The sequence below is a fragment of the Streptomyces sp. NPDC002004 genome (genome assembly GCF_053593975.1).
This window is the reverse complement of record NZ_JBSFDP010000001.1, coordinates 504938-561856: the sequence shown is the minus strand read 5'-3', so window position 1 is coordinate 561856 and position 56919 is coordinate 504938. Positions and strand designations below refer to the sequence as shown.

The 56919-nt window shown below is 72.0% G+C and carries 49 protein-coding genes and 2 tRNA genes (2 of these 51 only partly in view); 40 read left to right on the top strand and 11 right to left on the bottom strand.

Features of this window, described 5'->3' with window-relative positions; genetic code table 11:
- Positions 1-1889, top strand: partial view of a TIGR03960 family B12-binding radical SAM protein gene (locus ACWCP6_RS02430; RefSeq protein WP_450930429.1) — the 3' portion only. The gene continues 76 nt to the left of window position 1, outside the view; only the last 1889 of its 1965 coding nucleotides appear in the window; its start codon lies off the left edge, out of view; the stop codon is at positions 1887-1889.
- An 88-nt stretch (positions 1890-1977) separates the two neighbouring features.
- On the opposite strand, the gene arsM is transcribed toward ACWCP6_RS02430, so the two are convergent.
- On the bottom strand, positions 1978-2865 hold the full coding sequence (arsM, locus tag ACWCP6_RS02425) for an arsenite methyltransferase (protein WP_450930428.1): 888 nt from the start codon (positions 2863-2865) through the stop codon (positions 1978-1980).
- Positions 2866-2970: 105 nt separating this feature from the next.
- Between arsM and ACWCP6_RS02420 the strand changes: the two genes are divergently transcribed.
- The 4 genes from ACWCP6_RS02420 to ACWCP6_RS02405 all read left to right on the top strand — a co-directional run bounded on the left by ACWCP6_RS02420 (position 2971) and on the right by ACWCP6_RS02405 (position 5383).
- Complete coding sequence (locus ACWCP6_RS02420) at positions 2971-3351, top strand: ArsR/SmtB family transcription factor (protein ID WP_450930427.1); 381 nt, start codon at positions 2971-2973, stop codon at positions 3349-3351.
- A complete protein-coding gene (locus ACWCP6_RS02415; RefSeq protein WP_450930426.1) occupies positions 3348-4091 on the top strand; it encodes an MIP/aquaporin family protein in 744 nt (247 codons plus the stop codon). The genes ACWCP6_RS02420 and ACWCP6_RS02415 overlap by 4 nt, the downstream gene beginning before the upstream one ends.
- A 25-nt stretch (positions 4092-4116) precedes the next feature.
- On the top strand, positions 4117-4536 hold the full coding sequence (locus tag ACWCP6_RS02410) for an arsenate reductase ArsC (RefSeq protein WP_450930425.1): 420 nt from the start codon (positions 4117-4119) through the stop codon (positions 4534-4536).
- Positions 4537-4810: 274 nt separating this feature from the next.
- Complete coding sequence (locus tag ACWCP6_RS02405) at positions 4811-5383, top strand: hypothetical protein (protein ID WP_450930424.1); 573 nt, start codon at positions 4811-4813, stop codon at positions 5381-5383.
- A 40-nt stretch (positions 5384-5423) separates the two neighbouring features.
- On the opposite strand, the gene ACWCP6_RS02400 is transcribed toward ACWCP6_RS02405, so the two are convergent.
- Both ACWCP6_RS02400 and ACWCP6_RS02395 read right to left on the bottom strand, forming a co-directional pair.
- Positions 5424-6119 (bottom strand): DUF899 domain-containing protein, encoded by a 696-nt coding sequence (locus ACWCP6_RS02400; protein ID WP_450930423.1) that lies wholly within the window; start codon positions 6117-6119, stop codon positions 5424-5426.
- Positions 6120-6238: 119 nt separating this feature from the next.
- Complete coding sequence (locus ACWCP6_RS02395; protein ID WP_450930422.1) at positions 6239-7201, bottom strand: alpha/beta hydrolase; 963 nt, start codon at positions 7199-7201, stop codon at positions 6239-6241.
- 326 nt (positions 7202-7527) lie between these two features.
- Here ACWCP6_RS02395 and ACWCP6_RS02390 point away from each other — a divergent pair, with 326 nt between their 5' ends.
- From ACWCP6_RS02390 to obgE, 10 genes are all read left to right on the top strand, one after another.
- A complete protein-coding gene (locus ACWCP6_RS02390) occupies positions 7528-8094 on the top strand; it encodes a hypothetical protein (protein ID WP_450930421.1) in 567 nt (188 codons plus the stop codon).
- Between the two features lie 257 nt (positions 8095-8351).
- Complete coding sequence (locus ACWCP6_RS02385; protein ID WP_450930420.1) at positions 8352-8975, top strand: DUF6230 family protein; 624 nt, start codon at positions 8352-8354, stop codon at positions 8973-8975.
- A 109-nt stretch (positions 8976-9084) separates the two neighbouring features.
- Positions 9085-9534: a DUF6114 domain-containing protein gene (locus tag ACWCP6_RS02380; RefSeq protein WP_450930559.1), complete on the top strand. Its 450-nt coding sequence runs from the start codon at positions 9085-9087 to the stop codon at positions 9532-9534.
- Positions 9524-10243 carry a hypothetical protein gene (locus ACWCP6_RS02375; protein WP_450930419.1) on the top strand — a complete coding sequence of 240 codons (720 nt, stop codon included), beginning with the start codon at positions 9524-9526 and terminating at the stop codon, positions 10241-10243. The genes ACWCP6_RS02380 and ACWCP6_RS02375 overlap by 11 nt, the downstream gene beginning before the upstream one ends.
- A 97-nt stretch (positions 10244-10340) precedes the next feature.
- Positions 10341-11525, top strand: a complete 1185-nt coding sequence (locus ACWCP6_RS02370) for a hypothetical protein (RefSeq protein WP_450930418.1) — start codon at positions 10341-10343, stop codon at positions 11523-11525.
- Positions 11526-11572: 47 nt separating this feature from the next.
- Positions 11573-12364, top strand: a complete 792-nt coding sequence (locus ACWCP6_RS02365) for a TIGR03936 family radical SAM-associated protein (RefSeq protein WP_450930417.1) — start codon at positions 11573-11575, stop codon at positions 12362-12364.
- 238 nt (positions 12365-12602) lie between these two features.
- Positions 12603-16865, top strand: coding sequence for an Rne/Rng family ribonuclease (locus ACWCP6_RS02360; protein WP_450930416.1), 4263 nt, complete (start codon positions 12603-12605; stop codon positions 16863-16865).
- 276 nt (positions 16866-17141) lie between these two features.
- Positions 17142-17462 carry a 50S ribosomal protein L21 gene (gene rplU / locus ACWCP6_RS02355; RefSeq protein ID WP_450930415.1) on the top strand — a complete coding sequence of 107 codons (321 nt, stop codon included), beginning with the start codon at positions 17142-17144 and terminating at the stop codon, positions 17460-17462.
- Between the two features lie 14 nt (positions 17463-17476).
- Positions 17477-17731 carry a 50S ribosomal protein L27 gene (rpmA, locus tag ACWCP6_RS02350; RefSeq protein WP_023550764.1) on the top strand — a complete coding sequence of 85 codons (255 nt, stop codon included), beginning with the start codon at positions 17477-17479 and terminating at the stop codon, positions 17729-17731.
- 166 nt (positions 17732-17897) lie between these two features.
- Entirely contained in the window at positions 17898-19334 is a 1437-nt protein-coding gene (obgE, locus tag ACWCP6_RS02345) for a GTPase ObgE (RefSeq protein ID WP_450930414.1), read from the top strand.
- 59 nt (positions 19335-19393) lie between these two features.
- Here the strand turns inward: obgE and ACWCP6_RS02340 are convergent, their stop codons facing one another.
- Positions 19394-20371: a phage baseplate protein gene (locus tag ACWCP6_RS02340; protein WP_450930413.1), complete on the bottom strand. Its 978-nt coding sequence runs from the start codon at positions 20369-20371 to the stop codon at positions 19394-19396.
- A gap of 110 nt (positions 20372-20481) precedes the next feature.
- Positions 20482-22578, bottom strand: coding sequence for a hypothetical protein (locus ACWCP6_RS02335; protein ID WP_450930412.1), 2097 nt, complete (start codon positions 22576-22578; stop codon positions 20482-20484).
- Positions 22579-22934: 356 nt separating this feature from the next.
- Between ACWCP6_RS02335 and proB the strand changes: the two genes are divergently transcribed.
- The 5 genes from proB (at position 22935) to ACWCP6_RS02310 (ending at position 28171) form a co-directional block, all read left to right on the top strand.
- Complete coding sequence (proB, locus tag ACWCP6_RS02330) at positions 22935-24062, top strand: glutamate 5-kinase (RefSeq protein WP_450930411.1); 1128 nt, start codon at positions 22935-22937, stop codon at positions 24060-24062.
- A gap of 336 nt (positions 24063-24398) precedes the next feature.
- Entirely contained in the window at positions 24399-24863 is a 465-nt protein-coding gene (locus tag ACWCP6_RS02325) for a hypothetical protein (RefSeq protein ID WP_450930558.1), read from the top strand.
- Between the two features lie 109 nt (positions 24864-24972).
- Complete coding sequence (locus ACWCP6_RS02320) at positions 24973-26265, top strand: glutamate-5-semialdehyde dehydrogenase (RefSeq protein ID WP_450930410.1); 1293 nt, start codon at positions 24973-24975, stop codon at positions 26263-26265.
- Positions 26266-26341: 76 nt separating this feature from the next.
- Complete coding sequence (locus ACWCP6_RS02315; RefSeq protein WP_450930409.1) at positions 26342-26923, top strand: SCO2584 family spore wall biosynthesis protein; 582 nt, start codon at positions 26342-26344, stop codon at positions 26921-26923.
- Positions 26924-27103: 180 nt separating this feature from the next.
- A complete protein-coding gene (locus ACWCP6_RS02310) occupies positions 27104-28171 on the top strand; it encodes an SCO2583 family membrane protein (protein ID WP_450930408.1) in 1068 nt (355 codons plus the stop codon).
- 194 nt (positions 28172-28365) lie between these two features.
- On the opposite strand, the gene ACWCP6_RS02305 is transcribed toward ACWCP6_RS02310, so the two are convergent.
- Positions 28366-29517 (bottom strand): M48 family metallopeptidase, encoded by a 1152-nt coding sequence (locus ACWCP6_RS02305; protein WP_450930407.1) that lies wholly within the window; start codon positions 29515-29517, stop codon positions 28366-28368.
- A 95-nt stretch (positions 29518-29612) separates the two neighbouring features.
- On the opposite strand from ACWCP6_RS02305, the gene ACWCP6_RS02300 reads away from it, so the two are divergent.
- The 7 genes from ACWCP6_RS02300 to ACWCP6_RS02270 all read left to right on the top strand — a co-directional run bounded on the left by ACWCP6_RS02300 (position 29613) and on the right by ACWCP6_RS02270 (position 34174).
- Complete coding sequence (locus tag ACWCP6_RS02300) at positions 29613-29960, top strand: hypothetical protein (protein ID WP_450930406.1); 348 nt, start codon at positions 29613-29615, stop codon at positions 29958-29960.
- A 155-nt stretch (positions 29961-30115) separates the two neighbouring features.
- Positions 30116-30274 (top strand): hypothetical protein, encoded by a 159-nt coding sequence (locus ACWCP6_RS02295; RefSeq protein ID WP_450930405.1) that lies wholly within the window; start codon positions 30116-30118, stop codon positions 30272-30274.
- A gap of 59 nt (positions 30275-30333) precedes the next feature.
- Positions 30334-30960, top strand: coding sequence for a nicotinate-nucleotide adenylyltransferase (nadD, locus tag ACWCP6_RS02290; protein WP_450930404.1), 627 nt, complete (start codon positions 30334-30336; stop codon positions 30958-30960).
- Positions 30961-30970: 10 nt separating this feature from the next.
- Positions 30971-32683: an LCP family protein gene (locus ACWCP6_RS02285; RefSeq protein WP_450930403.1), complete on the top strand. Its 1713-nt coding sequence runs from the start codon at positions 30971-30973 to the stop codon at positions 32681-32683.
- 156 nt (positions 32684-32839) lie between these two features.
- Positions 32840-33286 carry a ribosome silencing factor gene (gene rsfS / locus ACWCP6_RS02280; protein ID WP_450930402.1) on the top strand — a complete coding sequence of 149 codons (447 nt, stop codon included), beginning with the start codon at positions 32840-32842 and terminating at the stop codon, positions 33284-33286.
- An 80-nt stretch (positions 33287-33366) separates the two neighbouring features.
- Positions 33367-33984 (top strand): histidine phosphatase family protein, encoded by a 618-nt coding sequence (locus ACWCP6_RS02275; protein WP_450930557.1) that lies wholly within the window; start codon positions 33367-33369, stop codon positions 33982-33984.
- A 117-nt stretch (positions 33985-34101) separates the two neighbouring features.
- A tRNA-Ala gene (locus ACWCP6_RS02270) sits at positions 34102-34174 on the top strand.
- Positions 34175-34233: 59 nt separating this feature from the next.
- On the opposite strand, the gene ACWCP6_RS02265 is transcribed toward ACWCP6_RS02270, so the two are convergent.
- The gene (locus ACWCP6_RS02265; protein ID WP_450930401.1) at positions 34234-35112 is read right to left on the bottom strand and encodes a helix-turn-helix transcriptional regulator; all 879 of its coding nucleotides are present in this window, start codon (positions 35110-35112) and stop codon (positions 34234-34236) included.
- 93 nt (positions 35113-35205) lie between these two features.
- Between ACWCP6_RS02265 and ACWCP6_RS02260 the strand changes: the two genes are divergently transcribed.
- The 4 genes from ACWCP6_RS02260 (at position 35206) to ACWCP6_RS02245 (ending at position 37437) form a co-directional block, all read left to right on the top strand.
- The gene (locus ACWCP6_RS02260; RefSeq protein WP_450930400.1) at positions 35206-36663 is read left to right on the top strand and encodes an MFS transporter; all 1458 of its coding nucleotides are present in this window, start codon (positions 35206-35208) and stop codon (positions 36661-36663) included.
- 70 nt (positions 36664-36733) lie between these two features.
- Positions 36734-36931, top strand: a complete 198-nt coding sequence (locus ACWCP6_RS02255) for a hypothetical protein (RefSeq protein WP_450930399.1) — start codon at positions 36734-36736, stop codon at positions 36929-36931.
- A 3-nt stretch (positions 36932-36934) separates the two neighbouring features.
- Positions 36935-37168: a hypothetical protein gene (locus tag ACWCP6_RS02250; protein ID WP_255951692.1), complete on the top strand. Its 234-nt coding sequence runs from the start codon at positions 36935-36937 to the stop codon at positions 37166-37168.
- A gap of 196 nt (positions 37169-37364) precedes the next feature.
- A tRNA-Ala gene (locus ACWCP6_RS02245) sits at positions 37365-37437 on the top strand.
- Positions 37438-37674: 237 nt separating this feature from the next.
- Here ACWCP6_RS02245 and ACWCP6_RS02240 read toward each other — a convergent pair.
- Positions 37675-39297 carry an NADH-ubiquinone oxidoreductase-F iron-sulfur binding region domain-containing protein gene (locus ACWCP6_RS02240; protein WP_450930398.1) on the bottom strand — a complete coding sequence of 541 codons (1623 nt, stop codon included), beginning with the start codon at positions 39295-39297 and terminating at the stop codon, positions 37675-37677.
- Positions 39294-40685 carry a ferric reductase-like transmembrane domain-containing protein gene (locus ACWCP6_RS02235; RefSeq protein WP_450930397.1) on the bottom strand — a complete coding sequence of 464 codons (1392 nt, stop codon included), beginning with the start codon at positions 40683-40685 and terminating at the stop codon, positions 39294-39296. The genes ACWCP6_RS02240 and ACWCP6_RS02235 overlap by 4 nt, the downstream gene beginning before the upstream one ends.
- A 397-nt stretch (positions 40686-41082) precedes the next feature.
- On the opposite strand from ACWCP6_RS02235, the gene leuS reads away from it, so the two are divergent.
- The 6 genes from leuS to ACWCP6_RS02205 all read left to right on the top strand — a co-directional run bounded on the left by leuS (position 41083) and on the right by ACWCP6_RS02205 (position 50463).
- Positions 41083-43989 carry a leucine--tRNA ligase gene (gene leuS / locus ACWCP6_RS02230; protein WP_450930396.1) on the top strand — a complete coding sequence of 969 codons (2907 nt, stop codon included), beginning with the start codon at positions 41083-41085 and terminating at the stop codon, positions 43987-43989.
- 294 nt (positions 43990-44283) lie between these two features.
- Positions 44284-44943 (top strand): hypothetical protein, encoded by a 660-nt coding sequence (locus ACWCP6_RS02225; RefSeq protein ID WP_450930395.1) that lies wholly within the window; start codon positions 44284-44286, stop codon positions 44941-44943.
- Between the two features lie 123 nt (positions 44944-45066).
- On the top strand, positions 45067-45912 hold the full coding sequence (locus ACWCP6_RS02220) for a DegV family protein (protein WP_450930394.1): 846 nt from the start codon (positions 45067-45069) through the stop codon (positions 45910-45912).
- Between the two features lie 257 nt (positions 45913-46169).
- Positions 46170-47264: a helix-hairpin-helix domain-containing protein gene (locus ACWCP6_RS02215; protein WP_450930393.1), complete on the top strand. Its 1095-nt coding sequence runs from the start codon at positions 46170-46172 to the stop codon at positions 47262-47264.
- Positions 47261-49936 carry a ComEC/Rec2 family competence protein gene (locus tag ACWCP6_RS02210; RefSeq protein ID WP_450930392.1) on the top strand — a complete coding sequence of 892 codons (2676 nt, stop codon included), beginning with the start codon at positions 47261-47263 and terminating at the stop codon, positions 49934-49936. Before ACWCP6_RS02215 ends, ACWCP6_RS02210 begins: the two co-directional genes overlap by 4 nt.
- 281 nt (positions 49937-50217) lie before the next feature.
- Positions 50218-50463 (top strand): hypothetical protein, encoded by a 246-nt coding sequence (locus ACWCP6_RS02205; RefSeq protein WP_450930391.1) that lies wholly within the window; start codon positions 50218-50220, stop codon positions 50461-50463.
- Between the two features lie 81 nt (positions 50464-50544).
- Here the strand turns inward: ACWCP6_RS02205 and holA are convergent, their stop codons facing one another.
- Both holA and rpsT read right to left on the bottom strand, forming a co-directional pair.
- Entirely contained in the window at positions 50545-51531 is a 987-nt protein-coding gene (gene holA / locus ACWCP6_RS02200; RefSeq protein WP_450930390.1) for a DNA polymerase III subunit delta, read from the bottom strand.
- 380 nt (positions 51532-51911) lie between these two features.
- On the bottom strand, positions 51912-52178 hold the full coding sequence (gene rpsT / locus ACWCP6_RS02195) for a 30S ribosomal protein S20 (RefSeq protein ID WP_450930389.1): 267 nt from the start codon (positions 52176-52178) through the stop codon (positions 51912-51914).
- 225 nt (positions 52179-52403) lie between these two features.
- Between rpsT and lepA the strand changes: the two genes are divergently transcribed.
- From lepA to ACWCP6_RS02180, 3 genes are all read left to right on the top strand, one after another.
- Positions 52404-54278: a translation elongation factor 4 gene (gene lepA, locus ACWCP6_RS02190; RefSeq protein ID WP_450930388.1), complete on the top strand. Its 1875-nt coding sequence runs from the start codon at positions 52404-52406 to the stop codon at positions 54276-54278.
- Positions 54279-54540: 262 nt separating this feature from the next.
- Positions 54541-56430 carry an AMP-dependent synthetase/ligase gene (locus tag ACWCP6_RS02185; protein WP_450930387.1) on the top strand — a complete coding sequence of 630 codons (1890 nt, stop codon included), beginning with the start codon at positions 54541-54543 and terminating at the stop codon, positions 56428-56430.
- Positions 56431-56796: 366 nt separating this feature from the next.
- Positions 56797-56919: the beginning of a SpoIIE family protein phosphatase gene (locus ACWCP6_RS02180; protein ID WP_450930386.1), read on the top strand. 1935 nt of this gene lie beyond the right edge of the window; 123 of the gene's 2058 nt are visible here — the first part of the coding sequence; the start codon lies at positions 56797-56799; its stop codon lies off the right edge, out of view.

Sequence of the window (56919 nt, the reverse complement as noted above, 5' to 3'; positions counted from 1 at the left end):
ACGTCGGCGGCGAGCTCAACTCCACGGTCAAGCCGTGGGAGAGCTGCGACGTGCGCTGGGCGCTCATGTACCCGGACGCGTACGAGGTCGGGCTGCCCAACCAGGGCGTCATGATCCTCTACGAGGTCCTGAACGAGCGCGAGGGCGTCCTCGCCGAGCGCACCTACAGCGTGTGGCCGGACCTCGAGGCGCTGATGCGTGAGCACGACGTGCCGCAGTTCACGGTGGACAGCCACCGCCCGGTCAAGGCGTTCGACGTCTTCGGCCTGAGCTTCTCCACGGAGCTCGGCTACACGAACATGCTCGCGGCCCTGGACCTGGCCGGCATTCCGCTGGAGGCCAAGGACCGCACCGTGGACGACCCGATCGTCCTGGCGGGCGGCCATGCGGCGTTCAACCCCGAGCCGATCGCGGACTTCATCGACTGCGCGGTCATCGGCGACGGCGAGCAGGCCGTCCTGGAGATCACCGACATCATCCGGGCCTGGAAGGCCGAGGGCCGGCCCGGCGGCCGCGAGGAACTGCTGCTCCGCCTCGCCAAGACGGGCGGCGTGTACGTCCCGGGCTTCTACGACGTCGAGTACCTGCCCGACGGCCGTATCGGCCGTGTCGTGCCGAACAGGTCCGGCGTGCCGTGGCGTGTGTCCAAGCACACGGTCATGGACCTGGACGAGTGGCCGTACCCCAAGCAGCCCCTCGTGCCGCTCGCCGAGACCGTCCACGAGCGGATGTCGGTCGAGATCTTCCGCGGCTGCACCCGCGGCTGCCGCTTCTGCCAGGCGGGCATGATCACCCGTCCGGTGCGCGAGCGCACGATCACCGGCATCGGCGAGATGGTCGACAAGGGCCTGAAGGCGACCGGCTTCGAAGAGGTGGGCCTGCTGTCCCTCTCCTCGGCGGACCACTCGGAGATCGGCGACATCGCCAAGGGCCTCGCGGACCGGTACGAAGAGGACAAGATCGGCCTCTCGCTCCCCTCGACCCGTGTCGACGCGTTCAACATCGACCTGGCGAACGAGCTGACCCGCAACGGCCGCCGCTCCGGTCTGACCTTCGCCCCCGAGGGCGGCTCCGAGCGCATCCGCAAGGTCATCAACAAGATGGTCTCGGAAGAGGACCTGATCCGCACCGTCTCCACGGCCTACGGCAACGGCTGGCGTCAGGTGAAGCTGTACTTCATGTGCGGCCTGCCCACCGAGACCGACGACGACGTCCTCCAGATCGCCGACATGGCGACGCACGTCATCCGCAAGGGCCGCGAGGTCTCGGGCTCCAACGACATCCGCTGCACGGTCTCGATCGGCGGCTTCGTGCCCAAGCCCCACACCCCCTTCCAGTGGGCGCCGCAGCTGTCGGCCGAGGAGACGGACACCCGTCTCGAAAAGCTCCGCGACAAGATCCGCGGCGACAAGAAGTACGGCCGCTCCATCGGCTTCCGCTACCACGACGGCAAGCCCGGCATCGTCGAGGGACTCCTGTCCCGCGGCGACCGCCGCATCGGCGCCGTCATTCGCGCCGTCTACGACGACGGCGGCCGCTTCGACGGCTGGCGCGAGTACTTCTCGTACGACCGCTGGATGCAGTGCGCCGAGAAGACCCTCCCCGCCTTCGGCGTGGACGTCGACTGGTACACCACCCGCGAGCGCACCTACGAGGAGGTCCTCCCCTGGGACCACCTGGACTCGGGCCTCGACAAGGACTGGCTCTGGGAGGACTGGCAGGACGCCCTCGACGAGACGGAGGTCGAGGACTGCCGCTGGACCCCGTGCTTCGACTGTGGCGTCTGTCCGCAGATGGACACCTCCATCCAGATCGGACCGACCGGCAAGAAGCTGCTGCCTCTGACGGTCAAGAACGCCGCCCCTGCTCCCAGCGGACACGCCCACTGACCTGAGTGAGGCGCCGGGGCGCATCGCGGAGGCGCTTCACTCGTGAGAGGTGCACCCCGGCGCCTGCCGAAGGCCCCGGGGTGCGGTGTCATCCCTGACAGCCGCACCCCGAGGCGGTCTTGGCGTCCGTGACCGTGACAGCCGGGTCCGCGGAGGTCTCGGCAGGGGTGCAGCAGGCGGTCACGCCGCAGCAGGCATCGGCCCGCCCGGTCGTGGCCGCGGCCCCGGCGGGAGGCTTGCCGGCGCGCACCATCGCCGAGTGCATGCCGTCGGCAACGGTGTGGGTCGTGACGATCTCGACGTCGGTGAAGCCCGCTGCTTCCAGACCTTCGCGGTACTCCCTGAAGGAGAGGGCGCCGGCGATGCACCCGGCATGGTCGCCGCGCTCCGCCCGCTGCCCAGGCGTGAGTGAGTCGTCGGCGACCACGTCGGACACGCCGATCCGGCCGCCCGCCCTCAGGACGCGGAACATCTCCGCGAACACCGCGGGCTTGTCCGTGGACAGGTTGATGACGCAGTTGGAGATCACCACGTCGATGGTGTTCGCGGGCAGTGGGACGGCCTCGATCGTGCCCTTGAGGAACTCGACGTTCGTCGCGCCCGCCCTCTCGGCGTTGGACAGGGCGAGCGCGAGCATCTCCTCGGTCATGTCGAGCCCGTAGGCCTTGCCGGTGGGGCCGACGCGGCGGGCGGAGAGCAGCACGTCGATGCCGCCTCCGGAGCCGAGGTCGAGGACGCGTTCTCCCTCGTGGAGTTCGGCCACCGCGGTGGGGTTGCCGCACCCGAGGGAGGCGGCCACGGCCTCGGCGGGGAGGGTGTCGCGTTCGTCCGCCGTGTAGCGGGTGGAGCCGAAGTTCTCGTCGGCCTCGACGGGCGCGGGCCCGCAACAGGCGGTGCCGCCTTCGGTGACCTTGGTGGCTGCCGCGGCATAGCGGCGGCGGACGGTTTCGCGCAGGTCCGTGGACTGCTCGGGCATGAGTCACTCCTGGATGACGGGGTATGGCGGTGCCCCGGAACGGCTTGTATAGACGTTCGTTGATGCAACCTTGCGCCCTGGATCGAAAAACGTCAACATAGACGCATGTCGAAACAAGAGCTCGAAGTCCTCGGCCGGGATGCGGACGGCGACGCCTGCTGCCGGAAGCTTGTCTCCGCCCCGCTGGACGACGAGCGGGCGGCGGAGCTGGCCAAGGTGTTCAAGGCTCTGGGCGATCCGGTGCGGCTGCGGCTGCTCTCGATGATCGCTTCGCGGGAGGGCGGCGAGGTCTGCGTCTGTGAGCTGACCCCCGCCTTCGACCTGTCGCAGCCGACGATCTCGCACCATCTGAAGCTGCTGCGTCAGGCGGGGCTCATCGACTGTGAGCGGCGTGGGACCTGGGTCTACTACTGGGTGCTGCCCGGGGTGCTGGATCGGCTGGCGGCGTTCCTCTCCGACCCACGGCCTGTCGCGGCGACCGCGTGAACGCCTCCCTGGCGCGGCGTGCGCTCGCCGAAGGGCTGGGTACCGCGGCGCTCGTCGCGGTTGTGGTGGGGTCCAAAATCCAGGCCACCGAGCTGTCCCGGGATGTGGGGGTCCAGCTGCTCGCCAACTCGCTCGCGACGGTGTTCGGCCTCGGCGTGCTGATCGTTCTCCTGGGGCCGGTGTCCGGTGCCCACTTCAACCCGGCCGTCACGCTCGCGGTGTGGCTCTCCGGTCGCAGGGCCGATGATGCGCCGGCGGCACGGGACGTGGTCGCGTACATCGCGGCTCAGGTCGTCGGGGCGATCGGGGGAGCGGTGCTGGCGAACGCGATGTTCGCCGAGCCGTTGGTGAAGTGGTCGACGCACGATCGCTCCGCCGGCCACCTGTGGCTGGGCGAGGTCGTCGCCACGGCCGGTCTGGTCCTGCTGATCCTCGGCCTGACGCGTGCGGGGCGCGCGCATGTCGCTCCGGTGGCGGTGGCTTCCTGTATCGGTGCCGCGTACTGGTTCACCTCCTCGACGTCCTTCGCGAATCCCGCGGTGACCCTCGGCCGGGCCTTCACGGACACCTTCGCCGGGATCGCTCCGGCCTCGGTCGCCCCGTTCGTCGTGGCCCAACTCGTGGGTGCGGCCGTCGGCCTGGGCCTGGCGGCGGCGATGTTCGGCCGCTCCGCCCCTGCGGCCGTCGACAACGCCCTCCCCCCACAGGACACGGAACTCACCGTGTCTCCCGCTCGCTGAAGCCCCTTCCCGGAAAGATCCCGCCATGAGCGCTCCCGCCCCCCGCCCGTCCGTCCTGTTCGTCTGCGTCCACAACGCCGGGCGCTCTCAGATGGCTGCCGCCTTCCTCACCCACCTGGCCGGGGGCAGGATCGAGGTGCGCTCCGCGGGTTCGGCCCCCGCCGACACCGTGAATCCGGCGGTCGTCGAGGCGATGCAGGAGGTCGGCATCGACATCTCCGCCGAGACCCCGAAGGTACTGACCACCGAAGCCGTGCAGGCGTCGGACGTGGTCATCACGATGGGGTGCGGCGACACCTGCCCCGTGTTCCCGGGGAAGCGGTACCTCGACTGGCAGCTCGACGACCCTGCCGGTCAGGGGGTCGATGCGGTACGTCCCATCCGGGACGAGATCGAGCGATACGTACGCAGCTTGATCGGTGAACTCGCGACTCGGGCCTGCTGAGATGCCTCACGAGCGGACCACTCCGCCGATGCGTCACCGCGCGACTTCGGACTTCGCCAGAAGCAGGCGGCCGCCGCCTCGGCATCCCTGCGCCGCAACGGAACACCAGCAGCTGCCTGTCAGGGCAGTGGACAGGTGACTCGGCCTGTCGGCGTTCCGGGTGCGCCGCGTGCACGCCGAGTGCGTCCGTCGTGGTGCTCCGTGTGCGTGTGCCCCGGGCCGACGTGCCGGTGCGGTGGTTGCGTCCCCGACGGGTGATGGCCACCGTGAACGGGTGCTTCTCGTTCCGGGGTGGATGTGGCAGCGGGGGTCGGTGATCCGTGCTGTGGGCGCCGGCCTCGCCGCCGGCGTCTTCTTCGGGGCTTTCGTTCTCGTCGAGGCGAGGGCATGGGCGGGCGCCGCGGTGGTCTTCGTGGTGCTGAGCCTGTTCTACGGGACCCGGGTGGCGCGCCGGATGGACAGGGTCTGGCCTGCTGCCAAGGGCATGAACCGCGCCGACCGCGCGGCCGTGGTGCGTGCCACCCGGCGAGGCGAGGCCATCGGTGATCCCCGGCTGGCGCCCGCGGTCGTCGAGTACGCCGGCGCCCTGCACCGGACCGCCGAGGAGGACCGGCTGCGCCGCTGGGTCGTCGTGCTCGTGACCGTGCTCGCGGTCGCTCTCGCCGTGTACGACAGCGTGATGGGCTCCTCCGGCGAGACCATCGCATCGTGGCTGGTGGTCGTGCTGTTTCTGGCCGACCTGATGTGGTGGCCCCGCCGTCGAGCCCGCCTGCTGGCCCGGGCCGATCGGGCGGAGGCGGCGGCTCGCCGTGCGACGGGCGCGGGCTGCGCGACGGGGGGTTCCTGACTGCGGGCGACGGATCGCACGCTCATCGGCCGTGACCGGTTCAGCGGCCGCCGGAGTCCGGGCCGTACCGCGCGGCGATGTCCTTGGACGTCGCCCACCGGCTGTACGTGGGTGACTGGGGCCAGCCCTCGGGCGAGTCCTGCCATTCCTCCTGCCGTCCGTACGGCAGGAGATCGATCAGCGCGAAGGTGTGACTGAGCTGCTCGGTGCCCCGACCGTTGGTGTGCCAGGTGCGATAGACGGTGTCGCCGTCGCGCAGGAACACGTTGACGGCGAACCCTCCGCCGGGCGGTGCGCCGACGTCGGCCCCGAAGGAGCTGTGGGCAGTCGAGTACCACGTCATCCGGTTGCCGACCCGCTGCTTGTAGGCGAGTGCCTCGTCGATCGGGCCCTGGGTGACGATGACGAATCGCGCATCGTAGTTGTCCAGGAACTCCAGGCGGGTGTACTGCGAGGTGAACCCCGTGCAGCCAGGGCACTGCCATTCCTCGCCGGCGAACCACATGTGGTTGTAGACGATCAGTTGCCTCCTGCCTTCGAAGACGTCCGCCAGCCGCACGAGGCCGTCCTCGCCCTCGAGGGTGTAGTCGGGCATCTCGACCATCGGCAGGCGACGACGCTCGGCGGCGATGGCGTCGAGCTCCCGCGTCGCGGCCTTCTCCCGGGAGCGCAGTGCCTCGAGCCGGCGCTCCCAGGTTGCGGCGTCGACGACGGGCGGTAGGGCGTGGGTGCTCATGGTCCCCTCACAAAGCTCGTGCTCCGCTTTCGCTTGTGCAGAGGTGGACCCCACCGGGCTCCGGAACTCATCGGTCGCCGGCCGACGGGGCGGCAGGACGCCGGGACTCCAGGCGTCCCCTAGGCGGTTCCGAGTGCGTCGCGCAGAAGCGAGACGGCCTGGTCGACGGCTCCTCGGGTGGCCTTGGACTGGCTGAGCGAGTTGATCATCATGAAGTCGTGCACCGTGCCGTCGTAGCGCACCGTGGTGACCGGCACGCCGGCGGCGCGCAGCTTGGCGGCGTACGCCTCGCCCTCGTCGCGCAGCACGTCGGCCTCGTCGACGATCAGCAGGGCGGGCGGCAGGCCGGTGAGCTGCTCGGTGGTGGCGTGGTTGGGAGAGGCGGTGATCTCCACGCGCTGCTTCCGGTCGGTGGTGTAGGCGTCCCAGAACCACTCCATCGCCTTGCGGCTGAGGTAGTAGCCGTTGTCGAACTGGTCGTAGGACCTGGTGTCCATGGCCGCGTCCGTGACCGGGTAGTACATCGACTGCTGCACGAAGGTGACGTCACCGCGTTCCTTGGCCATCAGGGTGAGCGCGGCGGTCATGTTCCCGCCGACCGAGTCGCCGGCCACCGCCATGCGCCGGGCGTCCAGGCCCTTGGACGCGCCCTCGCGCGTGATCCACTGTGCGGTGGCGTAGCCCTGCTCGATGGCCACGGGGTAGTGGGCCTCCGGTGAGGGGGTGTACTCCACGAAGGCCACTGCCGCGTTGGCGCCGACCGCCAACTCCCGTACCAGGCGGTCATGGGTGGCGGCGTTGCCCAGCACCCAGCCGCCGCCGTGCATGTACAGCACGACGGGCAGTGTTGCGGTGGTGCCCTGCGGTTTGACGATGCGCACCCGGACGTCGCCCACGGAGGCCGGTACGGTGATCCACTCCTCGTCGACCGGCAGCTTGTCGATCGGCGCGGCCTGGAGGTCGTCGAGGACCTTGCGCGCCTCGGTCGGCTCCAGCTCGTACAGGAACGGATGGTTCGAGGTCGCGTCGGCCAACTCCTGTGCCGGGCGCTCCAGGACGATCGAGGCGGATTGAGCAGTCATGACAGTGCTCCCTGGCGGTGCTGGGAAAGCCCATGATGAAGAGCGAAGAGCGGCAGGTGTGTGATGCCCGCCCTGGGGGGCGCCGGCGCCGCCGCACGCCCGGGCTCTGGACCGAGCCCCTGGTTCAAGCCCGTGATGTGGCCCGCTATGGGGCGATATGCCCATCGTAGTCGCGCCCTTTGCGTCCCTCGACCTCGGGCGCCGGGCCGGGCGCGGACCCGGCCGGGCGCCGCGAGAGGCGCGGCCGCGCGATGCCGTCGCCGTGATCGGCCGCGCCGGTAGAGTGCGGTGATCATGGAATTTGGCATGAACGGGGAAAGATGAGCATGCGTGATGCCCGTGCCGTGGCCCGGGTCGTCGGCCGGCGCACGGCACTTCGCTGTCTCGCCGCCGGGGTCGGGGCCTCGCTCCTGGCGGCCTGTGCGGGCAAGGGCGGCGGCGAGAAGGGTGAGGGCGGCGAAGGCGCGGCGAGCGGTCCGACCGGCAAGGCGTTCGCCGCCTTCGTACGCGGCACCTGGCGGGTCGACTCGACCAGCACCCGGGGTGAGAAGGCGACCGGCATCGCCGTCGTCGAGGACGGCACCTGGTCCATGACCTACGCCGGCCTGGACTCGATGCGGGGCACCTGGTCGCTCCGGGGCGGCCGTCTGGCGCTGCGGGCGCCCGAGTCGCCGCGCGACCCGGAGGACCTGGCCGACGCCGCGGCCACCCAGGTGCCCGCGACGGTGGGCGACTCGGTCTCCGTGGTCCTGCCGTGGCAGCCGCCAGGCGCGCCCGGCGCGGGCGACGGGCAGAAGCTCGACGTGGCGTACAACGCCAAGGAGGGCGTGCTGCGGATCCGGCACATCGAGGCGAGCGGCAGCATGACCATCCACAGCTGCACCCGGGCCTGAGCAGGGGCGGGCGGACAGGGCCGTACGGGTCCGCCCACCCGTACGGCCGGGTGCGCGGGACCCTCCCCGGCGCGCGACGGCGCGCTGTTCCGGCCACATCACCCGTCCGGCCGACCTGACGTGCCGTCGGCTACCGCGCCCGTAAGCCTAGGATCCGTCACCGGACACCGGGGACGTCGCCCGCCCGTCCTGCGGGCGGACCGGACGCCTCCGGCCCCCGCCGGGCACCGGCGGGCCCCATGACCGGAGGAGACGGGATGCTGCACCGCTCCGGCAGAACCCGCTGGAAGCGCTTCGCCGCCGTTCTCGTCTCCTGCGCCGTCGCCACGACGGCTCTCGGGATCGCCATGGCTCAGGGGGCGCTGGCCGCGTCGTTCTTCATCTCGGGCCAGCGGTTCCAGTTCGCCGCGGACACGTTGAACATCCGTGGGCTGAGCATCTACAGCATGGTGGACGTGACCCGGAGGGGCAGCCTCGTGCCGGTCGTGGTCACCGGAGCCCGGCACGCGAAGATCAGCGGCCTGTGCGAGTCCGTGGTGGTCGATATCCCGGCCCTCGGCCCGTACACGCTGAGGCTCACCGGAGGCGACCGGAGCCGGGCCGAGGCGCAGAACATGTTCATCGACGCGACGTCCGTGGCGGCCGGGCAGGCCGATCTGGACTCCATCGACGTCGGTGTCGCGGCCGGAGCGGTCACCGAGGGCCCGATCGCCCCGGGGGACAGGCACTCGCGGTTCTTCGACCCCGACGGCATCGCACAGCAGGCCGAGGCGGCCTCCCTGACCGATGTGCAGGCCACCGTGGTCGCGTTCTCGGCCGGCACCTTCACCATTCCCGGCCTCGACGTGCGCGTCCGAGCGGGCCGCCACGAATGCTTCTGACCTCCCGGCGGGCGGCGCCCGCCCGCGTACCCGTCCGCCGGATGCCCCCGTCCGCCGCTCACCCTGGGAAGCGCCCGTGTTCTTCGACCACTTCGGCAGACGCCCGGACCTGCGCGTCACCGCCGCCGACGCCCGACGGAGATTCAGGACGTGGCGGGGGGAACGCCCTTTCTGGGCCGGGCTGTTCACCCTCAAGGCGGGTGTGCCCATCATCTACTTCCCCTACGCGCACCTGAGCCTGGGCGGCATCCCGCTGGCACTGTCGACCACCTCCGGCGCCGGATCCCTGATCATCGGGGTGCTCCTCGTGGTCCTCGGCGTCTCCCTCTGGTTCCACCAGCAGATCCGGGTCTTCGCCGGGGTCGCGGCCCTGCTGCTCGCCCTCGTCTCCTTTCCCGTCGCCAACTTCGGGGGCCTCTTCTTCGGTCTGATCTCCGCCCTGATCGGCGGCTCACTGGCCTGCGCCTGGGCTCCGCCCGCGGCCGTCGACGCACCACGGGCCGCCGCGGACCGCGTGGCCGCCGCCGCGACGCCGGCCGGGGACCGGAATGTCGGGTGACGAGCCCACCCGTCCCGCGCCGCCGCCCCGCATGACCGTCCCGCTGCCGCGCCCCCTGGCATGCGCGGTGGCCGTGACCGCCCTGTCCGTGGCGCTGCACCTCGCCGCACCGGCGGCCTCGCACGCGGTGCACGTGCTCGGCGGCACCCGTACCGCGGGGGTGTCCGCGGCGCTCGCCCCGGATGTCGGCGGGCGCGCGTCCGGCGGCGCCCGGGCCGCGGGCACGCGGGCCCGGACAGCGGCCCGCCTGCCGGGAGCCTCCTGGACCCTGCGCGCCGACCGGCTCGTGCTGCACGGCACCGCCTTCCGCGGCGTGGTCACCGTGCGGACCGCCGCCGGGTCCCGACGGATGCTGAAGTTCACCGCACGATCGCTGGACATCGGCGGCCTCGACATGACGACGGACCGGGGCGGTTCGGCGCCGCGTCTGCGGGCCGGGCCCGGGACCGCCACCGTCACGGCCGAGGGCGGGGGTGTGGTGACCCTGTACATGAGGAAGCTGTCCGGCACGGTCGCCGGCCGGGGAGGAGCCGCACAGCGTGCGGGCCGCGGTGTCACCGTCACCCCCGACGCCGTGCCCCGGTGGCTCACCCGTCCCACGGCACCCGTACGCACCCTCGCCCTCGAGAACGTGACCGTGTCACGGGTCGCCCAGTTCGGCGGCCGGCTGTCCGTCACGGCGCCGGTCCTGCGCCCGCGCGCCGAGTGACCGAACCTGCCCGCGCGCGGGCCGGGCGGCCGCCGGGCGGTCGCCGCGCGCGGGCAGGCTCCGCAACGATGTGCGCCGGTCCTGCGTCCCTGCACGTATGGACCCCGTGAAGACCGACACCCACGACCCCGGACCCGCGGGGGAGGGGTGCCTGACCGTCGCCGTCCGCATCCCCGTGCGGATCGTGGTGCTGGTGCTCGTCGTCCCGGTGCGCATGGTGTGGGACGCGCTCGTGGTGTGCGGCCGGTTCCTGAACGACGCCGTACTCAGGCCGTTCGGCCGTGCCGTGATGTGGGTGCTGGCACCGGTCGGCCGTGGCGTGGCCCGGCTGGCCGCGGGCGTGGCGACCGTGACGGGCTCACTGCTCAGGGGTATCGGTGCCGCCCTGCTGTGGCTGGGCAGGCTGCTGTTCGTCACGCCCTGGGTGGCGCTGTGGAAGTACGTCGCCGTGCCGCTCGGCGGAGTGCTCGCCCGGCTCGGGCGGGTACTGGTCGTCGCGCCCGCCGGGTGGCTCCACGAGACCGTGCTGGCACCCTTGGGGCGGGGCATCGCGCACGGTGCCCGCGCACTGGGCCGCGGCGTCGCGTGGCTGGCCCGCCGCTTCGGGAACGGGTGCGCCCTGCTGTGGCGCGTCCTCGTCGTCACGCCCTCGGCATGGCTGTACGGCACGTTGCTCGCCCCGTGCGGGCGGGCGATCGCCCGCACGGCGCGGTACGTCGCCGCCGGGGTCGCCTGGGCGGCGCGGAAGACCGGGGCGGGCGTGGCCCGGGTGGCCGCGGGAATCGCCCTCGTCGTCGTGACCCTGCTGCGCTGGCTCCTCGCGGTGCCCGCGCTGGCCCTCTGGCGATGGGTGCTGGCGCCGGTGGGACGGGCGGTCGCCGTGCTCGCCCGCGAGGTGCGGGACGCCCTCGGGCACGCCTGGCGGGTCGCCGGACATGTGTCACTCGTCGTCGGACGGTTCCTCGGACGACTCTTCCGGTGGATCTTCGTCGAGCCGGTGAGGTGGGCGTACCGGACGGTCCTCACCCCGGTCGGGCACCTTGTCCGCGACGTGGTCTGGCGGCCGGCGGCCCGGGCCGCCGAGGCCGTCGGACACACGGTGCGCCAGGCCCTGGCAGCGGCCCGCGACACCGCGCGCCAGGCCCGCGCAGACATCCGCCGCGCGCTCTTCGGTGCCCCGCGCGCACCCGAGCCCCTTCCGCTCGGGCGCCCCCGGCGGGAACCCGGGGGCGACGGAGAACGTACTCTTGGTAGCAGTACGACCGCACTCATGAAGGACTGACGACACTGGGCAAGCGACAGCCCGAAGGCCCGCCGCCCGCACCCGCGGTGCAGCGCATCCGTCTGCGCTACACCAAGCGCGGCCGCCTCCGGTTCACCAGCCACCGTGACTTCCAGCGCGCTTTCGAGCGGGCGCTGCGCCGCGCCGAGGTACCCATGGCGTACTCGGCGGGGTTCACGCCCCACCCGAAGGTGTCGTACGCCAATGCCGCACCCACCGGCACGGGCAGTGAGGCCGAGTACCTGGAGATCGCGCTCACCGCGTCGCGCGACCCGGAGAAGCTGCGCGTCCTCCTCGACGAGTCGCTGCCGCCGGGGCTCGATGTGACCGAGGCCGTCGAGGCCCGCACCTCGGGTCTCGCCGACCGGCTGACCGCCTCCGTGTGGGAGCTGCGCCTCGACGGCGTGGAGCCGGCGGACGCGGCGCGCGCGGCGGAGACCTTCCGGGCGGCCGGGACGGTCGAGGTGAGCCGCAGGACCAAGAACGGCATGCGGACGTTCGACGCCCGGCCGGCCGTCGCGAGTCTCGAAGTGGCCGAAGCCCCGGCTGATAGGTCCGGGGACCAGCCCTGTGCGATACTGCGGCTGGTTGTTCGGCACGTGACGCCTGCCGTTCGACCCGACGACGTCCTGTCCGGTCTCCGAGCTGTGGCCGACCTGGCGCCGCCGGTCCCCGCAGCGGTGACCAGGCTGGCGCAGGGGCTTTTCGATGAAGAGACCGGCACGGTGACCGACCCGCTCGCGCCCGACCGCGAGGCAGTCACGGCCGCCCCGGCCGATCGCTCAGGGGCCGCCGAAGCCGCCGCCGCGAAGGCGCCGATGCCGGAAGGTTCCGCGTAAGGACGGTCGTCGAAGCGCCGCCCTCGTACTCGGGAGCCACCTGGGTCGGGCGACGCACCGACCAGCAGACTTTCGCCAGGCCGTACGTACAACGCGTACGGAACCGGCGAGACAGGACATAGAGCTCCCGTGCGGCGCCCGCGCCCCCGGACGGCGGCCCCGCGCCACGCAGCGTGTGAGCCGCGGACGTCACCGGACCAGGCGCGGCGCCCGGGAGCCTGACGGGAGATACGCCCGCATGCTCGAGCCGAACGAACCCACTGAGGGCTCCGAGAACAACACCCCCAGTGACACGCTGCCGCCCCGCCGCAGGCGCCGCGCCGCGTCCCGCCCCGCGGGACCGCCCACGGCGACCCCGGAGCCCACGACGCCGGCCATACCGTCCGCGGAGACGGACGTGCCCGCAGGCACGGGTGCCGAGGCCGGACAGGCCGTGGAGGTGGCTGCGGAGCCCACCGCACCGGCGCCGGTGAGCGCCGGTGCCGAGCAGCGGCCCGCCGAGGCCGCCGCCGCAACGGAAGAGGAAGGCGAAGCCGTCGAGGAGGCCGCGGCCCCGCGTCGTACGCGCCGTCGCGCCACTCGTGCCGTGTCCGCGCCCCCGGCGCAGGCCGCCGAGGCCGCTGCCGCTCCCGTCGCCGAGGCCGCGGAGAAGGCCACCGAAGCAGCCGAGGCCGCTCCGGCCGCCGAGGCCGCCGCCGAGGAGGCTCCGGCGCCGCGTCGTGCGCGCCGTCGTGCCACTCGTGCCGTGGCCGCGCCGGAGGCCGTCGAGACGGTCGCCGCTCCGGCCGCCGAGGACGCGGAGAAGGCCACTGAAGCAGCCGAGGCCGCTCCGGCCGCCGAGGCCGCCGCCGAGGAGGCTCCGGCGCCGCGTCGTGCGCGCCGTCGTGCTACCCGTGCCGTGGCCGCGCCGGAGGCCGTCGAGACGGCCGCCGAGACCGCGCCCGAGGCCGCCCCCGCTCCGGTCGCCGAGACCGCGGAGAAGACCACCGCGACCCCCGAGGCCGCCGACGCCGGTGCCGAGGACGCCGCGGCCCCGCGTCGTACCCGCCGCCGCGCCACCCGCCGCGTGTCCGCGCCCGCCGGAGCACCGGAGGCCGCCGCCGAGAGCGCCGGGACATCCGCGCCCGCCGAGCCGGCCGTCGCCGACCAGGTCGCCGCGCTGGAGGAGGCCGCCGTGGCCGCCGCTGCCGCGCCCACCGCGGAGGAGCCCGCCGCTCCCCGTGGCCGTACCCGCCGCCGGGCGACCCGGGGCGTGTCCGCCGCCGGTGCCGCCGAGAGCACGCCTGCCGAGGAGGCCGCCGTGGCCACCGAGCCCACGCCCGAGGCCGCCGCCGGGACTACCGAGCCCGAGACCGCCGCAGAGGCCCCCGAGGCCGAGGAGGCCGCGCCCCGCCGTGGCCGCCGCCGGGCCGCCCGCAAGGCCGCGACCGGGTTCTCCGAGCCCGCGGCGCAGAAGGCACGGGGCGGCGAGGCCGGTGCCGGGGAATCCGCGCGGCCCGCGCGTCCGTCCGTCGCCGTGTTCCAGGCGCCCGTGTTCGCCGAGCCGATGTTCCAGACCCCGGAGCGCGCCGCCGCCGCTGCCGCAGCCGAGGCCGCCGAGGTCTCCGGCACGGACGAGGACGCGGCCGAGGCCGTGGAGGAGACCTCGCCGCGCCGCCGTCGCCGTCGCCGTGGCGCCGAGCCCGTGGCCCCCCTCACGGAGGAGATCCCCGAGGCCGGCGAGGACGAGGCCGAGGACGAGGCCGTCGAGGAGCTCACCGACGAGGCCGCCGAGGCCGAGGAGAGCGAGGAGACCGGTTCGCGTCGCCGTCGCCGTCGCGGCGGCCGCCGCCGTCGTCGCGGTGAGTCCGCCGATGCGGAGGCGGAGGAGTACGCCGCCGAACGCGAACAGGCCGACCAGGACCGCGAGGACACCGCGGAGCAGGAAGAGGAGGACGACGAGGAGGCCGCGGAGCGCGCCGACGGCTACGAGTCGGGCTCCACCAGCAGCCGTCGCCGCCGTCGTCGCCGTCGTCGTGCCGGTGACACCTCCGTCGACACCGAGCCGTCCCCCGAGGACCCGGAGCGCACGGTCGTCAAGGTCCGCGAGCCGCGCAAGGAGAAGCCGGTCTCGGACGAGGTGCAGTCCATCAAGGGCTCCACCCGTCTGGAGGCGAAGAAGCAGCGCCGCCGCGAGGGCCGCGAGCAGGGCCGCCGCCGCGTGCCGATCATCACCGAGGCGGAGTTCCTGGCGCGCCGTGAGGCCGTCGAGCGTGTGATGGTCGTCCGCCAGCACGGCGACCGCACGCAGATCGGCGTCCTCGAGGACAACGTGCTCGTCGAGCACTACGTCAACAAGGAGCAGTCGACCTCGTACGTCGGCAACGTCTACCTGGGCAAGGTCCAGAACGTGCTGCCGTCGATGGAGGCCGCCTTCATCGACATCGGCAAGGGCCGCAACGCCGTCCTGTACGCGGGTGAGGTCAACTTCGAGGCGCTGGGGCTCGCCAACGGCCCGCGCCGCATCGAGACGGCTCTCAAGTCCGGCCAGTCGGTGCTCGTCCAGGTGACGAAGGACCCGATCGGCCACAAGGGCGCCCGCCTGACCAGCCAGGTCTCGCTGCCGGGCCGCTACCTGGTCTACGTGCCCGAGGGCTCGATGACCGGCATCAGCCGCAAGCTGCCCGACACCGAGCGCGCGCGTCTGAAGACCATCCTCAAGAAGATCGTCCCCGAGGACGCGGGCGTCATCGTGCGCACCGCCGCCGAGGGCGCGAGCGAGGACGAGCTGCGCCGCGACGTCGAGCGTCTGCAGTCGCAGTGGGAGGACATCCAGAAGAAGGCGAAGAGCGGCAACGCTCCGACGCTGCTGTACGGCGAGCCGGACATGACCGTCCGTGTCGTACGCGACATCTTCAACGAGGACTTCTCCAAGGTCATCGTCAGCGGTGACGACGCCTGGCAGACCATCCACGGCTATGTCGCGCACGTCGCGCCCGACCTGGCCGACCGGCTGCAGCGGTGGACCTCCGAGGTCGACGTCTTCGCGACCTACCGGATCGACGAGCAGCTCTCCAAGGCGCTGGACCGCAAGGTCTGGCTGCCGAGCGGCGGCTCGCTGGTGATCGACAAGACCGAGGCCATGGTCGTGGTCGACGTCAACACCGGCAAGTTCACCGGCCAGGGCGGCAATCTCGAAGAGACCGTGACCAGGAACAACCTGGAGGCGGCCGAGGAGATCGTGCGCCAGCTGCGGCTGCGCGACCTGGGCGGCATCGTCGTCATCGACTTCATCGACATGGTGCTGGAGTCCAACCGGGACCTGGTGCTGCGGCGTCTGCTCGAATGCCTGGGCCGGGACCGTACGAAGCACCAGGTCGCCGAGGTCACCTCGCTGGGCCTGGTCCAGATGACCCGCAAGCGGGTCGGCCAGGGCCTGCTGGAGTCGTTCTCCGAGACCTGCGTCCACTGCAACGGCCGTGGCCTGATCGTGCACATGGAGCAGCCGACCACCCCGGGTGGCGGCGGCAAGCGCAAGAAGCGCGGCCGTGGCGGCGAGCACGTCCACGAGGCCGCGGAGCCGGCGGTGACCGAGGAGGAGACCGCCGAGACCGCGGAGGAGGTCGCGGCCGAGGCCGCGGCTCCCGTGGCGCTGCCCGAGCCCGCCTTTGCGCCGGACGAGGAGCTGTACAGCTCGGCTGCCGAGGCCGAGGCCGCCGTCGGCGGACGTGGCCGGCGGCGCCGGGCCACCCGTCGGGTGTCCGCTCCTGCGGGTGCTCCGCAGGCGGCGGAGGCCGTCGTGAACCGTGCGGAGGCCCCCAAGAAGGCCGCCGAGGCCGCCAAGGAGGCCGAGGAGGCCCAGGCCCCGGTGGAGCCCGTCGCCGAGGCCGCGGGCGAGCCCGTTGCCGAAGCCGCGCCGAAGGGCCGTACGCGCCGTCGGGCGACCCGCAAGGCGACGGCCCCGGCCGGTTCGCCGAAGGCTGCCGACGAGCCGGTGGCCGCCGAGGTGACGGTCACGGAGCCGGCCGCGCAAGCCGCTCCCGAGGCCGCCGCTGCGGCCGAGGAGCCCGCGGCGCCGGCCGAGCCGGCCGCCGAGCCCGCCCCGGCCCGTCCGCGGCGCCGTGCGGTCCGCAGGGCCACAGCGCCCGCCACGTCCGACGAGGCGGCCGTCGTGGTCGTCCCGTCGGCCGAAGCGGCGACGGCGGAGCCGGTCGAGGCGAACGAGCAGGCCGGACGGGACGAGGAGGCGGCCGAGGAGGCCGCTGCCGAGGAGACCGCCGCACCGGTCGCCGAGGAGGCCGCTGCGGAGGCCGAGGCCCCTGCGGCCAAGAAGGCGGCCCGCAAGACCGCCAAGAAGGCCACGGCGAAGAAGGCGGCCACCAAGAAGACCGCGGCCAAGAAGACCACCGTCGCCAAGAAGGCGACGGCGAAGAAGGCCACGGCGAAGAAGGCGGCCACGAAGAAGACCGCGGCGGCGCAGCCGACGCTGTCCTCCGTGGCGGCCTCGGGCGACGAGGCCTGACCGGCGCCGTCGGCCCACCTGTTCGACCGCCGGTACCGGCAGGAATGCCGGTACCGGCACGGGTTACGGGGCCCGGTTTGACCCTTCAGACCGGGCCCCGTAACCTTGACCGTCGGCGTCTGTGGACGCCACCCCTCTGAGCAACTCCCTCCAGGCCGGGCCGGACAGGCTCGCCACGGAGAGGCCGTTCGTCCTCTGCGGATCGCAGGGCCTTCGGGGCCCGCGTGAGCGGCTGGCATCAGGGGATCCGTTTCGAGCACAGAGAGTGAGATCCGCGTGTACGCCATCGTGCGCAGCGGTGGTCGCCAGCACAAGGTTGCTGTCGGCGACATCGTTGAGGTTGACAAGATTTCCACTGCCCAGATTGGCGACACGGTCGAGCTCTCGACCCTGCTGCTCGTCGACGGGGACTCCGTGACCAGCGACCCGTGGGTGCTGGCCGGCATCAAGGTCCAGGCCGAGGTCGTGGACCACCACAAGGGCGCGAAGATCGACATCCTGCGCTACAAGAACAAGACCGGCTACCGCCGTCGTCAGGGCCACCGCCAGCAGTACACGGCGATCAAGGTCACTGAGATCCCCACGGCTGCGAAGTAAGGGACTGAGGAGAGATGGCACACAAGAAGGGCGCATCGTCCACTCGGAACGGTCGCGACTCGAACGCTCAGCGGCTCGGCGTGAAGCGCTTCGGCGGTCAGGTCGTCAACGCCGGTGAGATCCTGGTCCGCCAGCGCGGCACCCACTTCCACCCGGGTGCGGGCGTCGGCCGTGGCGGCGACGACACGCTGTTCGCCCTGCAGGCCGGTGCGGTGGAGTTCGGCACGCACCGCGGCCGCAAGGTCGTGAACATCGTTCCGGTCGCCTGATCCACTGATTCACGGATCAAGGCTCCCGTAGAGCGAGTTCTCAGCGCGAGGCGGACCTCGGCTTCCCGAACGGGAAGCAGGTCCGCCTTTCGCGTGTTGGAACAGAGACATCACAGACTTACCTGAACGTACTGCCGTTATCGGCTGATCAACTGGAGGCACTTCCATGACCACCTTCGTGGACCGCGTCGAGCTGTACATCGCCGCGGGTAACGGAGGCCACGGCTGTGCCTCCGTGCATCGCGAGAAGTTCAAGCCGCTCGGCGGCCCCGACGGCGGCAACGGCGGCCGGGGCGGCGATGTGATCCTGACCGTCGACCAGTCGGTCACCACGCTGCTCGACTACCACCACAGCCCGCACCGCAAGGCCACCAATGGCAAGCCCGGCGAGGGCGGCAACCGCTCCGGCAAGGACGGTCAGGACCTGGTCCTGCCGGTCCCGAACGGCACGGTCGTCCTCGACAAGCGGGGCAACGTCCTCGCGGACCTCGTCGGCCACGGAACGTCGTACGTCGCCGCCCAGGGCGGCCGCGGCGGCCTCGGCAACGCGGCGCTGGCGTCGGCGCGGCGCAAGGCCCCGGGCTTCGCGCTGCTGGGCGAGCCGGGCAAGTCCGACGACATCGTCCTCGAGCTGAAGACCGTCGCGGACGTGGCCCTCGTCGGCTACCCGAGCGCGGGCAAGTCCTCGCTGATCTCGGTGCTCTCCGCCGCGCGGCCGAAGATCGCGGACTACCCCTTCACCACCCTCGTCCCGAACCTGGGCGTGGTCACCGCCGGCGCCACCGTCTACACCATCGCGGACGTGCCGGGCCTCATCCCCGGTGCCAGCCAGGGCAAGGGCCTGGGCCTGGAGTTCCTGCGCCACGTCGAGCGCTGCTCGGTCCTGGTCCACGTCCTGGACACCGCCACCCTCGAATCGGAGCGCGACCCCGCCTCCGACCTCGACGCCATCGAGGAGGAGCTGGCGCAGTACGGCGGCCTCGACAACCGTCCCCGGGTGGTCGTCCTCAACAAGATCGACGTACCGGACGGACAGGACCTCGCGGACATGGTCCGCCCGGATCTGGAGGCACGCGGCTACCACGTCCTCGAGGTCTCGGCGGTCTCCCGCAAGGGCCTGAAGGAGCTGTCGTTCGCGCTGGCCGACATCGTCGCCAAGGCGCGTGCCGCGAAGCCGAAGGAGGAGTCGACCCGGATCGTCATCCGCCCGAAGGCGGTCGACGACGCGGGCTTCACCGTCACCCGCGAGGACGACGGCATCTTCCGCGTGCGCGGCGAGAAGCCCGAACGCTGGGTGCGCCAGACCGACTTCAACAACGACGAGGCCGTCGGCTACCTCGCCGACCGCCTCAACCGCCTCGGCGTCGAGGAGGAGCTCGTGAAGGCGGGTGCCCGGGCCGGTGACGGAGTCGCCATCGGTTCCGAGGAGGACGCAGTCGTCTTCGACTGGGAGCCCTCGCTGACGGCCGGTGCGGAGATGCTCGGCCGCCGTGGCGAGGACCACCGCTTCGAGGCACCCCGCCCCGCAGCCCAGCGCCGCCGTGACCGCGAGGCGGAACGCGACGACGCACAGCGCGAGTTCGACGACTTCGAGCCCTTCTAGCCGGGCCCGGGCCGTCCCTGGGGCGCGGAGCGTTCCGCGTCCCCAGGGCCCGCGGAACGCTAGACCAGCACGTTCTTGTAGAACAGGTTGGAACGGCGGTCCCCGGAGACGCCCGAGGCGAAGCCGAGGAAGAGCCGGACCTCGCCGCCCACCGTCTGGTAGATGGCGAGGCCCTCCGGCTCACGGAAGGTGAGGGTCGAGCCGGCCTGCGTGAACACCGGCGCCTGGGCGATCGCGCCCGTGTTCATGTTGATGGTGGTGATCTCCGAGTTGATGTTGTCCTCGCCGGTCACGTCCTTCGAGTCGCCCGTCATGACGTACAGGTACTGGCCGTAGGCCGTGTACCCCTGGAAGGTCTGCGACATCGTCGGCAGCGCCGGCTGCTTGAAGTTCGCCAGCGGGCTGCCGAAGTTGCCGTTCGTGGCCGCCGTGAGGTCGTAGACGGCGATGTGCTTTCCGTCGCCGCTGACGTTGTAGCGCACGATCAGACGGTTGTTCACGGGGTCGATGGAGCACGTGTGCTCGTTCGCCGTCGACACGGGCGTGAACTTCGTCAGTGCGGACGACGTGTTCGTCAGGGTCGTCCCGCTGGTGAACTTGAAACGGGCGAGCCGCTGCCCGTACCCGTTGGAGTTGGCGTCGACCTCGGTCCACAGGTACGTCGACGTGCCGACTCCCTGCGCGCCGAAGGCGACACCGTGGCCGAAGCCCTTGAGGTGCATGTAGCCGAGGTAGTTGCCGTCGAAGTCGAGCTGGGTGATGCACAGGTCGCCCGCCGTGTCGGACGAGCCGTCGAGCCGCTGGGCCACGAACAGCCGCCGGTTGACGTTGTCGAAGGCGAAGCCCTGCTGCACCGTCGAGTCGTGCAGCGGCTGGCTGCGGTACAGGTCGTACGACGGCTGCGTGAGGTCGAAGCGCTGCGACGACGGCACCGTGGCCGAGGCGGGTCCGGCGCCCAGCCCGAGTCCGAGGGCGGCGAGACCGAGGCCACCGCCGGCCTTGAGCAGCCCGCGGCGGGTGAGCGGGGCCTGCTTCATGGGTCCTCCAGGTGAAGATGACAGGTACACGCGGTGAAGTGCGTGCAGAGGACCTTATGCGAAGGGGCCCCGGAAGATCACTTCCGGGGCCCCTTCTTCACGCTCGGGAGCTAGGCGTTGACCGAGTCCTCGGCGCCGTTCGACTCCGGTGCCTCCTGGGCGGCTTCCTCGGCCGCCTCGGCGTCGGCGGCACCGCGCGGAGAGGGGATCTCCGCCGCGAGACGCCCGGCCATGCGGACGCGCCGCTCGTCGGCCTGGGTGCACAGTGCCTGCACCGCGCCGTCGAAGCGGGCGAGCGACGGCGGGTCCGACGGGCCGAGGAGGTGCTCCTTCAGCTCGGCACGCGCCTCGGTGAAGGCGTCCTTCTCGGGCGAGCGGACCGACTCCAGGAGGGCCGGGACACCGTCCGCCGCGGGCGTGAGGACCGTGCCCGCGCTCACCGTGGGGAACCCGGCGCGGAAGGCGGCCTCGGTCATCCCGGAGGTGTTGGCGACCGCGTACGGCTTCTCGCTGCTCAGCCAGTCGGAGACGACGCTCGACACGTCACTGATCAGCAGGTCGGCCTGGTTGAAGCAGGCGAAGATCGCCGGACGTGCGTCCGTGATGATCTGGTGCTCCCATTCCGGGAGGGACGCCCAGTACGCGGCCTCCCACGCGGTCGTCGCCTCCGCGATGGCCGTCTCGTGGTCGCCCTGCGGGGTGCCCTGGAGCAGCATCCGCTCCATCTCGTCCGCGCTCGCACGGAACGCGGACGACGTCAGCTGGTCCAGCTCGGCCGTGCGCCGCGCCAGTTCGGCGGCGGCCTCCGGGCCCGGCCGGGCGCCGGAACGCTGCGTGTTGGCCTCGCGGATCATCGCCTTGATCCGCACGTTGGCGGCGCCCGCGCGCGGGTCGACGGAGCCGGTCATCGGGTGCGGCTTGTAGAGGAGGCGCACACCCGGGTCGGCGAGCAGATGGCGGACGATGTTCTCGCCGGCCAGCACCACCGAGGTGTTGCCGGGGTTGCCGTCCCAGCCCTCCCAGGTGGGTGCGTACAGGACGGTCGTGTACGGGCCCGTGGGCGCGCCGCCGTACGGGCGGATGGGCGCCAGCTGCGGGCGGCCGACCTCGACGATGTCCTTGTTCTCGACGCCCACTTCGGCGAGCAGGTACCGCTCGCGCGCCGCGGGGCCGGCGACCCACACCTCGTCGTACGCCTTCGCGTACGGGTTGCAGGAGGACAGCTTGTCGCTCTCGCCGTGGTTGATGAACGCGTGCTTGATCGTGGGGATGCGCAACACCTGCGAGGTCTTACCGGAGTTCGCGGGGTGCAGCATCATCTTCAGCGTCGAGTTCTCCAGCGAGAACATCGTGGCGACCTTCGGGAAGCAGATGACCGGCACGTCGGTCGCGTCGATCTTCTGCACCATGAACCGCTCGCGCAGCACGATCAGCGGCTTGCCCTCCAGCTTCGAGAGCGTCGACAGCCACATGTTGGCCTGGTAGGCGGAGGACGTGCCGCCCGAGAAGTACATGGCGACGGTCGGCCGGTAGTCCGCCAGCCACTTGTCCAGCCACTGCATGACCTTCTGCTCGTTCGCCGAACGCTTCTTCGGCAGCAGCCAGGTGGCGAGGTACACGACGCCGGCGAGCATGAACGCGTCGGACAGGCACACGCCGATCAGGCCCCAGGACGCGTCCTTGGCGGCAGCCGTCGCCAGCAGGCCGATCGTGCCCGGGATCGAGAACGTCAGCAGCCGGTGGCCCGGACGGCGCGCCAGGATGCGCGGCGGCGCGGCGGTCAGGTGCAGCTCGGAGGCGTCGATGTTGCGGGTGACGATCGGCAGCGTGCGGGACCTGCGGACCAGCACCGCGGCGGCCTGGCAGGCGAAGTGGAGTCCGTAGACCGCGAGGAGCGCGATGGTGAGCGGAGCCTGCTGGTTCAGCGGCTCGATGTCGTCTATCCGCAGCAGTCCGACCAGGATGAGCATGTCGCGCAGCAGCTGCCGGACCGTCACATCGAACCGGATCTTGCCCAGCAGCGAGAGCAGGCCGGGCTGCTTGTGCTGCAGATAGGTGTCGAGAGCGAGACCGGCGGCGGAGGCCGCGACGAACACCGGCACGTTCGGTACGAGTGCACCGACGAGCTGGGCCGTGAAGAACGCGAACATCGCGGTGAGCGCTGAGAGCTGCACGATGCGGCGTGGGGCGAGACCGGCAGAGGGCACGGGCTGGGCTCCTGGCGGGGTATCGGACAGAGGGGACCCCTGACCGTATGACCTCCCCTGCCCGGCAAGCAATCCAGCGTGATGACAGTCACCGGAAAACAGAACAAATGGGACATACGTCCGGCCTCTTGGGCCTGTCCGTCCCTCGAAACGCGGCGGCGCCCCCCGTCCGTTCTCACGTAGATTGACCATCATCGAGGCGATGGACAAGTCGGTCGCGGAGACGCCGGTCACACGGACGTGCACACCACACGCGCACGGACGGCGTGCGCGGAGACGGCGCACGGCACGTGCGCGGACGGCGTGCCGGGGCGGCGGACGGAAAACGCAGAGCCACAAGACATAGGGGAAAGCACGTGGCAGGGGCAAGGCAGGCTGTCGTGGACGCCCGCAGGATCGTGGTCAAGGTCGGTTCCTCGTCCCTGACCACCGCGGCGGGGGGCCTCGACGCCGACCGGGTCGACGCCCTGGTCGACGTACTCGCCAAGAGCCGCAGCGGCGGCGAGAAGGAGATCGTCCTCGTCTCCTCCGGTGCCATCGCCGCCGGCCTCGCCCCGCTCGGGCTGCGCCGCCGCCCCAAGGACCTGGCCCGTCAGCAGGCCGCCGCCAGCGTGGGCCAGGGCCTCCTGGTGGCCCGCTACACCGCGTCCTTCGCGCGCTACGGCGTCCGTGTCGGCCAGATCCTGCTGACCACCGACGACACCAGCCGCCGTGCCCACCACCGCAACGCCTCGCGCACCCTCGACAAGCTCCTGGCGATGGGGGCGCTCCCGGTCGTCAACGAGAACGACACCGTCGCCACCGACGAGATCCGCTTCGGCGACAACGACCGGCTCGCCGCCCTCGTCGCCCATCTGGTGCGCGCCGATCTGCTCGTGCTGCTCTCCGACGTCGACGGCCTGTACGACGGTGACCCGAGCAAGCCCGGTACGTCCCGGATGGCCCAGGTGCACGGCCCCGACGACCTCGCGGGCATCGAGATCGGCAGCACCGGCAAGGCGGGCGTCGGCACCGGCGGCATGGTGACCAAGGTCGAGGCCGCCCGGATCGCCGCCGCCGCGGGCATCCCGGTGGTCCTCACCTCGGCGATCCACGCCGCCGACGCACTCGCGGGCCGTGACACGGGCACCTACTTCCACCCCACCGGACGCCGGTCCGCCGACCGCCTGCTGTGGCTCCAGCACGCCTCGACCCCGCAGGGGCACCTCACCCTCGACGCCGGGGCGGTACGCGCGATCGTGCACGGCGGCAAGTCCCTGCTGCCCGCGGGCATCGTGGCCGTCGAGGGCGAGTTCAGCGCGGGGGACCCCGTCGAGCTCCGCGACACCGACGGGCACGCCGTCGCCCGCGGCCTGGTCAACTTCGACGCCAAGGAGATCCCCCGGCTGATCGGCCGCTCCACGCACGAGCTGGCCCGCGACCTCGGCCCCGCCTACGAGCGGGAGGTCGTCCACCGCGACGATCTGGTGCTGCTTCAGCCGTAAGGGGCGCGGTGCCTCCGGTGAGGCCGGCCGCGTCGGCCGGGGGAGACGGACCAGGGCCCGCAAGGGTTTCCTGACATGTCCCGAGCGACTCGTGCTCCTGGCCGGATCCGGTTCGGAACGCGCGTTCCGGGCGGCCCGGTAAGTGGGACCTTCGTGGCTGTGCCGGCCCGGGGGCGATCCCCGGACCCCTGGCCGGATCCGGTTCGGAACGCGTGTTCCGGGCGGCCCGGTAAGTGGGACCTTCGTGAAAACCGCCCCAAGGACGCTGTGGGCCTGCTCAACTTTGTTGCAGGGATTCCGCACGACCATTGCGTAGAGGAGGCCGTCGTGAGACGAGTGCGCCCGGAGGCGGCGTCCCGCGATGCGGGTGTCTCCCAGGCCCTCGGACCGGCGAGGGAGGACCGGGCGCTGAAGAGCGTCGCGGCGGGGGAGGACTTCGCGGGTGAGGGCACCGAGGAAGCGCCCCGGCTGTGGCACGTCACCCTCAGCGTCTCCGGCGCCGAGGCCCCGCTCAAGGAGGTCCGGCGCGGTCTCGAGCAGCTCGCCCACGACCACCCCTTCCTGCTGACCAGCCGGTACGCCAACGACCACGCCGAGATCCGCTACTGGGAAGAGGCCCGCGATCTGCACGACGCCGCCGCCGTGGCGCTGCGGCTGTGGGGCGAGCACCGGCAGACGGCGAAGCTGCCGCCCTGGGAGATCGTCGGCCTGGAGGTCATCGACCGGGAGACGTACCACCAGCGGATCGCGGAGGGGTACGGACCGCTCCCGGCGACTCCCGTGGGCGTACACCCGTTCTGATGCGGGGGGCGTACACCCGTTCCCGGAGGTGTCCGATCCGGCGGTTTGCGCCCGTCTCGGGGGGTGGGACGGGCGCCGTGGGGCCCCGGTGCCGCATTACCCTGCGAGCATGACCTCGCTCTCCACGACGCCGTACGACAACATGACCCCGGTCACCCAGGCCGCCTACCGTGCGCGGGCCGCCGCCGCGGAGATCGCGCCGCTGCCGCGGGCCGCCAAGGACGACGCGCTGCTCGCCATCGCGGACGCCCTGGAGGTCCGTACACGGGACGTCGTCGAGGCGAACGCCAAGGACATCGCCAAGGCGCGCGAGGCCGGCACCAGCGAGTCGATCATCGACCGGCTCACGCTCACCCCCGAGCGGGTCCGCGCCATCGCCGCCGATGTGCGCCACGTCGTCGCCCTGCCCGACCCGGTCGGCGAGGTCGTCCGCGGCTCGACGCTGCCCAACGGCATCGACCTGCGCCAGATCCGCGTCCCGCTCGGCGTCGTCGGCATCATCTACGAGGCCCGGCCGAACGTGACCGTGGACGCCGCCGCGCTCTGCCTCAAGTCCGGCAACGCGGTCCTGCTCCGCGGCTCGTCCTCGGCGTACGAGTCGAACACCGCCCTGGTCCGGGTGCTGCGCGACGCCGTCGGCGGCGCCGGGCTGCCCGCCGACGCGGTGCAGCTGGTCCCCGGCGAGAGCCGTGACTCCGTGCGCGAGCTGATGCGCGCCCGCGGGCTCGTCGACGTCCTGATCCCGCGCGGCGGCGCCTCGCTGATCCGCACCGTTGTGGCGGAGTCCACCGTTCCGGTCATCGAGACCGGTACCGGGAACTGCCACGTCTACGTCGACGCGCAGGCCGACCTCGACATGGCCGTCGACATCCTGATCAACTCCAAGGCGCAGCGGCCGAGCGTGTGCAACGCCGCCGAGACGCTGCTGGTGCACCAGGACATCGCCGACGCGTTCGTGCCGCGTGCCCTGGACGCGCTGGCCGAGGCAGGCGTGACCGTGCACGCCGACCCGCGCATCCTCGCCTACGCCAAGGACTCCAAGGCCACCGTCGTCGAGGCGACCACGGAGGACTGGGACACCGAGTACCTGTCGTACGACATCGCCGCCGGGGTCGTCGACTCGCTCGACAAGGCCGTCGAGCACATCCGGCTGTGGTCCTCCGGGCACACCGAGGCGATCGTCACCACGTCGCAGCAGGCAGCGCGCCGGTTCACCCAGTTGGTCGACTCCACGACCGTCGCCGTCAACGCGTCGACCCGCTTCACGGACGGCGGTCAGTTCGGCTTCGGCGCCGAGATCGGCATCTCCACGCAGAAGCTGCACGCCCGGGGCCCGATGGGCCTGCCCGAGCTGACCAGCACGAAGTACATCGTCACGGGCGACGGACACGTACGCGGCTGAGCGCACCGGCGCACGGCCCTCGGTCGAATTTCCGCACTCTCTGCCCAAAATGACCCCCCAGGTCTACTCTGGACCCGTGCCGGAGGACGTGGGGGGCACGCCGTTCCCTGACGGCTGGGAGCCCGACGACGACCACGACCGCGGGGTGTCGGACGAAGAGTTCGCCTCCGTGGTCTTCGACGAGGACTTCGTCCGGGCGGCAGAGTTCCACGAGCCCACCGCCGTCGAGCGGCTCGTTGCCGCGGCACAGGCGCGTGCGGAGGCCTCCGAGGCCGAGGCGCGCCGGGCGCACGCCCGGGGCGCACGCTCCGACGACGAGCTCTTCGACGACGGCTACGACGGATTCGGCCACGACTCCGGCTTCGACGACGACGTGTACGACCCGGACGACGCCGACGAGGGCTACGGCCGCTCCACGGCCTACGTGGGGCGTGCCCGCTGGCACCGTACCGTCGCCTGGATGCTCGCCCTCGTCATGGGCATCGGCATGGTCGCCCTGGCTTTCGCGGCGGTCTACCGGGGCGGCTCCTCGGGCGGTGGGGGGCAGGCCCCGCCGCCGCCCGCATCGACCGGTGTCGACAAGAGCGCGTCCGCCGACCCCTCCGCCTCCGCGGAATACTCGGGTCCGGCCGTGTCGGCGGCGCCGCGGACCCCATGACCGGGCGGCGCCCCGGCCCCGCCCGACCCGGCCCGCCGGCGGTGCCCCGCGGTGCCCGCGAGCCCCGGAACAGGCCTTTCCGGAACGCCCCGAACGCCCGGAGCGGCCTGGTGCGAACCTGACAGAAGTTGTCGTGCAACTGCGCGTTTACCGGGGGTCCCCGAGACCTACCCTGAAAGTATGGGCGGGCCAGGAGACCCACCGGACGGGACGCCCGAGGGCACTCCCGGTGGCAGCGATGACGAGTACCGATCCGTCGTCTTCGACGAATCGTTCGTTCGCGCTGCCCGCATCCAGGAGTACTCGGCACGGGAGCGCATGGCCGACCACGCCCCGGCCGTCCGCCGCCGCGCCCCGCTCCGCGGGAGCCTCTCCCGGCAGGCCGTGATCCTCGTCCTGGTGATCGCCCTCGCCTTCGGCACCGCCATCTACATGGGCGTACGGCACCCGTACCAGGCACCCGTCACGGCGCCCCCCGAGCCGCTCCGGATGACCGTCGTCCCGCTGGCCCCCAGGGGGCCGGTGCCCGGCGGCTCGTCCGAGGAGCTCTACGCGCACAGCCCCGCCGCGCAGTTCCGGCTGGGCGCCGACGGGATCAACCTGCCCGTCACGCACGGCACCGCCCACTTCTCCGACAGCCAGATCGTCAACGCCCTCACCATCGCCAAGGACTACCTGGTCGCCTCCTCGCTCGACCCGGACGTGCTGGCCGGCCGTGCCTCACGGCCCGTGCGGATCCTGCTCGATCCGCAGCAGCTGGACCAGTTCGACCGGAGCATCGAGCACCCGGCGGCCGACGGGCGGCACGCACCCACGGGCTGGCTGGTCCGCTTCGACCCCACGCAGGCCGTCCTCGCCGACTCCGGGATCCGGGTCCAGGGCACCCTGAACGCCGCGGAGAGGGACGCCTCCACGCTCGAGGTCAGCTCCGACCACACCTTCGTGTACGCGCTGCGGCCGGCCGGGGCCGCGGAGGACGCCCACGCCGCACTGTTCACCGTGCGGCGGGAGCTGCGCTTCCGGTTCGACCGGGACGACCTGCGGCTGCACCAGGCCGAGGTGCTCTCGTCGTACGCCCAGGCAGGGCCGCTGTCCTGCTCCGGCGACTCCGCGGACCGTCTGCACCCGCTGCTCGCCGGACAGACGGCCAAGGCGGGCGCCCCGGCCGACACCAACCCCTACGCGACGGGCAGTGCGGCCGCGCTGTGCGGGACGCTGGCGCAGAGCGCCCAACCGAAGCTGCCCTGAGCCCGCCCGGCTCTCCCGGCTCTCCCGGCTCTCCCGGACCGCCCCGGCTTCTCCGGCCCGCTCCGGCTCTTCCGGCCCTGGGCCGGGGGCTCCGAGCCGGACCCTGATCTCCGCTCCTGCAGGGACCCGCTCCTGCCCCGAGCCCCGAGCCGGCCCGGGACCCGCTCCGCCCCTGAGCCCCGCCCCTGGCCGCCCTAGGCTCCCTCGGTGCCCGGGTCGCGGTCCTTCGGGGTGTCCCCCTCAGGGGCCTCCGGGGAGTCCCCAGGGGTGTCGTCCCCGGACGCGCCCGCCGGGCCCTCCTTGCCGCCGCCGGCGAATCCGCCGAACTTGCCGAAGACCTTGCCGCCCAGGTCGCTCGCGCCGCCCGCGAGGTCCGTGACCAGCTTCATCAGCGGATCCTTGGACTGACGCACGTCGTCCGCGTACGCGGATGCGGACTGGCGGAAGGAGTCCGACACCGAGGTGTCCTTGTCCTCCTCGCGGCGCGGGTAGTGACCGTCCATGATCCGCTGGAAGTCGCGGGTCTCGGACCACTTCTTCAGCTCGGCCGCCCGGATCGCGGCGAAGGGGTGGGTCCGCGGCAGCAGGTTCAGGATCTTCAGTACGGAGTCGCGCAGATCGCCCGCCGCCTCGTACTCCTCGGCCTGCTCCAGGAACGCGTCCACGTTCATCTCGTGCAGATGGTGGCCGCCCGCCAGCTTCATCAGGCCGCGCATCGAGGCCTGTACGTCCTGGCCCACCAGCAGGCCCGCGCGGTCCGCCGACAGCTCCGACTTGCGGAACCACTCGCGCAGCGCCGTCACGATCGTCATGATCGCGACGTTGCCGAGCGGTATCCAGGCGACCCGGAGGGCCAGGTTCGTCAGGAAGAGCAGAATCGTGCGGTAGACCGCGTGGCCGGACAGGGCGTGCCCGACCTCGTGCCCGATCACCGAGCGCATCTCCTCCTCGTCGAGGAGCTCCACCAGACCCGTGGTGAGCACGATGATCGGCTCGTCCAGGCCGATGCACATCGCGTTCGGCACCGGGTCCTGGTTGACGTACATCGGCGGGACCTTCTCCAGGTCCAGGATGTAACAGGCGTCCCGCAGCATGTCGTTCAGATGTGCGAACTGCCGGTCCGACACCCGTACCGAGTCGGACAGGAACAACAGCCGCAGGCTGCGCTCCGGCAGTAGGCCGCTCAGGACCTTGAACACGGTGTCGAACCCGCTGAGCTTGCGCAGTGCCACCAGGGCCGAGCGGTCCGCCGGGTGCTCGTACGCGCGCGAGGAGATCGCCGGGAAGCGCCGGCGCTGCCTGCTGGGCACCCGGCTGTGCCGGTCGTGGCTGTGATCGTCGGTCATGTAGTCCCCCATGTCTGCGAGTCATGCCCCCGAGATGGGGCCCAGCCTAGGCGGAGATACCGTGGCAGGGCACCGGACCGAAGGAGCAACCCGCCATGGCGCACGTCCCCCCAGCCGACCTGCTCGCCGTCACCGCTGCGGCCGCGAAGCAGGGCCCCGGCAATCTGCTCCGTGTGGTGCTGGTCGTCATGATCGTCGGCGTGGTGTTCGCCGCGTGGTTCCTGCTGCGCGGCTATCGCGGCGCAGGTCGCGACGGCCAGGGTGGGATCACCGGCCAGGACGAGGAGAGCGCCACCGCGCAGGGCGGCGGGAACCCGGGCCGGGACGGCGGGAGCGCCACCGGCGACACCGACCGGAGCGGTGCGGGCGACACCGAACAGGGCAACAGGCCCGAAGGGGCGGAAAACGACCCGGACTCCGAGGGGGACGGCGGCGCGCGCTGACCCCCACGACCGCGGACGCCGGGCACATCGCCCCCGCGGCCGCCCCGCACACCGTGAGCACACCCTGAGTCGGCGTGATCGCTCAGGTACCCCCGGCATACGATGACCCCGAAGTCAGTCGTCCCGATTCCACCTCCGGATAGGTCCCGTCGAAGATGAGCCTCACAAGCACCGCAGCCGCGCTGGTCACCCTCGCCGAAGGCGAAGGCGGTGGCAACCACGAAAGCCTCAACCCCTTCCTCACCGGCGGCGGCGCGCTCTTCGTGCTGCTCCTGCTGCTCTGGATCACCACCCGCTTCAACCGGGACCGCTGAGCCCGGGGGAAACCCCTGACGGCCGGGGCCCGCGGACCGGGCCGGTAGGGTCTGCATGCATGGGAGAGCAGGACATGCCTACCGGCCCGGCGAGTACGGCCAAGCGCCGGCTCGGCGTCATGGGCGGAACGTTCGACCCGATCCACCACGGACACCTGGTGGCGGCCAGTGAGGTCGCCGCGCAGTTCCACCTCGACGAGGTGGTGTTCGTGCCGACCGGGCAGCCGTGGCAGAAGACCGACCGGAAGGTCTCCCCGGCCGAGGACCGCTATCTGATGACGGTCATCGCGACCGCCGAGAACCCCCAGTTCTCGGTGAGCCGCATCGACATCGACCGTGGCGGCCCGACCTACACCACGGACACACTGCGCGACCTGCGCGCGCTCAATCCCGAGACGGACCTGTTCTTCATCACGGGCGCCGACGCCCTCAGCCAGATCCTCACCTGGCGCGACACGGAAGAGCTGTTCTCGCTCGCACACTTCATCGGGGTCACCCGCCCCGGCCACCACCTCGCCGACCCCGGCCTGCCCGAGGGCGGTGTCTCGCTCGTCGAGGTCCCCGCACTGGCGATCTCGTCCACGGACTGCCGTGCGCGAGTCGCCAAGGGCGACCCCGTCTGGTATCTGGTGCCGGACGGTGTGGTGCGCTACATCGACAAGCGCGAGCTGTACCGCGGCGACTAGAGGGGTACCGGTGAACGACCGATACGACGGGTACACGACGGGCGACCAGTACGAGCTCGTCGGCTACGACGAGTACGGGCAGCCTGTGTACCGCCAGGTGCCGCAGCAGCAACAGCCCCAGCACGGGTACGACCCGTACGGGGGCGGGGCGCAGCAGCAGGGGTACGGATACGACCCGTATGCGACGGGGCAACAGCCGTCCGCCTCCTCGTACGACGCGTACAACCCGTACGACGCCTACGGTCAGGCCACCGCGCAGTCCGCCCAGGGTCAGTCCGCCCAGGGGCAGCAGCCCACCCAGTCCGCCCAGGGACAGTCCGGCGCCCCCACCACCGCCGAGCAGACCGCCTACATCCCGCAGCAGACGCGACCCGAGCCGGAACGCTCCGAGCAGCCCCGCCCCGGTCGGGCCCGCCCCGGGTCCGCGGGCGGGCCCGGCACGGACGAGCAGGCGGATTACCGCACCGAGCAGTTCTCGTTCGTCGAGGAGCCGGACGAGGACTCCGAAGACGTCATCGACTGGCTGAAGTTCACCGAGAGCCGCACCGAGCGGCGCGAGGAGGCCCGGCGGCGTGGCCGCAACCGCGTCGTCGCGCTCGTCGTCGTCCTCGCGCTCGCCGCGGCCGGCGGTGTCGGCTACCTCTGGTACGCGGGCAAGCTGCCCGGTATGTCCACCGCCGCCACGACCGGCGGTACGGCGGCCCCGGGCGCCCAGAAGCGCGACGTCATCGTCGTCCACCTGCACAACACCAAGAAGGGCGGCACCTCCACGGCGCTGCTCGTGGACAACACCACCACCAAGCAGGGCACCACGGTGCTGCTGCCCAACTCCCTTGCCCTGACCGACGACGACGGCGCCCCGACCACGCTCGCCAAGTCCGTCGACGACGACGGCTCGACCGGCACGCGCGACTCCATCGACACCGTCCTCGGCACCCGTGTCCAGGGCACCTGGCGCCTGGACACGCCGTATCTCAACAACCTCGTCGAACTCGTCGGCAACATCGACGTCGACACGAACGCGAATGTCCCCGGCGACAAGGCCAAGAAGGGCGACGCGCCGCTCGTGAAGAAGGGCAACGCCCAGACGCTCAGCGGACCGATGGCCGTCGCCTACGCCACCTACCGGGCCCCCGGCGAGTCCCAGAACGCGCAGCTGCAGCGGTTCGGCCAGGTCATGCAGGGCGTGCTGCGCAAGCTGTCCTCCGACCCGAAGGCCGCCACGATCACGGTCCAGTCGCTGGCCCAGATCCTCGACCCCTCCCTGAAGGAGGCGGACCTCGGCGCCTTCCTCGCCAAGCTCGCCGACCTCGCCAAGGGCGGCGACTACAAGACCGCGCTCCTTCCGGTCCAGCCGGACGGCACCCTGAGCGCCCAGGCCACGGCCGGCGTCATCAAGCCGCTGCTCGGCGGCACCGCGAAGAGCCCGCAGAAGGGCGCGGCCGTCCGCGTCGGCGTGACAAACGCCACAGGTGCCAAGGACGCCACGGAGGCGGCCCGGATCGCACTGGTCAACGGCGGCTACACCTTCGTCGACGGCGGCTCCGGCACCGCGGCCCGGGTGTCCTCCCAGGTCGTCTACGCCGACCCGGCCCACAAGCAGGACGCCGTCGAGGTCGCCAAGACGCTGGGACTGCCCACGACCGTCGTGAAGAAGGGCGACGTCACCGCGAACGCCGACGTCACCGCGACGCTGGGACAGGACTACCGGGCGAAGCAGTAGCACCCGGGGCCCCGGCCGGGACCGGTCCGGGGCCCGGGGGTCGACGGTGCCGGGGCCCGGGCCATGATCGGTCCCGGGCCCCCGGCAGACGTTTGGGGGCACCTGCGGGGTCCGTGAGACCCTGGAGGGGTACTGACCGCCGACGAAAGCCGTGTAGTGACCGCAACGGACCGCTCTCTCGAGCTCATCACCACCGCCGCCCAGGCGGCCGCCGACAAGCTGGCGCACGACATCATCGCGTACGACGTCAGCGACGTGCTGTCCATCACGGACGCCTTCCTGCTGGCCTCTGCGCCCAACGACCGTCAGGTCAAGTCGATCGTCGACGAGATCGAGGAGCGGCTCAACAAGGAACTCGGCGCCAAGCCGGTGCGCCGAGAGGGCGACCGCGAGGCCCGCTGGGTGCTGCTCGACTACGTCGACATCGTCGTGCACGTCCAGCACAGCGAGGAGCGGGTCTTCTACGCGCTCGAGCGCCTGTGGAAGGACTGCCCCGAGATCGAACTGCCCGAGGACGCGAAGGCGACCCGCGGCAAGGCGCAGGCGCACGCGGCCCAGCTCGCCGCCCAGGAGGCCGCCGAACTCGGCGGTGAGCTGCTTTGAGCAGCGCCCCCGCCCGGCCCGCGCCCGGCAAGGACGCGGCGGCCGTCACGGACGCCGAGCCGGGCCGGGGCCGCCGTGTCATCCTCTGGCGGCACGGCCAGACCGCGTGGAACCTGGAGCGCCGCTTCCAGGGCTCCACGGACATCGAGCTGACCCAGACCGGTGTGACCCAGGCCCGCCGGGCCGCCAGGCTGCTCGCCTCCCTGAAGCCGGACGCCATCGTCGCCTCCGACCTCAAGCGGGCCGCCGCCACGGCCCGTGAGCTCGCCTCGGTCACGGGCCTCGGTGTGACGCACGACGAGGCCCTGCGGGAGACCTACGCGGGCGTCTGGCAGGGGCTCACGCACGACGAGATCATCGAGCGCTACGGCGACCAGTACGCCGCGTGGAAGCGCGGCGAACCGGTGCGCCGGGGCGGTGGCGAGCTGGAGACCGAGGTCGCCGACCGGGCCGCCCCCGTCGTGCGGCGGCACCTCGAGAAGCTCCCCGATGAGGGGACGCTCGTCGTGGTCAGCCACGGCGGCACGATCCGCACGACCATCGGGCGGATGCTCGGCCTCGACCCCCACCACTGGGAGTCGCTCGGCGGCCTCTCCAACTGCTGCTGGTCCGTGCTCGGCCAGGGCGCGCGCGGCTGGCGCCTGCTGGAGCACAACGCCGGCACGCTGCCGGAACCGGTCCTCGGCGACGACGACTGAACCCCGGTCACCGTCCGGATGACCGCCTGCCTCCCCGGGCCGGGGCCGGATTTCACTTTCCGGCAGGTCACAGGCTAGAGTTCTTCTTGTTCGCCCCGCCGAGCGGGAAGAACGCAAGGGGCTATAGCTCAGTTGGTAGAGCGCCTGCATGGCATGCAGGAGGTCAGGAGTTCAATTCTCCTTAGCTCCACAGATCGCAAGATCAAGGATCCCGTCCCCACCAGGGGGCGGGATTTCTCGTTGCCCGGTTCACATCGCCGGCGCCCGCAGGGTGCCCCGCCGCTCCCGCAGCTGCGCGGTCCTGTGTTCGCTCTCCTCGTCGTCCGGCGTGTACGCCACGATCCGGCACTCCGGCATGCCGTCGACGGACAGCGAAACCGACGTCATCCGCAGCTCGCCCACCGCATCGTGCCGGAACGTCTTCACCCGCGGCCCCGGAGGCGCCACGTCACCGGTCGCCCACAACCGCGCGAAGTACGCGCTGGCCGCGGACAGTCCGCGTATGAACTCCTCCCAGGCGGGCTCGCCCACATGGCGGCCGTACGACGAGCGCAGCGTCGCCACCATCACGGGGAGCTCCGCGTCCCGGAACACCAGCGGGCAGACGCGCTCGGGCACCGTGAAGAGCGTCCACAGCACATTCGGCGCACCGTCGGCGGCCGTGGACTGCGGCACGAAGAACAGGTCGCGGTAGGCGGCGTTCGTGGCGAGGATGTCGTAGCGCGCGTTGTAGACCACCGCCGGCCTGGGGTCCAGCGCGTCGATGACCCCCTGGATCTCGGGGCCCACGCCCCGGGCGGCGGCCTCGCGGTCCGGCGCGTACGGCACCTGGGCCAGGTGGTACAGATGCTCGCGCTCGGGCGGGTCCAGGCGCAGGGTGCGCGCCACCGCGTCCAGGACCTGCGGTGAGGCGTTGATGGGCCGGCCCTGCTCCAGCCAGGTGTACCAGGTCACGCCGACGCCCGAGAGCTGCGCCACCTCCTCGCGGCGCAGGCCCGGGGTGCGGCGCCGCAGACCCGGCGGCATCCCCACGTCCGCGGGCGTCACCCGCGCCCGCCGACTGCGCAGGAACGCGGCCAGCTCGGGCCTGCGGTGCCGGGTCGAAACCATCGTCGTCACATCCCCCATGGTCGGTGCCCCCTCCCACCGGTGCCAGGTGCTGCCGGTACCAGCATCGACGGGCTCTCGGCACCCGTACCGGCCCGCCGCCAGCCTCGGGGCATGACGACGACCACCTCGCCCTCGGCGAGTCCAACTCCCGCCACCAGTAAAGACCCTGCCACCGACAACCGGCCCAAACGCCTGCTCGCGGTGGTGCTCACCGGCCAGTTCATGGCCCTGCTCGACGTGTTCATCGTGAACGTCGCGGCGCCCACCATCCGCACCGAACTCCGTGCGACCGGCGCAGGACTGCAACTCGTGATCGCCGGATACACCATCACCTACGCGGTGTTGCTGATCACCGGCGCCCGGCTCGGCGACCTGCTGGGCCACCGGCGTGTCTTCCTCACCGGGCTCGCGTTCTTCACCGCCGCGTCACTGGCCTGCGGACTCGCCGGAGGGACGGGGGAATTGATCGCCTACCGGCTGGCCCAGGGCGCCGGTTCCGCCGTGATGATCCCGCAGGTGCTCAGCCTGATCCAGCGCACCTTCACCGGCGAGGCCCGGGCCCGGGCGCTCGGCGTCTACTCGGCGGTCCTCGCGACCGGCGCCGCGGCCGGGCAGGTCCTGGGCGGCGTCCTGGTCAGCGCCGACCTGTTCGGCGCCGGCTGGCGGCCGGTGTTCCTCGTGAACGTGCCCGTCGGCCTGGCCCTGCTGCTGTACGGCAGCCGTGTGCTGCCGCGCGACGGAGCCGGCGCACGGGAGCGCGCCCGCGGGCTCGACCTGCCCGGCCTGGCGCTGCTCGGTGGCGCCGTCTCGCTGCTGACCGTGCCGCTTGCGCTGGGCCAGGAGGAGCACTGGCCGCTGTGGTCGTGGGTGTCCCTGGGCGCGTCCGCCGTGCTCTTCACCCTCTTCCACGGGTACGAGTCCCGGCTGGCCCGGCGCGGCGGCGCGCCGCTCATCGCTCCCCGGGTGCTGCGCACCCCCGGGATGGGCCTCGCCGTGGTCCGGATCCTCGCCGTGATGGCGGTGAACGCCGGGTTCCTCTTCTCGCTGACGCTGCACGTCCAGGGCGGGCTCGGCTACAGCGCGCTGCGGGCAGGGCTCACGTTCGCGCCGACCGCGGTGGTCTTCGGCGCGGTCGGGCTGACCTGGCGCAGGTGGCCGGGTTCCTGGCAACGTGGGCTCATCCCCGGCGGGTTCGCGCTGGCCGGTGTCTCCGTGCTCGCCGTGGGCCTGCTGCTGCGCAACGGTGGCGACGGTGGCGCGTGGGTGTTCGGGGCGTACGCCGGCGTGGGTGCGGGCCTCTCGCTGGGGTTCGGTCCGACGCTCACCCGGGCGCTTGCCACCGTGCGGGCCGAGGACGCGGCGGACGCCAGCGGACTGCTCGCCACGGTCGCCCAGCTCGGCCAGGTCGTCGGCGTCGCGGCCCTCGGCGCAGTTTTTCTCCACCGGCTTGAGGCGGCAGAGGCTCCGGGGGCGTATACCTCAGGGGACGCGCTCCTGGTGTGCGCGTACGCGCTGGCCGGGGCCGCCGCGCTGGGTGCCGTGTCCGGACTGGTACGCCTGCGTCGCTGACCGTATTGCTCCGGCCGTGGCAGAATCGGACGGCCGGAAGGGGGACGCGACCCGACGGGAGGGAGAATCGATGCCTGCGCGCATCCGCGGGGAGGCCGATGGCCTTCTCGTCGAGGCGGGAACACCGGATGAACCAGCCCGCTTCAGGCCTTTCGCCAGGTCCCTCCTTCTCTGTCCGTCCTGCGGTTCCGCACATGTCGCCCAGGTGCTCGGCGACAACGGCGGCATCTCGTACGTGTGCACGGCCTGCGGCCACAGCTGGAGCTGATCGATGGGTGCACACAGGCGTAAGTGCGATTGGTGCGGCGGCGGCACGCCCATCGTCCGCGACATGGAACCGGTCAACCCCGACTACCAGTACTGGTGCGAGGAATGCGCGCGGGCGCTGATCATAAAGGGCGACCCCATCGAGACGTACCGTGAGCTCGAGGGGGAGCCGATCTACGGCCGGCTCCTCGACGAGCACTGCACCCTGAAGCGGTTCTACTCCTTCGCCACCGCCTGACCGCAGCGGCGGAGCACCGGGCCGGCGGGGGCGGGACCGGAACCGGGATCACCGGCAGGGCAATACGGGCATTCCGGTCAAATCCGACCGGGCGGGAAACGATTTGGTGGTGCACCGGAGTGACCTGTAATGTTGGCGTCGCCGCCGGGGAAACCGGGCGACACGGTCGAAGTGCGGTTCCACCGCACGGCCGCGAGGGGCTATAGCTCAGTTGGTAGAGCGCCTGCATGGCATGCAGGAGGTCAGGAGTTCAATTCTCCTTAGCTCCACAGGAATTGGAGAGGGTCACCCGTCAGGGTGGCCCTCTTTCCGTATGCGCACGATCGCCCCGGTGCGCGGCTGCCTCCGGTGCACGGGCCCCCGGGTGCGGTTTGTCCGCTGCGCACGGCTTCTCGGGCCCGCGGCACAGGCCGCAGGGTGCGGGCCGCCCGCCGGGGCCCGCCTCTCCTGCGCCGCACGGCGGGCCACCCCGGCCGGGTGACCCGCATCCGCATGCGGACGGGCGGTCAGTCCCGTCCGCTGCCCAGGGCGCGGCGGCCACGGCCACCCGGCGGCAGCTGCCGTCCCCGGCCGCCCGGTGGGAGGGCGGGCAGCGACTGGCGCGGCGCCGGCACTGCGGGGCGATCCTCCTCGATGCGCAGCGCGAGCGCGGGGCAGCGGCGCACCGCGCGCAGGGCGCGCGCCTCCGCGTAGGGCGGCACGGCGGCCTCGGCGACGGTCGGGAACCCGTCGGGGCCCAGCTGGAGCAGCTCCGGCACGATGTCCGCGCACAGCCCGTGGGCCCGGCACAGCGTCCAGTCGACGTAGAGCCGCTGACGGCTCGCCGACTCGCCCTGCGCCGGCTCGTCGTCCTGGAGGGGGAGCACACCCTGTACGGGGCGCCCGCAGCCGCTGCCCAGGACATGCGCGGCGAGGTCGTCCGTGAACGCCGAGATCGTGGACTCGATGAAGGCCGCGGAGCCGTCCGGGTGCTTGCACGCACCGCGTCGCTTCACGGACTTCGTGACCTGGCGCAGCGCCTCCAGCGCGGTCGGGCCGCCGCCGTTCAGCACGTCCTCCAGGCCGCGTGCGGCCGCCGGCAGCCCGAGGTAGCAGGGGCCGCACTGGCCGGCCGTCTCGGCCGCGAGCCACTGCGCCACCCGCAGCGCCTCGCCGAGCGGGCAGGTGTCGGGTCCGATCGGCAGGATCGCGCCGGCGCCCAGCGCCCCGCCTCGCGCCTCCAGGGAGGCCCGGGAGACGACGGCGTCGTGTGTGTTGACCGCGTCCAGCCACTTGCCGTGGTAGCCGCCCGTGAGGACGCCCTGGGGCTGCGGCGGCGCGCCCGCCAGCTGCAGCACGTACCGCAGGGGGACGCCGGCCGGTACCTCGAGGACCATCGGCCGGGCGACCGCGCCCGAGACGGTCAGCATGACCGTGCCGGGCTCGTCCTGGAGCCCGGTGTTCCGGTACCGGTCGGCGCCGATCCGGGCGGCGATGGCGAGCTGGGCGAAGGTCTCCGCGTTCGACAGCAGCGTCGGGGCGCCTCCGACTCCGGTGTCCGAGGCGCGCACCTTGCGGCCCGGCGGCAGCGGTGGCCCCCCGTCCGCGGAGCGGATCAGCGCCGATGACTCGCCGGTCACCATGCGCACGGGATTGCGCTGCACCCGCGCGCGGAGGGTCGATCCGCGCCGGTTGGTCAGGCCGCGTTCGGCGAGGGCGGCCTGCATGGACGCCTCGGTGGAGTCCCGGGTCACCCCGATGACGAGGGTGCGCGCGCCGATCGCCTCGGCGGCCAGCAGGGCCCCGTCGAGGATCAGGTGCGGGGCACGGTTGATCAGGACGGTGTCCTTGCGGCAGGCGGGCTCGTCCTCGCTGCCGTTGACCACGACGACGGGACGGACCCCGCGGCGAATCGCCGACTCGGCGACGGCCCGCAGCTTCTTGGCGAACGGGAATCCGGCGCCGCCGCGCCCGCGCAGCGAGATCCGCTCCGCGAGCGTGGCCAACTGCTCCCCGCCGATCGGCTGGAGCGGGCCGTGCACCTTCAGATGCATCCCGAGATCGAGCCGCTCGACCAGGTCGAAACCCGAGGTCAGCTGCGGGAGCCCGACGACACGGACTTCGGGTACGTCGGGTAGTGCGGTGTTCACTTCATGCCTCCGGTGGGCGCGTTCCAGGGCTCACCGGAACTGGGTGCCTGGAAGGGGCCCGGCAGTGGTTCGGTGACGGGGCCCTCGGCGTAGGGGGTGGTGGTGTCGTAGGCCGGTGCGGCGGTGTACGCCGACGGATCGGAGTACATCGACGTGTCGGCGTAGGCCGTCCCACCGTCGTAGCCGGGGGTGCCGCCGTAGGCGGGCGTGCCGCCGTAGGGGGTGTCGTAGGCCGGGTCGTACGCGGAGGGCGGGGCCTCGGCCGGCGGCGGCGGGGACGGGGACGGCCACCGGGACGCCGCATCCTCCTCCACGCGCGGGAGGGTCTCCGTCGGTTGCAGCGGGGGCTCCGAGCCGTAGTCGGGCCCGGACGCGGACCCCGAGACGGCCCGGTACGCGGCCGCCATGCCCACACCCCCGCGCGGGGACGCGGCGCCGGAGAGCGTGTCGTAGGCGGCGCCGGACAGGGTGTCGTACGCGGCGCCGGACAGGGTGTCGTACGACGCCGCCGACGGCGGCGCCTCGTACAGGGGCGGGTTGGGCGCGGGCATCCTCGGGGCGGCCGCCTCGGCCGGCGGATCCGCGAGCGCGGCGGACCGGGCGCCGGACAGGGTGTCCGCGAACGCCGAGGAGCGGCTGCCGGGGAGCGATGCGTCCGCCGTGTCCCGGCGCCGCCGGCGCCGGCCGCGCGAGGACTGGAGCAGCGCGAGGACCCGGTCGGCGATGCGCCGCTTGACGGGTTCGGGGGCGGCGCGCAGCGCGACCGCGCCGGCCACCGCGGCCAGGCACAGGCAGTACATGACCGTGACCCACGGCTTGGCCGCGCGACCCGCGTAGAGCCCGTGGATCAGGGCGGAGCACCAGGCCGGGTACGCCAGCATGTGCACGGCGCGCCAGCGGGCCGCCACCTGGACGGGGGACGCGAAGGCGCTGCGCAGTGCGCCGGTGAGACCGGTGAAGATCATCAGGAGGCCCGCGACGGAGCCGAAGCCGATGAGACCGGCCGTGCCCGACACGCCCAGTCCGAACGGCACGACGGCCGCGAGGAGCGAGGTGTGGTCGAGCGCGATCTTGACCGTGACGTGCAGCAGCAGGAACGCGATCGAGGAGACCGCGGTCGTCCGGTGGATGGCCTGCGCGACGAGCCGCTGGCGGGTGTTGAGGAAGAGCCGGTCGGTTGCGACCAGGCCCCAGATCACGGAGCAGCTGAGCGAGACCAGCGACAGTACGCCGGCACCGAAGTCCAGGAAGCCACGAAAACCGTCACCTCCTATGAGGACGAGCAGGGGTATGAGCAGCAGAAGCGCAACGGTGGCGATGCCGCCTCGGGCCCGGGGGCTCGAGACGTCGACCGAGGGGATCCTGCGACGAGCGGATTGAGGGTTCATGGGGGGCGACTCCGAATGGTTCGGGAAACGGTCCCGTTGCCGCATGCTAGGTCGCTCTCGTACCGACGGGTACGCGGTTTGAGTTATTGCGTTGTTATCAAAGGGAAATATGCTTTTGGCGTTGTCCCGTTAATGGGTGGTACGCCGAGTAACCTTTGACCTTCGGTCAGCTCGCGGAACGTCGTCGCGGCCGCTGTGGGGGCTGCGGTACCCTGGCGCCATGCGTGCCGTACGCCTTCTGCTTAGCGGGCCGCGCTGATCAGTCCCGACCGCCGCTGAAGCGCGGTTGGAATCGGCGCGGCGTCCCCTCCTGTGCGAGGGGCCTTTTCGTTTGTGGACACAGGTCTGGCCACGAGCCTTGCCGCGGGCAGAGACGACCGATGGAGCTTTGAGGATCATGAGCGAGACACCTTCCGCCGCATCCACCGCGGAGGCGGCCGCCGCGCCGCACCGCTACACGGCCGCGATGGCCGCCGAGATCGAGGCGCGCTGGCAGGACTTCTGGGACGCCGACGGCACGTACGAGGCGCCGAACCCGAGCGGAGACCTGGCCGCAGCGGGCGAGGCGGGCGCGGAGATCGTCGCCCGGCCCAAGAAGTTCATCATGGACATGTTCCCGTACCCCTCGGGTGCGGGCCTGCACGTCGGCCACCCTCTGGGCTACATCGCCACGGACGTCTTCGCCCGCTTCCAGCGCATGAGCGGCCACAACGTCCTGCACACGCTCGGCTTCGACGCCTTCGGCCTGCCCGCCGAGCAGTACGCCGTGCAGACGGGCACGCACCCGCGCGTGTCCACCGAGGCCAACATGGAGAACATGAAGGCCCAGCTGCGCCGACTGGGCCTGGGGCACGACAAGCGCCGGTCGTTCGCCACGATCGACCCGGACTACTACAAGTGGACCCAGTGGATCTTCCTGCAGATCTTCAACTCCTGGTACGACGACGAGGCCGGCAAGGCCCGGCCCGTCGACCAGCTGATCGCCCAGTTCGAGAGCGGTGAGCGCGCGGTACCGGGCTCCACGCGCGGCTGGAGCGAGCTGACCCCCGCCGAGCGCGCCGACGTGCTGAGCGGGTTCCGCCTGGCGTACGCCTCCGACGCACCCGTCAACTGGTGTCCCGGCCTGGGCACCGTCCTGGCGAACGAGGAGGTCACCGCCGACGGCCGGTCCGAGCGCGGCAACTACCCCGTCTTCAAGGCGAAGCTGCGCCAGTGGAACATGCGCATCACCGCCTACGCCGACCGTCTGCTGGACGACCTGGACGCGCTGGACTGGCCCGAGGCCATCAAGCTCCAGCAGCGCAACTGGATCGGCCGCTCCGAGGGAGCCCGCGTCGACTTCCCCGTCGACGGCGACTCCATCACCGTCTTCACCACCCGCCAGGACACCCTGTTCGGCGCCACCTACATGGTGCTGGCCCCCGAACACCCCCTGGTCGACACGTTCGTCCCGGCCGCCTGGCCCGAGGGCACCCACGAGGTGTGGACCGGCGGACACGCCACGCCCGCCGAGGCCGTCGACGCCTACCGCAAGCAGGCCGCCGCCAAGTCCGACGTGGAGCGGCAGGCCGAGGCCAAGGACAAGACCGGCGTCTTCACCGGCGTGTACGCCACCAACCCGGTCAGCGGCGAGCAGGTCCCCGTCTTCATCGCCGACTACGTCCTGATGGGCTACGGCACCGGCGCCATCATGGCGGTCCCGGCGCACGACACCCGTGACTTCGCCTTCGCCCGCGCCTTCGAACTGCCCATGCGCTGCGTGGTGGAGCCCAACGACGACCGAGGCACCGACCCGTCCGCGTGGGACGACGCGTTCGCCTCGTACGACGCGAAGCTGGTCAACTCCTCGAGCGAGGCCGTCTCGCTGGACGGCCTGGGCGTCGCCGACGCCAAGGCCCGCATGACCGAGTGGCTGGAGCGCACCGGCATCGGCGCGGGCACCGTCAACTTCCGGCTGCGCGACTGGCTGTTCAGCCGCCAGCGCTACTGGGGCGAGCCCTTCCCGATCGTCTACGACGAGGACGGCGTCGCCCACGCGCTGCCCGAGTCGATGCTGCCCCTGGAGCTCCCCGAGGTCGACGACTACGCGCCGCGCACCTTCGACCCCGACGACGCCGACACCCAGCCCGAGACCCCGCTGTCCCGCAACGAGGACTGGGTCGACGTCACGCTGGACCTGGGCGACGGCTCGGGCCCGAAGAAGTACCGCCGCGAGACCAACACCATGCCCAACTGGGCCGGTTCCTGCTGGTACGAACTGCGCTACCTGGACCCGCACAACAGCGACAAGCTGGTCGACCCGGCCATCGAGCAGTACTGGATGGGCCCGCGCGAGGGCATGCCGCACGGCGGCGTCGACCTGTACGTCGGCGGCGCCGAGCACGCCGTGCTGCACCTGCTGTACGCACGCTTCTGGTCGAAGGTCCTGTACGACCTGGGCCACGTGTCGTCGGCCGAGCCGTTCCACAAGCTGTTCAACCAGGGCATGATCCAGGCATACGTCTACCGGGACAGCCGCGGCATCGCCGTCCCGGCAGCCGAGGTCGAGGAGCGCGACGGCGCGTACTACCACCAGGGCGAGAAGGTCACCCGCCTGCTGGGCAAGATGGGCAAGTCCCTCAAGAACGCCGTCACGCCGGACGAGATCTGCGCCGAGTACGGCGCGGACACCCTGCGCCTGTACGAGATGGCGATGGGCCCCCTGGACGTCTCCCGGCCGTGGGACACCCGCGCCGTGGTCGGACAGTTCCGGCTGCTGCAGCGCCTGTGGCGCAACATCGTCGACGAGACGACCGGTGAGGTCACCGTCGCGGACGTCGCCGAGTCCGACGTCGACGAGGACACGCTTCGTGCCCTGCACAAGGCGGCCGACGGCGTGCGCCAGGATCTGGAGGGCATGCGCTTCAACACCGCCATCGCCAAGATCACCGAGCTGAACAACCACCTGACCAAGGCGGGCGGTGCGCTGCCGCGGACCGTGGCCGAGCGCCTGGTGCTGCTGATCGCCCCGCTGGCCCCGCACATCGCCGAGGAGCTGTGGCGCAAGCTGGGCCACACCGACTCGGTCGTCCACCGGGACTTCCCGGTTGCCGACCCCGCGTACGTCGTCGACGAGACCGTCACCTGCGTCGTGCAGATCAAGGGCAAGGTCAAGGCGCGCCTGGAGGTGTCCCCGTCGATCTCCGACGAGGACCTGGAGCGGGTGGCACTGGCCGACGACAAGGTCGTGGCGGCGCTGGACGGCGCGGGCATCCGCAAGGTCATCGTGCGGGCGCCGAAGCTGGTCAACATCGTTCCGGCATAGTGCCGGGGCGCCGCAACGGCGTGGGCCCGAGCCCCCTCCGTGCGGACCGCGCACCTTCCGTGTCCGGTCCGCACGGAGCGCGGACCCCGGGACCGGGGCCCTGACCCACGGGTCACGGGCCCTGCGGTCACGGTGACCGCGGACTCGTCGGGCCAGTCCCTGCGGGGTAATCCCCTACGGGCAGGTTGGGGGTTCATCAGGAACCCTCGGCCTGCCTTTTCCGTTTACGGTGGAAGAGCCACGCCGGGCCCGCCAAGCCCACGCGGAACCGTCGCAGGACTCGGGAGGAGCGCCATGGGAACCGTGATCACAGTGGTGGCGGTGTTCTTCGTGCTGTTCGTGGTGCTCGGCGCGTACATCACGGTCAAGGTCCTCGGTGCCGCCAAGCGCGGCCTCGACCGCACCATCGAGCAGGCCCGCCGCGCGGTCGAGGACACCGGCCTCAAGGCCAGGACCTACGCCCAGGCCGGTCCCGTGGGCGAGCTCGCCCAGCTGCGCCTGAAGCTGCGGACGTCGATGCGGGCGACCCAGGATGCCCTGCACGCGGGTGTCGCCCAGGACGAGTCCCTCAAGGAGTCCCTGAGCCTCTTCGAGCGGCTCAGCGTGCACGGCCGCGACCTCGACCGCGAGCTGAAGAGACTGGAGAGCGAGCCCGACCGGGCCGTCATCGCTGGGCTGCTTCCCGGGCTGCGCCGGCGCACCGAGCAGATCACCGGGTCCGCGGACTCCCTGCGCGCGGCGCTCCGTGACCGTGCCGGCCGGTTCGCGGACGACGACCTGGAATCGCTCAGCGAGCAGATCGACATGGAGGCCGGCGCGCTCCGCCACTGGACGACCGAACCGGCCCCCGCCCGCACCGAAGCCGCCGGGCCGCCCCGTCCCGCGGTCACGCCGCCCGAGCAGCGGCCCTCCTACCCCTGGCAGCAGAAGACCCGCCCCGAGACCACGACTTGACGCGGAGTCCTCGGATGAAGAGGCGAGGTTTTCGGGTAAAGAGCCGGTGTGAATCAGGGCCCCGGGTGTGGCGGGAAGGGGCTGGGCTGCCGTCGGCCGGTTCCGGCGGGTAATCTCCAGCTCATGTCCCGCCATGTCGCTATCGTCACCGATTCAACGGCCTACCTGCCGCAGCGGACGATGGAGCGCCACGGCATCATCCGGGTGCCCCTGACCGTGGTCCTGGGAGATCAGGCGCTCGAGGAGGGCACCGAGATCTCGGCGCGCTCTCTCGCCCAGGCCCTTCAGAAGCGGCGCCCGGTCACCACCTCCCGGCCCAGCCCCGAACTGTTCTCCGAGACCTACCGCAGGATCGCCGAGTCGGGCGCCACCGGCATCGTCTCGCTGCATCTGTCGTCGGAGCTCTCCGGGACGTACGACGCCGCGGTCCTCGCGGCCCGTGAGGCCCCGGTGCCGGTGCACGTCGTCGACACCGGCATGGTCGCGATGGCGCTCGGCTTCTGCGCGCTGGCCGCTGCGGAGAGCGTGGACGCCGGGGGCACCGCGGACGAGGCGGTGACAGCGGCCGAGAAGCGCGCGGCGGACACCTCCGCCTTCTTCTACGTCGACACGCTCGACAACCTCCGGCGGGGCGGCCGCATCGGGACCGCGCAGGCGCTGTTGGGATCCGCGCTCGCGGTCAAGCCCCTGCTCCAGCTCGACAGCGGCCGCATCGAACTCCTGGAGAAGGTACGCACGGCCTCCAAGGCGATCGCGCGCCTGGAGGAGATCGTGGTCGAGCGCGCCGGGACCAGTGCCGTCGACATCGCCGTCCACCATCTCGCCGCACCGGAACGGGCAACGGTCCTCGCCGACCGACTGCGCGACCGTGTCCCCGGCCTTCAGGAGCTGCACGTCAGCGAGGTGGGCGCGGTGATCGGCGCACACACCGGGCCGGGGCTGCTGGGGGCGGTCGTGTCACCGCGGTGAGCGCGGTGGGCGCGGTGAGCGCGGTGGGCCTGGGGCTTGCGGTGCTCGGGGTCCGTGTGGGGTCCGGCACCCGCCACGTGCGGGACATGCGGTGAGCGTGGCGCTCGGTCTGCGGTGAGCGTGGTGCGGGTTGTGCCGCGACGGCAGTGAGCGCGAGGTAGCTCGTGCGGGTGACGGAGATATCCACAACTGCCCGGTAATCCCCGGGAATCGAGCAAGATCAACGGCATTCCACGGCCATGCCTAGCTTTGCATGCATGGCAGTTCACTCACCTTCCCGCACCCACCGACCCTCCGCGACGCGCACCGCGGCCAACCCCACGTCCGGCCCCGGCCGAGGCCCGGCATCGGACGGCCGCAGCAGCCGTCGGCACCGTCGCACGCCCGTCCGGCACCAACGACGAGTCTCCGCCGAGATGTTGCGCCTGCGGGCACAGACACTGTTCGGCGGACCGGGCGAAGAACTCGGCAGGGCCAGCCCCGGCCCACCGCGGGACACACCCGCCCCCGTCGGCACCGGAGCCGTACCCGCGCCCGAACCGGTCGGAGGCGACGCCGAGGAGCGGCCGCCGCCCGGCCGAGTCGGCACCGGTGGCGACGCCGGCCCGACCTGGCGGGCCCGGGCCACCCTCGCGATGCGGGAGCGGCTGCCCCTGTGGCTCCAGACGCGATGCGGACTGGAGCGCCGCAGCGTCGTGGCACTCGTCGTAGTGCTCGTTGCCGCGGCGATCTTCGCCGGACAGCACTTCTGGACAGGACGGACTCGCCCGGTGCGGCCACCGGAGGTGGTGCACGCGGCCCCGCCGGAACCGGCCGCCCCCGCGGACCCCACTGAACCGAGCCCGGCGAGCGCATCGACCGGGCCCACCGCGACCGCGCCCCCGATCGTCGTGGACATCAGCGGAAAAGTCCGCCAACCCGGCATCAGACGACTGCCGCCCGGCTCCCGGGTGGCCGACGCACTCCAGGCCGCCGGGGGAGTGCGACCCGGCACGGATCTGGCGGGCCTGAACCGGGCACGGCTGCTCGTGGACGGCGAGCAGGTCGTCGTCGGTGCCCCGCCCGGCACGGGACCGGGAACACAGACCGGGGCGGGTCCCGGCCCCGCGGGTGCCGCCTCCACGTCGGGCACGTCGGGCACCGGAGCGGCAGCCGCCACGGGGCCCGTCGCCCTCAGCACCGCCACCGCCGAACAACTCGACGCACTGCCGGGCGTCGGCCCCGTGCTGGCCCAGCACATCATCGACTACCGCACCGAACACGGCGGCTTCCGCTCGGTCGACCAGCTGCGCGAGGTCGACGGCATCGGCGACCGCCGCTTCACGGATCTGAAGGACCTCGTGCGGCCATGACCGCACGCACGAAAGCGGACACGACCCGAGGCGCACAGGACCCCGTGCCCCAGGACACAGGCCGACAAGGACGACCGGACGTCCACATCGCCTCCGACAACCCGCTCGGGGCCGCACACCCCCGGCAGGAAGGACCGGCGGACCTGCGCCTCGTCACCCCGGCCGCAGCAGCATGGGCAACCGCAGCAGTGATGCTCGGCGCACCCGCGCCATGGGCAGCGGCGACCACGGTGACCGCCGCCCTCACGGCAGCCGCCCTGCTGGGCCGGATCGCGGTACGACGGCGCCGCCGTGCACAGGGACCGGCCCCCGCCGCACCGGCCGAGACCTGGTGCCGTGTGACCGCCGCCGGGGTGCTGCTCTGCATCGCGGCAGCAGCCCTCTCCGCCGCCCTGCACGGGGCCGACCTGCACCGAGGCCCCGTTCCTGCACTCGCCCGGGACTACGCCGCGGCGACGATCGAGGCCCAGCTCACCACCGACCCCCACCGGACCCGCCCCCGCATCACGGGCGACCACATGACACCGACCGCACTCGTCGCCGACGCCGAGGTCCTGCGCGTCACCACGCCGGACGGCACGGTCACCGACACCCGCGCCCCCGTCCTCCTCGTCATCGACACACCCCGACGACGCACCACACCCACCGGACACCAGCCACCCGACCGCGACGGCGCGGCGCCCGCCGCGCCCGGCATCCCCCGACCCGAACCCCCCGAATCCGCATGGCCGCGGCTGCTCCCCTCCACCCGACTGCGGCTCCACGTACGCCTCACGCCCCCGCTGTCCGGCGACGACCGCTTCGCAGCCGTGGCGCGCGTGGGCGGCGACCCGCCCGAAATCGTCGCGGCGCCCTCGACGCTCCAGCAGATCGCCGGGAGACTGCGCGACGGCCTCGCACAAGCCACCGCCGAACTCGCTCCCGATGCACGGGCCCTGCTGCCCGCACTGGTCGTGGGCGACACCTCGAGGGTGTCCCCGGACCTCGACGACGCGTTCAAGGAGACGGACCTCGCGCACACGCTCGCCGTGTCCGGAGCCAACTTCACGATCCTGCTCGCCCTCCTCATCGGCCCCGCGAGCACCGCTCAACTGGCCGAGCGCAGAGGACTCGCCCCTCGACTGGGCCTCTCGCTGCGCACCACCGCGCTACTCGGCGGCACGCTCACGCTCGGGTTCGTGGTGATCTGCCGACCGGATCCCAGCGTGGTCCGGGCCGCGGCCTGCGGCAGCGTCGCACTGCTCGCGCTGGCGACCGGCCGGCGAAGATCACTGCTCCCCGCACTCGCGGCCGTGGTGCTGCTGCTCGTCCTGTACGACCCCTGGCTGTCACGCAGTTACGGCTTCCTGCTCTCCGTGCTCGCCACCGGCGCCCTCCTCACCCTGGCCCCGCGCTGGAGTGCAGGGCTCCAGCGGCGTGGCCTCCCCGCACGGGCCGCCGAGGCGCTCGCGGCGGCGGCCGCGGCCCAGGCGGTCTGCGCACCCGTCGTCGCCGTGCTGGCCGCACGGGTGAGCCTCGTGGGCGTGCCGTGCAACCTCCTCGCGGAATTCGCAGTGGCACCGGCGACGGTGCTGGGGTTCGCGGCGCTGGCGGCCGCCCCCGTGGCCATGCCCCTCGCCAAGGCGCTGGCCTGGTGCGCCGCGTGGCCCGCCGCAGGGATCGCGTGGATCGCCCGCACCGGGGCATCGCTGCCCGGCAGCGGCGTCCCCTGGCCGGGCAGCTGGCGCGGGGCCCTCCTGCTCGCGCTCGTCACGACAGCGGCAGCACTGATCGCCCGCCGCCTTCTGCGCCGGCCGTGGCTGTGCGCGGCCTGTGCGTTCGGACTGCTGCTCGTCGTGGTGCAACCCCCGCCGCTCACCCGGGTGATCACAGGATGGCCGCCACCGGGCTGGCGGTACGCGATGTGCGACGTGGGACAGGGCGACGCCACCGTGCTCGCGACGGGTGACAGCACCGGCGTGGTGGTGGACACCGGCCCCGACCCACGGCTCGCGGACCGGTGCCTGCGTGCACTCGGCATCACGAGAATCCCGCTGGTCGTGCTCACCCACTTCCACGCCGACCACGTCGCGGGCCTTCCCGGAGTGCTGCGCGGACGGCAGATCGGGGCGATCGAGACGACCGGATTCGAAGAGCCCCGGGAACAGGCCGAGTCGGTGAGACGGCAGGCCATGGCCCGGCACATCCCGCTGATACGCGCCGCCGCGGGCGAGCAGCGGCGCGAGGGCCCCGTCGACTGGCGGGTGCTGTGGCCCCCGGCGCACCCGATGCCCGCCCCGGACGGCCCGAACGACGCGAGCGTCGTCCTGCTCGTGCACACCGCAGGGCTCACCCTGCTGCTGCTCGGCGACCTCGAACCACCGTCCCAGCAGGCCCTGTTGCGCAGCCCCGCATGGGCGGCGACGGGCCCCGTGGACGTGCTCAAGGTGGCGCACCACGGATCCGCCTACCAGGACCCGCTGCTCCTGCGCCGGGCCGCACCGCGCCTGGCGCTCATCTCGGTGGGTGAGGACAACCCCTACGGGCACCCGGCGCCCGGCACCGTCGCCGCGCTTCAGGCCAACGGTGCGGAGGTGCTGCGTACGGACCAGGACGGGGCGGTGGCGGTGGTCCCGGGCCCGGGCCGCACCCTGAGGACCGGGGTCGGCGGAGCGGGGCATCCGGTGCAGTGAGCTGCGCGGGGCGCTTTGCGTGGTGGGTCGAGGAGTGGGCGCCGTGCGTGGGGGTGCAGGAAGAGGCGCCGCGCGTGGGGAGGAGGAGGGGCGCCTGGCGCGCTGGGCGGGGAACGAGCGGCAGCCGGCGCGGTGGGCGCCGTACGGGCGGCGGGAGGCGGCGGACGGAGGGGGAGGGGGCGGCGGGGCTCTCGGGGGGTGGGGAGGGGGGAGGGGGGAGGGCCCCCGGGGTGGGGCGCCCCGACGTCGGACCGATTCGAAGGTGGATGAAAAATGTGCACGTGACTGATGTGAGACATGTGCTGGTGATGCCGGATCGGGATGCGGCGGAGGAGGCGGCCGAGGCGCTCGGGGAGCGTTTCGGGCTGGTGGAGGACCCGCGGTTGGTGCGGGATGCGCTGGCGGGCGAGGACGACGCGGAGGACGCGCAGTGGCTCGTCGTCCTGGCGGACCCGGACGACGAACTCGACCCGAAGGCGCTGGACGAGTTCGCGGCGGAGTGGGACGGCTGGCGCGAGGAGCCGTAATGCCGGCCGGCTCGGACCGCGCTGCCGTGGTGTTCGGCGCTCCGGGTGGGGAGCCCGGCGCGACAGGTACGGAGTCCGCTGCTAGCCGCGCCGGGACCGGGCGGCGCGGGCGATCGTGACGACCGCCTTCTCCAGGGCGTACTCGGGGTCGTCGCCGCCGCCCTTGACGCCGGCGTCGGCCTCGGCGACCGCCCGCAGGGCGACCGCGACGCCGTCCGGGGTCCAGCCCCGCATCTGCTGACGGACGCGATCGATCTTCCAGGGCGGCATCCCGAGTTCCCGGGCCAGGTCGGCGGGCCGTCCTCCGCGTGCGGAGGAGAGCTTGCCGATGGCCCGCACACCCTGTGCGAGGGCACTGGTGATCATGACGGGGGCGACCCCGGTGGACAGGGACCACCGCAGGGCCTCCAGCGCCTCCGCGGCCCGCCCCTCCACGGCCCGGTCGGCCACCGTGAAGCTGGACGCCTCGGCCCGCCCCGTGTAGTAGCGGCCGACGACGGCCTCGTCGATCGTCCCCTCGACATCCGCCACGAGCTGCGCCGCGGCCGACGCGAGCTCCCGCAGGTCGCTCCCGATCGAGTCGACCAGGGCCTGGCAGGCCTCGGGCGTCGCGGACCGCCCCAGCGTGCGGAACTCACCGCGCACGAAGGACAGCCGGTCCGCCGGCTTGGTCATCTTCGGGCAGGCCACCTCCCGAGCCCCGGCCTTGCGCGCGGCGTCGAGCAGCCCCTTGCCCTTGGCTCCGCCCGCGTGCAGCAGCACCAGGGTGATCTCCTCGGCGGGGGTCCCCAGATACGCCTTCACGTCCTTGACCGTGTCGGCCGACAGATCCTGCGCATTGCGTACGACGACGACCTTGCGCTCGGCGAAGAGCGACGGGCTGGTCAGTTCGGCGAGGGTGCCGGGCTGCAACTGGTCGGGGGTGAGGTCCCGTACGTCGGTGTCGCTGTCGGCGGCCCTTGCCGCGGCCACCACCTGGTGCACGGCACGGTCGAGCAGCAGGTCTTCCTGGCCCACCGCAATCGTGACGGGGGCGAGGGGGTCGTCGTTCGCAGTCTTCCTGGGCATCGCGCTCAAGCATCCCACGCGGCACCGACAACGCGTCCGAACGCGGCGTCCGGCACCCACCCCCGCACACAGCCTCGCCCCGAACCGAGCTCCGTTCCGAGATCGGTCCCGAGCGCGAACCCACCCCCGCCCGCCCCGTCGGAGTGCATGCACGCCGAAGGCCCCGCTCCGCGTCCTGGGGAAGGACGAGGGACGGGGCCTTCGGGATGAACCGGATGGGTCCGCACCCGCGTGGCGAACGCAGGCCGCGTGCAGACCCGGGGGGTGCCGGTCGGGAGCGGATGAGAGAGGGCCCGCTCTGGTTCCTCCCGGCGGTCAAGTCGGTGAGCCGGACTCGATGAGCTGCTGCTCAGGGAGTCGGTGCTCGGTGAGTCGTCGACTCAGCCCTGGAGGGACGCGACCTTGGAAGCAAGCGCCGACTTCTTGTTGGCGGCCTGGTTCTTGTGGATGACGCCCTTCGAGACAGCCTTGTCCAGCTTGCGGGAGGCCTCGCGCGCGAGCACGGTGGCCTTCTCGACGTCACCGGCGGCGACGGCCTCACGGGTACGGCGGATCGCGGTCTTCAGGGAAGACTTGACGGCCTTGTTGCGCAGCCGGGCCTTCTCGTTGGTCTTGATCCGCTTGATCTGGGACTTGATGTTCGCCACGAATGAGCCTTTTCAGGTTCAGGCGCAGGAGACACCGAGGTGCCTGCGCCGGGGGTTTGATCTTCGATCCGTGCCTCGTGCTGAGAGGGCATGAGACACAGCTGCCCAGGTTACCAGTCGCCCTCGGAGCGGCCCAAACCGAGCCCGGTCCCGATCCGTGGGACCATGGAAGCTACGTATAGATCCGAGCCGAGGCGTGAGAAGCCTCAAGAGACAGGACCCTGCGTGCCCGCGACCCCTAAGCATGTGCCCGAGCCGAGCCGTACCGACCCGGCTCTGATCCGCAATTTCTGCATCATCGCGCACATCGACCACGGCAAGTCCACCCTCGCCGACCGGATGCTCCAGCTGACCGGAGTGGTCGAGCAGCGGCAGATGCGTGCTCAGTACCTCGACCGTATGGACATCGAGCGCGAGCGCGGCATCACGATCAAGTCCCAGGCGGTGCGGCTGCCCTGGGCCCCGACCACGGGCCCGGACCAGGACAAGACCCACATCCTCAACATGATCGACACTCCGGGTCACGTGGACTTCACGTACGAGGTGTCGCGTTCGCTCGCCGCGTGCGAGGGCACGATCCTGCTCGTCGACGCGGCGCAGGGCATCGAGGCGCAGACTCTCGCCAATCTGTATCTGGCGATGGAGAACGACCTCGCGATCGTCCCCGTCCTGAACAAGATCGACCTGCCGGCGGCGCAGCCGGAGAAGTTCGCCGAGGAGCTGGCGAACCTCGTCGGGTGCGAGCCGGACGACGTGCTGCGGGTGTCCGCCAAGACGGGCCTCGGCGTGGACGCGCTGCTGGACCGGGTCGTCAGGGAGGTGCCCGCACCGGTCGGCGTCGCGGACGCCCCCGCCCGCGCGATGATCTTCGACTCGGTCTACGACTCCTACCGGGGCGTCGTGACGTACGTACGAGTCGTCGACGGGCAGCTCGGCAAGCGTGAGCGCATCCGGATGATGTCCACGGGTGCGACCCATGAACTGCTCGAAATCGGCACGAACTCACCCGAGATGCTCCCGGCCGACGGACTCGGCGTCGGCGAGGTGGGCTATCTGATCACCGGTGTGAAGGACGTCCGGCAGTCCAAGGTCGGTGACACGATCACCCAGCTCACCGGTGGCGCCACCGAGGCGCTCGGCGGTTACAAGGACCCGAAGCCGATGGTGTTCTCGGGTCTGTATCCGCTCGACGGCTCCGACTACCCGGAGCTGCGCGAGGCCCTCGACAAGCTCCAGCTCAACGACGCCGCTCTCGTCTACGAGCCGGAGACGTCGGCCGCCCTCGGCTTCGGTTTCCGTGTCGGCTTCCTCGGCCTGCTGCACCTGGACGTGATCCGTGAGCGGCTGGAGCGCGAGTTCGGCCTCGACCTGATCGCGACCGCGCCGAACGTGGTGTACCGGGTCGTCATGGAGGACGGCAAGGAGGTCACGGTCACCAACCCGAGCGAGTTCCCCGAGGGGAAGATCGCGGAGGTGTACGAGCCTGTCGTGCGGGCCACGGTCCTCGCGCCGTCCGAGTTCATCGGCTCGATCATGGAGCTGTGCCAGAGCCGCCGCGGCACCATGCTGGGCATGGACTACCTGTCCGAGGACCGGGTCGAGATCCGCTACACGCTGCCGCTGGCCGAGATCGTCTTCGACTTCTTCGACCAGCTGAAGTCCAAGACGCGCGGGTACGCCTCGCTCGACTACGAGCCCACCGGTGAGCAGTCCTCCAGCCTGGTCAAGGTGGACATCCTGCTGCACGGCGACAAGGTGGACGCCTTCTCGGCGATCACGCACAAGGACGCCGCGTACGCCTACGGTGTGCGGCTGGTGGCCAAGCTGCGCGAGCTGATCCCGCGGCAGGCGTTCGAGGTGCCGGTGCAGGCCGCCATCGGCTCGCGGGTGATCGCCCGCGAGACCATCCGCGCCATCCGCAAGGACGTCCTCGCCAAGTGCTACGGCGGTGACATCTCCCGTAAGCGGAAGCTGCTGGAGAAGCAGAAGGAGGGCAAGAAGCGGATGAAGATGGTGGGCTCTGTGGAGGTTCCGCAGGACGCCTTCATCGCCGTGCTCTCGAGCGACGAGGGCGACGGCAAGGCGAAGAGCAAGAAGTAGGCCGGGTAAACACCCGAGCGGAGGACAAACGACCCAGGATGCAGGCGGTGCAGAACGCCGGAATCCGGGTGGTGTCGGACGGGCCCGTTGCGCGATGGCGCAACGGGCCCGCTGCCGTCTCGTTATGAAGAGGCAGCCCGCCGCCTCTTACGCACCGGGCTGCCTCGCTCTACTCTGATCACTGCTCGAGGTTACTCGCGAGTTAAACAACAATGAGGACTCCCGAGTACTTACACGCACTGTCGCGGGCCCGGAGGACGTCGTGAGCGACACACAGACCCTGATCGAGAACCGGCCGCCATCCGTGGCGAACCTCTTCCTGGAGCGCGTCGCGGCCACGCCGGACGCCGAGGCCTACCGGTATCCGGTACCCCCGGCCTCGGGGCAGGGCGCCGATGACTGGAAGTCGCTGAGCTGGCAGGAGGCGGCCGACCGGGTCTTCGCGATCGCGGCGGGTCTGGTCGAACTGGGGGTGCGCTCCGAGGAGCGGGTGGCCCTGGCGTCCTCCACGCGGGTCGAGTGGATCCTCGCGGACCTCGGCATCCTCTGCGCGGGCGCGGCCACGACGACCGTCTATCCGCAGACCAATGCCGAGGAGTCGGCGTTCATCCTGTCCGACTCGGGGAGCAAGGTCCTCATCGCCGAGGACGCCGGGCAGCTCGCCAAGGCCCGCGAGCGTCGTGCAGAGCTTCCGGAGCTCGCCCATGTCGTGGTCGTCGACGCCACCGGGGTGCAGCCCGACCCGGCCGACCCGGACGGATGGCTGCTCACGCTGGCCGACCTCGAGATGCGCGGGGCGGCCTATCTGGAGAAGCACCCGGATGTGATCAAGGAGCGGGTCTCGGCGATCACCGCCGACCAGCTCGCCACGCTGATCTACACCTCCGGCACCACCGGCCGGCCCAAGGGTGTGCGGCTTCCGCACGACAACTGGGCGTACATGGCGAAGGCCATCTCCTCGACCGGCCTCGTCGGCGCGGACGACGTGCAGTACCTGTGGCTGCCGCTCGCCCATGTCTTCGGCAAGGTCCTGACCAGCGGCCAGATCGAGGTCGGGCACGTCACCGCCGTCGACGGCCGGGTCGACAAGATCATCGAGAATCTGCCGGTGGTCCAGCCGACGTACATGGCGGCCGTGCCGCGCATCTTCGAGAAGGTGTACAACGGCGTCGCGGCCAAGGCGCGTGCGGGCGGCGCCGCCAAGTACAAGATCTTCCAGTGGGCGGCCGACGTGGCGCGCGAGTACGCCAAGGTCAGCCAGGACGCCTTCCGTCGCACCGGCACCGCGTCCGTGCCCTTCGGGCTCGGCGCGAAGCACAAGGTCGCCGACGCGCTCGTCTACTCCAAGCTCCGCGAGGCCTTCGGCGGCCGGCTGCGCGCCTGCGTCTCCGGCGCCTCCGCGCTGGCCCCCGAGATCGGCTACTTCTTCGCCGGCGCCGGCATCCACATCCTGGAGGGCTACGGCCTCACCGAGTCCTCCGCGGCCTCCTTCGTCAACCCCGGCGAGGCCTACCGCACCGGCACGGTCGGCAAGCCGCTGCCCGGCACCGAGGTGCGTATCGCGGAGGACGGCGAGATCCTGCTGCGCGGCCCCGGCATCATGCAGGGCTACCACGAGCTGCCCGAGAAGACCGCCGAGGTGCTGGAGTCCGACGGCTGGTTCCACACCGGCGACATCGGCGAGCTGTCGCCCGACGGCTACCTGCGGATCACCGACCGCAAGAAGGACCTCATCAAGACGTCCGGCGGCAAGTACGTGGCGCCCGCCGAGGTCGAGGGCCAGTTCAAGGGTGTGTGTCCGTACGTCTCCAACATCCTCGTGCACGGTGCCGACCGGAACTTCTGCACCGCGCTGATCGCCCTCGACGAGCCGGCGATCCTCGACTGGGCCAAGGAGAACGGCCTGGAGGGCAAGTCGTACGCCGAGGTGGTCGCCGCCCCCGCGACGGTCGAACTCGTCGACGGCTACGTCCGCGAGCTCAACGAGGGTCTCCAGCGCTGGCAGACCATCAAGAAGTTCCGTCTGCTGCCGCGCGACCTCGACATCGAGCACGGCGAGCTGACGCCCAGCCTCAAGCTGAAGCGCCCGGTCGTCGAGCGCGAGTACAAGGCGCTCATCGACGAGATGTACGCGGGCAGCCGCGAGTCGTGATGCGCAGGCCGGGTTCCGCGGGGCGCGCTCGCGGGGCCGGGTTCCGTGCGAGTCGACGGGGTGCGGGCCCCGCGACATGACCCGGGCCGAGTCCCCCCGCACGAGGCGGGACCCGGCGATCGAGCCACTCCCGCGCCACCCCCCACGCCCGGTTCCCCGCCGTGCGCACCCCGGACGACTCCGGGCCGCACGGCGGGGAATTGGCGTACCTGTGGCCGAATCTGTTCGGTCGTGAACGGATGCGTACCGGTGTTGTCGCCCGCGTCGGCCCAGTTGTGTAACTCCGCGCTTATGAACGGGTCCTGTCTGTCACGCTGGTGTGTGTTGCCTGAGAGGCATACGCCCGAAGTGCTCAGGAGCCGAACAGTGGGGCCCATTCCCATGCAGCGGGAGATCGCCGTCCGACCCGCCGCGCCGCCGGCCGGGCGGCCGGACGTACGGATGTCGCTGCCCGGAAACTCCCTGGCACCGGCGGCCGCGCGCCGCTTC

Excerpts from the sequence above, each read along its gene's own strand:
- arsM (WP_450930428.1), bottom strand. The coding sequence starts at position 2,865 with ATGCCCGAGCAGTCCACGGACCTGCGCGAAACCGTCCGCCGCCGCTAT.
- ACWCP6_RS02420 (WP_450930427.1), top strand. The coding sequence starts at position 2,971 with ATGTCGAAACAAGAGCTCGAAGTCCTCGGCCGGGATGCGGACGGCGAC.
- ACWCP6_RS02410 (WP_450930425.1), top strand. The coding sequence starts at position 4,117 with ATGAGCGCTCCCGCCCCCCGCCCGTCCGTCCTGTTCGTCTGCGTCCAC.
- ACWCP6_RS02400 (WP_450930423.1), bottom strand. The coding sequence starts at position 6,119 with ATGAGCACCCACGCCCTACCGCCCGTCGTCGACGCCGCAACCTGGGAG.
- ACWCP6_RS02395 (WP_450930422.1), bottom strand. The coding sequence starts at position 7,201 with ATGACTGCTCAATCCGCCTCGATCGTCCTGGAGCGCCCGGCACAGGAG.
- ACWCP6_RS02390 (WP_450930421.1), top strand. The coding sequence starts at position 7,528 with ATGCGTGATGCCCGTGCCGTGGCCCGGGTCGTCGGCCGGCGCACGGCA.
- ACWCP6_RS02385 (WP_450930420.1), top strand. The coding sequence starts at position 8,352 with ATGCTGCACCGCTCCGGCAGAACCCGCTGGAAGCGCTTCGCCGCCGTT.
- ACWCP6_RS02375 (WP_450930419.1), top strand. The coding sequence starts at position 9,524 with ATGTCGGGTGACGAGCCCACCCGTCCCGCGCCGCCGCCCCGCATGACC.
- ACWCP6_RS02370 (WP_450930418.1), top strand. The coding sequence starts at position 10,341 with ATGGACCCCGTGAAGACCGACACCCACGACCCCGGACCCGCGGGGGAG.
- ACWCP6_RS02360 (WP_450930416.1), top strand. The coding sequence starts at position 12,603 with ATGCTCGAGCCGAACGAACCCACTGAGGGCTCCGAGAACAACACCCCC.
- rpmA (WP_023550764.1), top strand. The coding sequence starts at position 17,477 with ATGGCACACAAGAAGGGCGCATCGTCCACTCGGAACGGTCGCGACTCG.
- obgE (WP_450930414.1), top strand. The coding sequence starts at position 17,898 with ATGACCACCTTCGTGGACCGCGTCGAGCTGTACATCGCCGCGGGTAAC.
- ACWCP6_RS02340 (WP_450930413.1), bottom strand. The coding sequence starts at position 20,371 with ATGAAGCAGGCCCCGCTCACCCGCCGCGGGCTGCTCAAGGCCGGCGGT.
- ACWCP6_RS02320 (WP_450930410.1), top strand. The coding sequence starts at position 24,973 with ATGACCTCGCTCTCCACGACGCCGTACGACAACATGACCCCGGTCACC.
- ACWCP6_RS02310 (WP_450930408.1), top strand. The coding sequence starts at position 27,104 with ATGGGCGGGCCAGGAGACCCACCGGACGGGACGCCCGAGGGCACTCCC.
- ACWCP6_RS02305 (WP_450930407.1), bottom strand. The coding sequence starts at position 29,517 with ATGACCGACGATCACAGCCACGACCGGCACAGCCGGGTGCCCAGCAGG.
- ACWCP6_RS02300 (WP_450930406.1), top strand. The coding sequence starts at position 29,613 with ATGGCGCACGTCCCCCCAGCCGACCTGCTCGCCGTCACCGCTGCGGCC.
- ACWCP6_RS02295 (WP_450930405.1), top strand. The coding sequence starts at position 30,116 with ATGAGCCTCACAAGCACCGCAGCCGCGCTGGTCACCCTCGCCGAAGGC.
- nadD (WP_450930404.1), top strand. The coding sequence starts at position 30,334 with ATGGGAGAGCAGGACATGCCTACCGGCCCGGCGAGTACGGCCAAGCGC.
- ACWCP6_RS02265 (WP_450930401.1), bottom strand. The coding sequence starts at position 35,112 with ATGGGGGATGTGACGACGATGGTTTCGACCCGGCACCGCAGGCCCGAG.
- ACWCP6_RS02260 (WP_450930400.1), top strand. The coding sequence starts at position 35,206 with ATGACGACGACCACCTCGCCCTCGGCGAGTCCAACTCCCGCCACCAGT.
- ACWCP6_RS02255 (WP_450930399.1), top strand. The coding sequence starts at position 36,734 with ATGCCTGCGCGCATCCGCGGGGAGGCCGATGGCCTTCTCGTCGAGGCG.
- ACWCP6_RS02250 (WP_255951692.1), top strand. The coding sequence starts at position 36,935 with ATGGGTGCACACAGGCGTAAGTGCGATTGGTGCGGCGGCGGCACGCCC.
- ACWCP6_RS02235 (WP_450930397.1), bottom strand. The coding sequence starts at position 40,685 with ATGAACCCTCAATCCGCTCGTCGCAGGATCCCCTCGGTCGACGTCTCG.
- leuS (WP_450930396.1), top strand. The coding sequence starts at position 41,083 with ATGAGCGAGACACCTTCCGCCGCATCCACCGCGGAGGCGGCCGCCGCG.
- ACWCP6_RS02225 (WP_450930395.1), top strand. The coding sequence starts at position 44,284 with ATGGGAACCGTGATCACAGTGGTGGCGGTGTTCTTCGTGCTGTTCGTG.
- ACWCP6_RS02220 (WP_450930394.1), top strand. The coding sequence starts at position 45,067 with ATGTCCCGCCATGTCGCTATCGTCACCGATTCAACGGCCTACCTGCCG.
- ACWCP6_RS02215 (WP_450930393.1), top strand. The coding sequence starts at position 46,170 with ATGGCAGTTCACTCACCTTCCCGCACCCACCGACCCTCCGCGACGCGC.
- ACWCP6_RS02210 (WP_450930392.1), top strand. The coding sequence starts at position 47,261 with ATGACCGCACGCACGAAAGCGGACACGACCCGAGGCGCACAGGACCCC.
- holA (WP_450930390.1), bottom strand. The coding sequence starts at position 51,531 with ATGCCCAGGAAGACTGCGAACGACGACCCCCTCGCCCCCGTCACGATT.